Consider the following 55,970-nt stretch of genomic DNA (forward strand, 5'->3'; position numbering starts at 1 on the left):
ATATGCGGAAGTTATTTCCGTTATGCGGAATTTGGCTGCGGGTGTTGTGATCGGGTGTGAATAGCGGTGACCCGACGCAGGGTGCACTATGTTACGACCTTGGTGTGCTTGCAGCGGTTTGTGCTTCTGCCTAGGTTGGCGAGGCACGCGCACAGGAGGAGAGCTGCCATGCATATGAGTGATCAACGCGAAATTGCGGCCCCGGTGGCTGACGTCTGGGCGGCTTTGTTGAGCGCGGACAGCCTGCTCAATTGTGTGCCTGGCGCCAAAGAAGTGACCGGCAATGCCGAAGAGGGCTTTGAGGCTACGGTGGTGCAGAAGGTCGGGCCGGTGAAGGCAACCTTCAAAGGTCAGGTTGCCTTGTCCAATATGGTGGAGGGCGAGAGCCTGACCCTGACCGGCGAGGGCAAGGGCGGTGCGGCGGGCTTTGCCAAAGGCGGCGCGGATGTGACGTTGGCGGCCAGCGAGACCGGTACGTTGTTGAGTTACGAGGTGGACGCCAAGGTGGGCGGCAAGTTGGCGCAATTGGGCAGCCGATTGATTGACGGGTTTGCCAAGAAGATGGCGGATCAGTTTTTCACCAATTTGCAAACCTCGCTGGAAGGGCCTGAAGAAGAGGCGGAAGAGGCTGCGGATGCAGGGGCCGAAGAGGCGCCCAAAAAGAGCCTGTTGAAGCGTATGACTGGCGGCTGATGCGGGTTCTGCATCAGGAGTTTCTCTAACAGATTGCGCCACCGGGCTTGTAGAGCCGTGCGGTGGTGCACATATCCCTCTGAAAATTTGTGCACTTGGCGCGGTTTATCCAACTGATAGGGTGGCGCGTTCAAAAGGTGCAGACCGGAAGAGGGAGCCGGCGGTGATTGTAGACATAAAAGATTTGCGCAAAACCTACAAAGGTGGGTTTGAGGCGCTCAAAGGCGTGACCTTGGGCATCAAAGAGGGCGAGATTCTCGCGCTTCTGGGTCCTAATGGTGCGGGGAAAACCACACTTATTTCCACCATTTGCGGGATCACCAACCCGAGCTCTGGCTCGGTGACTGTTGGCGGGCATGATGTGGTGACGGACTACCGCGCGGCGCGGTCAATGATTGGGTTGGTGCCACAGGAGATCAACCTGGAGCCGTTTAACAAGGTGATTGACGTGGTCACCTACTCGCGCGGCCTGTTTGGCAAGAAGGCCAACCCGGCGAAGATTGAGGAAATCCTCAAGCAGCTGTCACTCTGGGACAAAAAAGATGCGCGGGTGATGATGCTGTCTGGCGGCATGAAGCGGCGGGTGTTGATTGCCAAGGCGCTCAGCCACGAGCCGCGGGTGTTGTTTTTGGATGAACCGACTGCGGGCGTGGATGTGGAACTGCGCAAGGACATGTGGGATGTGGTGGCCAAGCTTAAAGAGCAAGGCGTGACCATCATTCTGACCACCCACTACATTGAAGAAGCCGAGGCGATTGCCGATCGTGTGGGCGTGATTAACGGTGGCGAGCTGCTGCTGGTTGAGGAAAAGGCCGCGTTGATGCAGCGCTTAGGGCAGAAAACGCTACAAGTTGACCTGCAAGCGCCGGTGGAGCGCGTGCCGGAGAGCCTGGCGGGCTACGACCTTGAGCTTGCGGAGGATGGTCATGCGCTGCGCTATCACTACGACACCACAGGCGAGAGCACAGGCATTACGCGGCTCTTGGGCGATATCAGCGCGGCAGGGTTGCAGTTGAAAGATTTGCAGACGGAGCAGTCGAGCCTTGAAGACATCTTTGTTGGTCTGGTGAAGGAGGACGCGGCATGAACTATACGGCTGTATGGGCAATCTACTCCTCGGAAATGGTCCGGTTTTTCCGAACCATCGCGCAGAGTTTCATTTCGCCGGTGATTTCCACGTCGCTGTATTTTGTGGTGTTTGGCGCCGCGATTGGCAGCCGGATCGATCAGGTGGAAGGCGTGAGTTACGGCGCGTTTATTGTGCCGGGGCTGATCATGTTGTCGGTGATGACGCAGGCGCTCTCAAACGCGTCTTTTGGCATCTACTTTCCCAAGTTCATTGGCACGGTCTACGAGCTTTTGAGCGCGCCAATCAGTTTCTTTGAGATTGTGCTTGGCTTTGTCGGAGCTGCGGCCACCAAAGCGCTGTTTATCGGCGTGGTGATCCTGGCGACAGCGTCATTGTTTGTCGATGTGCCGATCACCCATCCTTGGGCGATGGTGCTGTTTTTGGTGCTGACCTGTGTCAGCTTCTCGCTGTTTGGCTTCATCATTGGGGTCTGGGCAGGCAACTTTGAGCAATTGCAGCTGATCCCGCTGCTGGTGGTGACGCCGCTGGTGTTCCTTGGCGGATCGTTTTACTCGATCTCGATGTTGCCGGCGATTTGGCAGAAAATCACCTTGTTTAACCCGGTGGTGTACCTGATTTCCGGTTTCCGCTGGTCGTTCTTTGGCACCGCGGATGTGCCGGTGGGGCTGAGCCTGTTGGCGATCTTTGGCTTCACGTCGCTGTGCATGGTGATCATCTGGTGGATCTTCAAGACAGGTTGGCGCATTCGGGCGTAAGGTTTCAATGTGACGCGAGGTGACTCGCGTCACATCAGGATTTTTGATCACAAACATCGCTTTCCTGAGGGGCTTGCCTTGTGAAACGACCATGCGCGTTCTAAATGCCATGGGATGAAACGCTTAAACCCCTTTGCCAAAAAAGCGCCCACAGTGGCGGTTGTGCGCCTGCAAGGCATGATTGCCGCAGGCGGACGTGGACAATTGAACGATGCCACTCTGGCGCCGTTGCTGGAAAAAGCCTTCGCCAAAGGCAAACCTGCGGCGGTGGCATTGGAGATCAACTCTCCTGGCGGAAGCCCGGTGCAAAGCGCGCTAATTGGCAGCCGTATCCGGCGCTTGGCGGAGGAAAAAGACGTTCCCGTGATTGCCTTTGTTGAGGATGTGGCCGCGTCAGGCGGCTATTGGCTCGCAGCGGCGGCGGATGAGATTTACGCAGACGAAAGCTCGGTTGTCGGCTCGATTGGGGTGATCTCCGCCGGGTTTGGCGCCAATGTGTTCCTGTCGCGTCAAGGCATCGAGCGGCGGGTGTATACCGCTGGTGAAAGCAAATCGATGCTGGATCCGTTTAAGCCGGAAAACGCCGAAGATGTGGTACGGCTCAAGCGGATGTTGGAGCAAATTCACCAAAACTTCATCGCCCATGTGCAAACACGGCGGGATGGAAAACTTGCGGACAATGACGACCTGTTCACCGGAGAAATCTGGATTGGGTCGCAGGCCAAAGAGGTTGGTCTGATTGACGAGATTGGCCATTTGGTGCCGGTTCTGAAGGCGCGCTTTGGGGACAAAGTGAAGCTGCGCCGCTATGGCGTAAAACGGTCTATGTGGCAGCGTTTTGGGGCATCACTCGCCCAGGATGCGGTTGCGGGCATCGAAGAGCGGGCGCAGTTTGCGCGGTTTGGGCTCTGACGTGCTGGTAAAGATTGTCTCTCTGTTTCTGGTTGGCATGGCGGTGCTCGCGATGTTTGGCAAGCTCCGGTTTCCCGGACAGAAGCAGTTGCAATCCAAGAAATGCACTAAGTGCGGGCGCTTTAAAATTGGCAAGGGGCCGTGCCCCTGTCGGAAGGACATGGGGTAAAGTATGGAATGGTTGCTGGTATCGCTGGGATTGGTGATCCTGCTTCTGGCGGGGGACGCGCTGGTACGTGGCGCGGTGAACCTGTCGCTGCGGATTGGGATTCCGGCGCTGATCGTCTCCTTGACGATTGTGGCCTTTGGTACCTCTGCGCCTGAACTGCTGATTTCCCTGCAAGCGGCGCTGAAAAACGCGCCAGGTATTGCGATTGGTAACGTTGTAGGCTCCAACATCGCCAACATTCTGTTGGTGTTGGGCATCCCTGCCATTTTGGCACCAATCCACACCAGTCACTGCAACTCCAAGCGCAACTTTATCATGATGATTGCAGCCTCTGTGCTGTTTATTGCTTTGGCCGCTGACGGCTTCTTCCGCATGGGTAATGGCCTTGTGCTGTTGGGGGCGTTGGCATTGGTATTGGGTAGTGCGTTTTATCAGGCGCGCTGTCACAAAAAGGCGGAAGCCGCTGCGGTGATGGACGAGGAAGAGGTTGAGGGTGCGGACCCGGACATGCCGTGGTGGCGCATCATTGTCTTCCTTCTGCTTGGCTTGATTGGTCTGCCTTTGGGCGCTGATCTGATGGTCGACAATGCCGAGATCATTGCCCGCCGCTACGGTGTGAGTGACACGGTGATTGGTCTGACGCTGATTGCGCTTGGCACGTCTTTGCCGGAGCTGGCCACCACTGTGATGGCCGCATTGCGCCGTCAGGCGGATGTGGCGCTGGGCAACGTGATTGGCTCCAACATGTTCAATCTGTTGGCCATCATCGGCATTACCTCGATTGTGCACCCTATTCGCGTCGACCCGGACTTTTTCGACTTTGACTTCTGGGTGATGTTGGGGGCGTCGTTCATGTTGTTCCCTTTTGTCTTCCTGAAAAAAGACATCACACGCATCTGGGGTGTTATTCTCACCGCACTCTATCTAGCCTATATATTGATTACCCTGACCTGACTTAAGCGGAGGCTGACATGGCGCGGGCATTGGTGACTGGCGCCGGACAGCGGCTTGGACAGGCGATGGCAATTGCGCTGGCAGGGCGTGGCTACGACGTGGCGGTGCATTATGCGACGTCTGATGATGGGGCGGCAGACACGCTGAACGCGATTGAGGCTCATGGGCAAAAAGGCGTGGCGCTGCAGGCGGATCTGTTGGACGAGACGCAGGCCAGTGCTTTGTTTGCGCAGAGTGTGGCGGCGTTGGGCGGACCCATAACCTGTTTGATCAACAATGCGTCGATCTTTGAGGACGACACCCTTCAGTCGTCAACCAGAGAGAGTTGGGATCGCCATATGGAGAGTAACCTGCGCGCGCCTTATGTTTTGACCCAGTTGATGGCGCAGCAGGGGCTCAAGGCGTCTTTGGACGCGGCCGGCGAACCGGTGGCGGCTGGGTTGGTGGTGAACATGCTGGATCAGCGAATTCGCAACCTGACGCCGGAGTATTCAACTTATACCTTGGCGAAGATGGGGCTGTGGGCGCTGACACAAACAGCGGCGCAGGGATTGGCCCCGGACATTCGGGTGAACGGCATCGCGCCGGGACCCACGCTGCGGGGCGCGCACCAGAGCGTTTCGGAGTTTGCCAACGAGCGACACGGAACGGTTCTTCGGCGGGGCGTTGGCCCGCAGGATATAGTCGCGGCTTTGGCTTATCTGTTGGAGGCACAGGCTGTCACAGGGCAGGCAATTTGTGTGGATGGCGGGCAACATTTGACGTGGTGAAACGCCAGAAGAGGCTTTGCCGCATGGTTGGCTGATTGCGGTAACGGAGTGCCAAATTCTGAGCCAAACACGCATATCAGAGATAAGTTTTGCACCGGTCACAGTTCCGTTACATAAATTTTACTTTTTCTTAATGATTTCAACGATTTGCTTCGTGGATAAAAAAGTTCTCTTTAAAATCAATGCGTTAGTTTTGTGCCTAATTTTTAAGCACTGCGTCGAAAGCAGCCAAAAACAAGGGAAATCCTCGGAAGCCATAAAGATATCTTCAGACTTATCCACAGTTTCGGTGGATTTGTTTATGCTTGCTTCTGCCCCGTCAAGATTGCAGCCCGACCAAAAGAATCATATTTGAGAACTCATGAGTGAAGACAGCCCTGCAGTCCCCGAAGGCCCGACGGGACACGAATGTATACATAGCTATCTGAAAACACTGGACGGATCGCCCGGTGTTTATCGCATGCTCGATGCGCAGGCGCGAATTCTCTACGTTGGTAAAGCGCGCAATTTGCGGGCGCGGGTTTCCAATTATGCGCGGCCTTCTGGGCATTCCGGGCGGATCGCGCGGATGATCTCTGAAACATCGTCGATGATGTTTCTGACCACCAAGACGGAAACCGAGGCGCTGCTGCTTGAACAAAACCTGATCAAGCAGCTGAAGCCGAAGTACAACGTGTTGCTGCGGGATGACAAAAGTTTTCCGAATATTCTGGTCAGTCGAGCGCATGGGTATCCGCAGATCAAGAAACATCGCGGGGCCAAAAAGGAAAAAGGCAATTACTACGGACCGTTTGCCAATGCCGGGGCGGTCACCCGGACGTTGAGTCAGCTGCAGAAAGTGTTCTTGCTGCGTAACTGCTCAGATGCGCAGTTTGAGAGCCGGACGCGGCCATGTTTGCTGTTTCAGATCAAGCGCTGCTCTGGACCTTGTGTCGGGCGGATTTCGGAAAGTGACTATGCCGAAAGCGTGCGGGATGCGGAGCGGTTTTTGTCCGGACGCTCAACGCAGATACAAGAGACCTTGGCCAAGCAGATGCAGGCTGCCTCTGATGCGATGGAGTTTGAGAAAGCGGCGACGTTACGAGATCGCATTCGGGCGTTGACCTCGGTGCAAACAACGCAAGGCATCAATCCGCGCGGCGTGGCAGAAGCGGACGTGATTGCGCTGCATCTGGAGAAGGGGCAGGCCTGTGTGCAGGTGTTCTTCATCCGGGCCAATCAAAACTGGGGCAACCGGGATTTTTATCCGCGTGTTGGGGCGGATGTGGAGGCGGCAGAGGTGCTGGAGGCCTTCATAGGTCAGTTCTACGACGGCAAGGAGCCACCGCGGCAATTGATCCTGTCACATGCGATCGAAAATGCGGCGCTGATGGCGGAGGCGCTGGGGTCCAAGGCCGGGCGCAAGGTCGAGATCACCGTGCCCCAGCGCGGCGAGAAGGCGGAACTTGTGGAAGGCGCTGCCAGAAATGCGCGGGAAAGCCTGGCGCGCAAGATGAGTGAGACCGCCACGCAGGCAAAATTGCTGCAAGGTGTGGCGGAAGCCTTTGATCTGGACGGGCCACCGCAGCGGATTGAGGTCTACGACAACAGCCACATTCAAGGCACCAATGCGGTGGGTGGCATGATTGTCGCTGGTCCCGAAGGCTTCATGAAAAACAGCTATCGCAAGTTCAACATCAAGGGGGATGACATCACGCCGGGGGATGACTTTGGCATGATGAAAGAGGTTTTGAATCGGCGGTTTAAGCGATTGCTGAAGGAAGACCCGGATCGTGACAAAGGCATGTGGCCGGACCTGTTGTTGATCGATGGCGGTGCCGGGCAGGTGAGTGCGGTGCGCGAGATCATGGAAGAGTACGGCGTCGAGGATGTGCCGATGGTCGGCGTGGCCAAAGGCGTGGATCGGGACCACGGCAAAGAGGAATTCCACCGCGTTGGCAAAAGCGTGATGGCACTGCGCCGAAATGATCCGGTTTTGTATTTTGTGCAACGGTTGCGCGATGAGGCGCACCGGTTTGCGATTGGCACACACCGGGCTAAGCGAGCCAAAGCCGTGGGGACCACGCCGCTGGATGATGTGCCGGGCGTGGGCGCGACACGAAAGCGGGCTTTGTTGGCGCATTTTGGCAGCGCCAAAGCCGTGAGCCGCGCCAATTTGGCGGATTTGAAAGCCGTGGAGGGCGTCTCTGACAAGCTGGCGGAGACAATCTACGACTTTTTCCACGAAGGAAGTTAAACCCTGCGCGCGGTGGGTGTTGCCTAAGCAGGCACTTTGCCGCGCAGCACGAGGTTTTCCACAATCTGTTCGACAAACCCAACCATGCCATCGGGGCCTGAGGCGCGGTCCTTGAGGTGGATCGACAGGTCGGGGCGGCGGGTGGCGATCAGGCCAATCAGGTCGCCGCGCGTGTCGTCATCCATGCTCGCGCCCATAATGACGCAGCAAATGCGCGGTTCGGTGTCCAACTGGCGGATGACTTCGCCGTGATCGTGTGCGCCAAGCTATTGAATGGGCAGGTGGTCAAGTTGGCGCGGGACGGCACCAATCACGTTGGGCAGCTTTCCAACAAGCAATACAACAGGTTGCATAAGAGTATCTCCTCTGACGATGTGCGCTCGAGGGTCTTGCCCGTTCTGCCTCGTGTGAGTGTAGCACAGTTTTGTGGGCTCTGGGTCATGGTTGCGACACCGCGTCACAATCGCGCTTCCCCTGACGCGGGAGACAGGCTAAGTCAGGGGCATGACCTGGACCATTCCCAACATCCTTTCTGTGATGCGCCTGTTTGCAGCCCCGATGGTTGCTGTGATGTTTCTCTATTTTGAAAGGCCTTACGCGGATTGGTTTGCGCTGATGCTGTTTTTGGTGGCCGCCGTAACCGATTGGTTTGACGGCTATCTGGCGCGGTTGTGGAAGCAGGAAACCAAGCTGGGCGCGATGATGGACCCGATTGCTGATAAGGCGATGGTGGTGATCGCGCTGATGGTCATCGTAGGCTATAGCTCCATGTCGCCTTGGCTGGTGCTGCCAGCCACCGTGATCTTGTTCCGCGAAGTGTTTGTCTCAGGCCTGCGTGAGTTCCTTGGCGATACTGCCGGAACGCTGAAGGTGACCAAGCTGGCAAAGTGGAAAACGGCGACGCAAATGGTTGCGATTGCGTTCCTTTTTGGCCAGGGCGTGTTTGAGCATTACCTTGGCATGTCGGCCTGGGGCATGGATTTGGCGCTGTTTGATCAGATCATGGCGGGCGAGGTGGAAGACCTGCAAGGGCTGCGTTGGAAACACACCGGGATGGTGTGGAGCGGCTGGGTAGGACTTTTGTTGCTGTGGATTGCGGCCGCGTTGACCGCTATCACGGGTATTGATTACTTCAATAAAGCCAAGCCGCATCTAAAGGATTGATCACAATGGATGTTCTCTATTTTGCATGGGTGCGCGAGCGCATTGGTATCCCGAAAGAAAAGGTCGAGACCAACGCCACAACGGTGATGCAGTTGGTCGAAGAACTGAAGACACGCGAAGAGCGGTATGAGGTGGCTTTCTCGGATTTGAGCGCCTTGCGTGTGGCGATCGATCAGGAATTGACTGACTTTGATGCACCCCTTGAGGGCGTGCGTGAAGTGGCGTTTTTCCCACCAATGACAGGCGGTTAAGAGGTCTCTCATGCGCGTCGTTGTCCAGGAAGAGCCGTTTGATTTTGGCCATGAGGCGCAGGCTTTTGCCAGCGGGCACAGCAATATGGGCGCGATTGTCACCTTCACCGGTGTGGTGCGCGATGCCGACAAGGGCGGCATGGATCGGATGGTGATTGAACACTATCCCGGAATGACCCAGAAGGCGCTGGAGAAGATTGCCGAAGAGGCCGTAAGTCGTTGGGATCTTGGGGATGTTTTGGTCATCCACCGCCATGGCGAGCTGCGTCAGGGCGATATGATCATGATGGTGGCGACCGCGTCGCGGCATCGGGTGAATGCCTTTGAGGCGGCGGAATATCTGATGGATTACCTGAAGTCCCGCGCGCCGTTCTGGAAGAAAGAATACACCGCAGATGGGGCCGAGTGGGTTGCGGCCAAAGACGAAGATGAGGACGCGCTGAGCCGCTGGTGATGTTGGTGCGTTAACCTGCGGGTTTGGTTCGTTTTGGACGTCGGTATTTTGTCGGTATCGCGGCTGTTTTGCGGAGGTGCGCGTTTTTACGGCCGCGCGGCAGGCGAGTGTAAACCCGCCGCGCGGTGCAACGCCGTTTTAGGCAACAGCTTTTGAGTTGAGAACCGCCTCTCGCGCTTTGACGATAGCGGCGATTAGCCGGTCGATGTCGGCCTCTGTTGTGGCCCAGTTGGAAACACTCAGGCGGAAGCCGTTTTGGCCTTGCCAGGCGGCGGCGCCAAACCATGCCTCGCCGGACGCCTGCACCTCCGCCGTGATGGCGGCGCAGAGGTCTGGGCTGCCGGGCAAGGTCACAAACACCTGATTGAAGTGCACGTCGTGTGGGACGCTGAAGCCTTCATTGCGCAGTGCCGCCGCGAGGCGGGTGGCCTTGCTGTGGAAGCCCATGATCATGTCGCTGAGGCCCTCTCGGCCAAGGGAGAGCAGGGCGGCGTAGGTTTCCGTGCCTCGGGCTGCGCGGCTGAACTCTGGCGTCAGGTCGGCGGGTGAGGGATAGGTGGGCGGCAGATAGGCGGCGCCGATCGCCATGGAGGCACGCATCTCTTCGGGATGGCGGCAGAGGGCCAGACCGGAGTCATAGGGCGCGTTGAGAGTTTTGTGGGCGTCCACCACCCAGCTGTCGGCTTTCTCCAAACCGGCTAGGTCATCGGCCAGGTCGGGCACAGCGCGGGCCCAGAGGCCGAAGGCACCATCGACATGCAACCACGCGCCCGCAGCCTGGCAGATGTCGGCGATTTCCCCAATCGGATCAAAGGCGCCGGTACAGACGTTACCCGCCTGTGCCAACACAATGCAGGAGGCATCAAGTTGGGGCAGTTTGTCGGCACGCATGCGGCCTTGGGTGTCGGTGGGGACACGTTCGATATTGTCGGAGCCAAGGCCAATCAGGCGCAGGGATTTGAGCACAGTGGCGTGGATCTCGGCGCTGGCGATCACGCGCAGGTTTGGCGCGCCGAGCAGGCCTTTGCCACGGGGATGGCCGAGGCGGGCCAGCAAGGTGTCACGGGCAGTGGCCAGCAGGGTCATGTTGGCCATGGTCGCGCCGGTGGTGAAGGCACCTTCGGTTTCTGCGGGCAGGTTCAGGAGGTCGATGATCCAGCGCACGGCGGTTTTTTCCATCTGCATCACAGAAGGGCCGGTGTCCGCATTGGCGCATTGGTCCCAGGCGGAAAGGAGCGCGCGGGCACCGGAGGCGGCGGGCAGTGCGCCGCCGATGACGTAGCCGAAGTAGCGGCCTGCGGCGGTGGCGACGGTTCCGGGGCTGCCAGCGTCTTGCATCAGGGAGAGCACGTCGTTGGGGCTGTGGCCGTGTTTGGGGAGCGAGATGTCGAGCGCGGGGAACTGGGCCGTGTCTGCGTTTACTTGGCGGTCGGAGAGGGTGTTCAGGTAGTCTTCGCCAAGTTTTGCGCCTTGGGCGAAGGCTTGGGCTTGGCGGGCGAGGGGATCTGAGGCTATGTTCATATCGAGATCAGTCTATATAGGGAATCATCTATATTGATAATTGGCGATACGGAGCAAGAGTCAACTGAGTCGGTGACGGCGCAGGCAAAAGTCTTTGCCGCGCTGTCCAGCCCGGTGCGCTTGCAGATCATGCTTTGGCTGCTGGACCCGCGTCCACATTTTGCGCCGCAGGTGGATGGAGATTTGGTTGAGGATGGCGTTTGTGTGGGACGGATTGTCGAAAAGCTGGACCTGTCGCAACCCACGGTGAGCGCGCATATGAAAAAACTGAGCGCCGCCGGATTGGTGCGCGGCAAGAAGATCAACAACTGGATTTTCTATAAGCCGCAGCGGGATGTGCTGCAGGCGGCTGGGGTGGTGTTGGAGCGTTAGACTTGCTACCGCACCGGATGCCAGAGGCGATCCCAGCGCCATTGTGACAGATCCTGATAGCTTTCGCCTGAGGTCGAAAATGCGACACGAAACAGCTTGTGCGTGACATTGGGGATCGGCACAAAGCCAACGCCGCGCGCGAAAAGGGGAACGCGGCTGTCGGAGGCATTGTCGCGGTTGTCACCCAACACAAACACATGGCCCTCCGGCACGGTGTAGATGCCGGTGTTGTCGGCCTGACTTCGGGCGATGTTTAGGATCTGGTGACGGTGGCCATTGGGCAAGGCTTCCTCGAACAGTTCTTTGGAGCAAGTGCCGCCGATTCCGACCGGGCCGTTGGCGCAGCGGGGAAGGAGTTGTAACGGGCCTTGTGGTTGGAACAGTTCGTCAAAGCTGCCCTGCGCGGTTTGCTGTGCCGGTGTGTCGTTGATGTGCAGGACGCTATCCATCATTTGGATGCGGTCCCCCGGCAAGCCAATTACGCGGGCGACAATTTCGTATCCGGTGGCCGGGTGGGCAAACAAAACGACGTCACCTGCGGCTACGGTGGCACCAACAATCTGACGGGCAAGGGCAAAGTCGCCCGCCAACAAGGTGGGTTTCATACTGCCTGAGGGGATGGTGTAGGGTGCCCAGAAAGCGCGGGACAGACCCAGGACAACCAACAGTAACAAAATGGTTTGGCCGATGCGGTGGGTCCAATGCGCTGGCCATGTATCGTCAGATTGGGCCTTGGGGCGGGGGATGCCAATGGCAAAGGTGACCAGAAAGCCAAGGAAAGGAATGGCGACCAAAAGGCTCCAATAGCCGGATGCGCCAAAGCTGTGTAGGCGGCGCACGAGGAGCGGCCAAAGTAGAAATTGGGCCGTCGTCAGGGTGGTCAAGGCCACCCAAGACGGCAGTGCGCCGATGTCTTTGAGAACAAATGCAGCGACTTGGCAGGACAGTGCCAAAAGGAGCGCAATCCAATAGGGCTTGCGGTTGAGCGTGCCGCTCCAGTCAAACGGGGAATAGCGCATCGGTGTCCAACTTGAAGTCTATAAAAACTTGTGTTGGACTGTGAGGCGACTGTGACGGTCGTGCATCCTTAAAGTGAAGTCGGTCTCTGATGCGGGCCTTACGCCCCGCCGAGATGCTCCACGTGGTTGCGCAGCTCTTCGGCCTCTTGCCGGGCGTCGCGCAGGCCGTCCATGGCGGCGCGTAACTCTGCTTCGGTCTGGGTGAGCTGATTGGTCAGCTCGGCCTCGCGCTGTTGCAGGTAGGTGATCGCCTGATCGCGGGTCTCTTCGGCTTCGTGCAGCTCCTGGGACATGCGCTCCAGCTGGTCGACGTCAGACTGCGCGACGCGGGTGAAGCGGTGCACCAGCCAATTGGCAAACCAGCCCATGCAGAAAGCCACAAACAGAATGACGGCGGTGGTCAGGATGAACTCAATTCTGGTCATTTGTCTCGTCCTCTGCGCCGTCTTCTGGTGCGGCGTTGTCTGTCGATGTGTCGTCTGTTGCGGCATCTGCGCCCGTGTCCGCTGTGGCGTCTGCCTCGGTGGCAGGGGCGTCGGCAGCTGTGTCTTCGGTGGCCGTGTCCTCAGAAGCGGTTGCCTCGTCGGCGGTCTCGCTTGCGGCTTCTGGCGCTGCCGCGCCAGTGTCCTCTGACGTGGCTTCGGGGGTGTCCGCCCCGGTGGCGTCTGCTTCGCTTTCGCTTGCCGTTGCCTCAGTTTCGGTGGCCTCGGCATCTGCGGCTTCGGCACCTTCCTCTGCGGCTGCCTCGGCCTGTTCCTCTTCTGGCACGATGCGGACAAATTCGATGCGGCGGTTGGCTTCGCGGCCTTCGGCGGTGTCGTTGTCAGCAATGGGCTGGCTTTCGCCATAGCCAAGCGCGAGGAAACCTTTGGTCAACACGCGGCGTTCTTGCAGCGCGGTCAGAACTGCCAGCGCGCGGGTTTGCGACAGGGCCTGGTTCATGCTTTCGCGGCCCTGGCTGTCGGTGTGGCCCTGGATCTCGATTTGCAGGTCGGGACAGGCGTTGAGCTCTTCGGCCAGCTTGTCGATGATCGCGGCGGCGCTTTCGTCCAGCGTGCCTTTGCCTGGTTCAAAGGCAATTTTGGTCTCGTCCTGAAGCGCTTGGATATTGGCCATGCATTCTTCATTGGTCGGCAGACCTGCCAGCGGGTCGAGGGTCTCGACATAGGTGACATTGATCGCGAAGTGGTCGGTCTGGCTCAGTTTGGCGGCCAGAAGCTGCGCAATGCGGGCGTTGGTTTCGGTGTTGCCGGTATTGCCCGTGATGGAAACGGCCTCCGGGGTCACAATCAGCGAGCCGTTGTTGAGCATGGTGAGCGCATCCAGCCCAGCCATCACGCGGAAGGGCCAGGTGGGGGGAAGGGTTTCATCCAGGCGGGTCGCCATATGCACGGTTTCGGTGCCAAAGCGGGCGCGGGCGTAGCTGTCGGTGGTGTCGCGCGCAATGTCGTTGGGCAGGCGGCCGCGCAGCTGCACCAGACCTTCAGGGCTGAGCGTGGCGGTGAATTCCTGCGCTTCGGCGCCATTGTCGTCAGCTTCGGGTGTTGGCGGCAACGTCGCCAAGAGGGCAAAGGCTTCTGGCAGGGTGCCTTCGAGTTCGCCAACCACACGGTCAAACAGCGCCTGATCGGTGCCCATTTGTGCGGTCAATGTTACGTCGGCATCAGAAAAGGTTAGCGTGCCGCCGCCCAACTCGTTGAGACCGCGAATGGCGGTGGACACGGCGTCTCCCCACTTGGTGGAAGGCACGCCAAGGCCAATCACACATTCCACATTGTCCGTCAGACCTGCGGCGCGGGCGGCGGTCAGGATTTTGGCGCGGGCCTTGTCGGTGTCCGCAGAGCAGGCGTCAAAGCGGGCGATCTCGCCGTCTTTGACAAGGCGCAGCGTGAAGGGGGTGATCACCGGACGAGGGGCGGAGATGTTCAGGTTGATCTCTACGCCGGTGGGCGCGCGGCGGGTGAGGTCAATTTCCAGCTCTGCGCGCGCTTCTGGACTGTCCGCCATGGCGGTGACATCCACGCGCCCTGCTTTCACGGAGATTTTCGAGCGCGGCAGGTCTTTGAGCGCGGCGATGGCAAAGCGGGTGGCGGAGGACCAGCCGGACGGTGCTGCGTAATCTGCGGTTTCCAATAGGTCCGCAACTTCGCCATTGGCAGAGATGCTTTTGAGCTCGCGCAACATGCGCGCACGGTCCGCGCTTTCCGGGATCAGGCCGATCAGGGAGATGCCTGCATCGTTGCGCAGGATTTCCACGGAGAAACGGGGCGGCGCGATGGCGGCGGTGGCGGGCACTTCCATGTTGTCAATCACACGGGCGGCATCGACGATGCGGCCTGCGGCGGAGATCGCTTTGAAGCGGTCGGCCTCGGAAGGTGCCACGCCCGCAAGAAAGATTTGCAGACCTTCGGCATGCACTTCGGCCCAGTCCATGCCGGACTTGGACAGCTCGTGCTCTACCGTGGTTTTAGAGGTGTCTTCGATCAGGTCAGCAGACAGGCTCGCGGCGACAAGGCTGAGCAGCCCAGCCGTGGCGAAGGTAACAAACAGGATGAGGAGGGAAGAAAGTCGCATTCAGAAAGTGTGGTCCGTCCAGTGGTGCATGGTTGATACGGGGTTCTGCCCCGGCTTGCAATCACAGGAAAAATGCGACGGCGAAAAACAGCAGAGGGATCAGGCCGGTGTCGCGGTTGGCGCGGAACAGGCGCAGCAGCACGGCGGTGTCGTCGGTGTCCAGTTGGCGCAGCTGCCATTGCATGTGCCACCCCATGGCCAGCGGGCCGAGCAGGGCGACGGCCATTGCGGCGGGGCTGTGCTCGATGGTGACCATCAAAACGGCAAAGCCAAACAGCATGATTGTGAGTGTCAAAAAGCCCTGCAGCCATTGTGGAGTGTTTTGGCCAAACAGACGTGCGGTGGATTTTACACCGATGAGGGCGTCGTCTTCGGTGTCTTGGTGGGCATAGATGGTGTCGTAGAACAGGGTCCAAGCAATGCCGGCGACATACAGGATCACGGCGGGCCAAGCGAGGCTGCCGGTGTGGGCGGTCCAGGCCAGCAGGGCACCCCAGTTGAAGGCGAGGCCCAGGAAGACCTGCGGCCACCAGGTGAAGCGTTTGGCAAAGGGGTAGATCGCCACGGGGACCAGAGAGGCGATGCCGAGCAGGATGGCATTGACGTTGAACGTCAGCAGGATGGCGGCGGAGATCAGGGTTTGCAGCGCCATCCAGACAGCGGCCTGTTTGGTGGTGACTTGGCCTGATGGGATCGGACGCGAGCGGGTACGGGCGACCTTGGCGTCAATGTCACGGTCGGTGATGTCGTTCCACGTACAGCCAGCGCCGCGCATGAGGAACGCGCCCATGGCGCAGCCGACGGCGATCCAGAGGTCATGCTGCGTGGCCTGGCCGTCACTGAGCATCGCCAGACCGAGGCTCATCCAGCACGGCAGAAGCAGCAGCCATGTGCCAATTGGGCGGTCGGCGCGTGAGAGGCGCAGGTAGGGGCGGGACCAGGCGGGTGCGAGGTGGTCGACCCAATTGCCTTTCACAGCGTCAGAAACTTGCCCCTTGGGGTCTTCCTTTGCGGGCGTGTCGGCCATATGTCGGTTCCCATGAAACAGGCAAAAGTCAGACTGTATGTAGAGCAGGGCTTGGGGGAAGGGCAAACCATTCCTCTGACCAAAGAGCAAGCGCATTACCTTTTTGGCGTGATGCGCATGGCAGTGGGTGATCCGGTGCTATTGTTTAACGGGCGGGATGGTGAGTGGCGCTGTGCCGTGACTGTGGCGAATAAACGCAATGGAGAACTGGTGTGTGAAGCGCAGACCAAGCCGTTGCAGATGCCGCCGGACTTGTGGCTGTGCTTTGCGCCGATCAAGAAGGCGCGCACCGATTTTATCGTTGAGAAAGCGGCTGAAATGGGCGCGGCGCGGATTGTGCCGGTCTCAACCGACTTCACCAATAGCGAGCGTATTCGGCAGGACCGATTGCAGGCCCATGCGGTTGAGGCTGCGGAGCAATGTGGCGGGACCTATGTGCCGGAGGTCAGCGATCTGGTGAAGCTGGATCGGTTGCTGGCGGAGTGGCCCGAGGGGCGGCAGTTGATGTTCTGTGACGAGGCCGAGGTTGGCAGTGCCAAGCGGTTGGCGGCATCAGAGGGTGGACCTTGGGCGATTTTGATTGGGCCGGAAGGTGGGTTTTCTGATGCTGAACGGGCGCGGTTGAGGGCCTTGCCGTTTGCGCATGTGGTGAGCCTGGGGCCACGGGTTTTGCGGGCGGATACGGCGGCTGTGGCGGCGATGACCTTGTGGCAACAGAGCCTTGGGGATTGGCAGTGAGCTGGCGCGCGGTCACGGAAGCGGACCTTGCGTGGATTGAGCCGTTTCTGCGGGAGCATGTGCAGAGCTCGATGTTCTTTTTGAGTAATCTCAATGAGCATGGGATATGCGGCACTGCTGATCGCGCGATGCGTATTTGGGCTTTGGACGATGAGCGCAGGGGGCTTTTTGCCCTGTCCAATGGCGGCATGATCTTGATGCAAGCTCCGGATGCCACGAAAGAAGATTGGCAAGCGACACGTGCCTTTTGGGCGCAGCGGGAGCTGATTGGCTGTTTGGGAGACGGCGCGCAGGTAGCGCCGTTTTTTGAGGCGACGGGCATGGGCGACCGGCCGATGTCACTGAATGAAGACGAGCCGGGTTATTGGCTGGAGCTGGCGCAGCTCAAGGTGCCGGAGTGTGACGGGTTCAGCATGGTGCCGCTTGGCGAAGAGCTCTGGGCTTTGGCGGTGGAGTGGCGCACGGCCTATCATGGCGAGGTTCTGGGCACGCCGACACATAAATGTGCCGAAGTGGCAGCGCAGGATATTGCCCGCTGTATAGAACGAGACACGCACCGCATTTTGTTGAGGGATGGCGTGCCGGTTGCCAAAACCGGGTTTAACGCCACCTTGCCGGACACGGTGCAGATTGGCGGGGTCTATACGCCGCCGGAGTTGCGCGGGCAGGGGCTGGCGCGGCGGGCAGTGGCACTGCATCTGCAGGAAGCACGGGACAAAGGCGCGACGCGGGCCATTTTGTTTGCAGCCAATGAAGCGGCGGCGCGGGCCTATGAGTCTATTGGGTTTGAGCGCAATGGGACGTTTTCGTTGATGATGTTTATGGCGGACGAGGATGTGGAAGCGTGAGTTTTCGGCACTTCTGCGTTGGAAAAGAAGGCAGCGACTGACCCTGGGTGGGTGCGATAGCGCCCTCCCGTGGGGAGGGTCGGGCGCTGCCAGGCCTAGCGGCCCGGCGGAACTTTGAGGAGGCAAACGAAATGACATTCATTCGACCTGAGGCCCGCGCGGCGGTGGCGCAGTGGCGGGAAGCCTTGGTGGGCGCTGCGGTGCTGCTGCTTGGCCTGTGGTGGGCCAGTGGTTTTGGTGTGATGAAATGGCTCGGCATTGGCCTGGTTGCGGTGGGCGCGGTGCTGATCGTGAGCGGTCTGCAACGTGGTCGGTTTCGGATTGGCAAAGGTGGTCCGGGCGTGGTGCAGGTGGACGAGGGTGAGGTGGCTTACTTTGGCCCGCTCAATGGCGGCAGTGTCGCCATTCGCAGCCTGAGCCGATTGGTGTTGGACGGGCGCAGCAAGCCTGCGGTCTGGGCGCTGTATCAACCGGGGCAAGCGCCGTTGCATATACCTGTAAATGCGGAAGGCTCTGATGCGTTGTTTGATGCCTTTGCCTCACTTGAGGGCATCCGAACGGAACACATGTTGGCCAAGCTCAAGGCCACGCCGGATCAACCGGTCGTGATCTGGGCCAAATCAGACCCCCGGTTGCATTGACACCGGTAAAATTTACGATCACGACTACTGTCCCAAGCGAGTTTGCAGGAGCGGAGCAAGCCTATGTCTATCCCACAGTCCGGCGGCGGGCCGATCGAACATCACGATCAGCTGGCTGAATATCTCAGCGATGGCTGCAAACCCAAAGAAGACTGGCGTATTGGCACCGAACACGAGAAGTTTGGCTATTGCAAAGACACGCTAAAGCCACTGCCATACGAGGGCGAACGCTCCATTTTGGCGGTGCTGGAAGGTCTGCGTGACGGGCACGGCTGGGCGCCGGTGGAAGAAGGCGGCAAGCTGATTGGGCTGGAAAAAGACGGCGCTAATGTGAGCCTAGAGCCCGGTGGACAGTTGGAGCTGTCGGGTGCGCCGCTGGAGACTATCCACCAGACCTGTGATGAGGTGAACCAACACCTGACAGATGTGAAAGACATCGCGGATAAGATTGGTGTGGGTTTCATCGGTCTGGGGGCGGCGCCGATCTGGAGCCACGAGGATATGCCTTTGATGCCCAAAGGCCGCTACAAGCTGATGGACAGCTATATGGGCAAGGTCGGCACCATGGGCACAACCATGATGCGCCGCACCTGCACGGTGCAGGTGAACCTGGATTTTGCCAGTGAGCCGGACATGGTGCAAAAGCTGCGGGTTGCCTTGGCGCTGCAACCGGTGGCCAATGCGCTGTTTGCCAATTCGCCGTTTTTGGATGGCAAACCCAACGGAGTAAAATCCACCCGTGGCCTGGTCTGGCGCAATTTGGATGATGCGCGCACAGGTATGTTGCCGTTTGTGTTTGAGGATGGCTTTGGTTTTGAGGCCTGGGTGCAATATGCGCTCGATGTGCCGATGTATTTTGTCTATCGCGATGGCACATACGTCAACGCGCTGGGCATGTCGTTCCGCGACTTCCTTAAAGGCGAGCTGCCTGCGTTGCCCGGTGAGAAGCCGACGCTGAGCGATTGGGCGGATCATTTGACCACCGCCTTCCCTGAGGCGCGGATCAAGAAGTTCATGGAAATGCGCGGCGCGGACGGTGGTCCGTGGCGGCGGCTGTGTGCGTTGCCGGCGTTCTGGGTTGGTCTGATGTATGATCAATCCTCGCTGGATGCAGCCTGGGATCTGGTGAAAGGCTGGGATGCGGAGACGCGTGAAGCCTTGCGTGTGGCCGCCAGTGAAGACGGGCTTCAAGCGCAGGTTGGCACCATCAAGATGCATGATCTGGCGCGGGAAGTGTTGAAGATTTCCGAAGCGGGCTTGGTGGCGCGTGGCATGGCTGGTGCTGGCGGCTTGGTGCCCAATGAGACCCATTTCTTAAACGCGCTGAAAGAGAGCGTGGAGAGTGGCAAAGTGCCGGCGGATGAATTGCTGGAGCGCTATCACGGCGACTGGAACGGCGATCTGAGCCAGATCTACGGTGAGTATAGCTACTGATTTTGGCGAAAGGGACGCCGCTGGCTTAGAGCAGGTGGCGTTCCTGGTTTCCATGATCAGGGAAATATTTGAGGCACTCTTCTGGCAAGTTGAGTGTTGCGAGCATTTCTGGATAGCCGGGCACAACATGTAAGCGGATCGGGATGTTTTTGGCCGCGATGAGGCCCTCATACATGAGGATCGCCGGCTCAGACACTTTTGTGCTGCCAACCAAACAAATGTCGATTGGGCTGTCTAAGCTGCCATGCGCTTCGTTTGAGCGCCTGGTAAAATCATTCATTTCGTCATAGCCAATCTCAAAAGAGGTGACCCGGAAAAAATCGCTGACCTCGGACATGCCGGGTTGGTAGTCTGGGCGCTGGTAGCAGGCCTGTGTTTCGTCAAACAGTTCCTGAGGTGTGACCCGGCCCGAATAGACAATGTGGACAAGGTTTAAGTCAGGGATTGGCGTAAGGCTGACGGGCATCAGGGGCTTTCAGGTGGCGGTCAAAGTAAGTGGCTTTCCTGCCGACAAAAGTCGGGCAAGTGTTGCAGGCCTTCAGGGGGGAGGTTCAAAACGGCCAAGACTTCTGGGTAGCCAGGCACAACATCCACATGGAAAGGGGCGTTGCTGGCGGCGGAGAGGTTTTCATACATCGCCATGGCGGCGGCGGTGACCTGGGTTTCGCCAACCAGAACCAACTGAATGGGCGTGGTCACGTCGCGGTAGGTTTCCATGGTTTTCTGAGCGTAAGCCATCATCTCGTCAAAGCCGATATCCACTTCGGTTACCTGGGACAGGTCGTTCACCGCGGGCATGCCCATGACAAAGGCGGGGTTTTGATGGCGCTTGGTTTGCTCGTCAAAAAGATCCTGGATGGTCACCCGTCCCGAATAGACATTATGCACAATTTTTAACTCGGGAATAACGGAAACGCTGATCGGCAATTCAAAATCCTTTTCAGCAGTTTGCGGCACATTGGATACCATTTCAAGCGTAGCGGGCAATATGGTTCGAGCGCGCCACCTAGGGGCGTTTGGGGGCGGCGAAGGCTGAGACCCGCTTTAGGAGGACATGCGGGTGAGCAAATGCGCCTCACTTTGACAGTCCTCAGGGAACAGTTCGATGGTTTCCGGTGGCAGGTCCAGAATGGCAAGCACGTCCGGGAAACCCTGCAGGATGTCGACGCTGGCCATGCCGTCTTCTAGATCGGACAGTGACCGGAACATCTCCGCCAGCCAGGTGCTTTGTTCGTTGCTACAAACAATGAAGATATGCACCGGTTCGCCGCGTTCGCGGTGGCGTTCTTGCACCCTTGCGGTGAAGGCCTTCATGTCGTCAAAGCCAACATCAAAATCCACAAGGTTGAGCATGTCCAAGACCATATGCATGCCGGGATAGAAGTCTGGGTTGGCGTGCAGGGCTTGGGACGAGTCGGTGAATTCTTTAAACGTCACGCAGCCTGTGAACCGGCTATAGACCAGCGGTGCTGGGGTTAGCAGGTGGCTTTCAATCGGCATGGACACTCCTTAGTTTGGCGCCGTGTCGGTTCTGGCCGGGGTGCACCGGCTGCTCTCAGGATGCGAGGAGCACCCGCCTGTGTCAAGTGGTCGCAGGCGCGGCGGTGATGGACGTTGGGTCGGAGCGTGTTGTGCTGTGTGGCGTGCTAAGAGCTCAGACGGTTCAGTAGGTGAGACTCGGTTTGGCAATCCTCGGGGAAGAGTTTGATGGTGTCCGGCGGCATGTCGAGCAGGGCAAGGACTTCGGGAAAGCCGTGCAGGATTTCAATGCTGGCCAGACCGGGTTCCAGGTCAGCCAGTGCACGGAACATCTCGGCCAGCCACCTGCCCTGTTCGCTGCTGCAGACAATAAAGATATGCACTTGCTTTCCGCGGTCGCGATGGCGGTTTCGGGTCAGAGTGGCAAAATCCCTCATCTGGTCAAAACCGATGTCAAAATCGGTGACATCGAGCATGTCGACAACAGTGTGGGTGCCGGGTTTGAACCCTGGGTCTGCGTGCAGCGCCAAAGAGGATGTGGTGAGTTCATCCATGGTGACGTGGCCGGAAAACCGTCGGTAGGCCAGTGGGGCGGGATTTAGGATTTTGTTCTCAATTGGCATGAGCATCCTTGGTCAGTTGGTCCGTGGTGCTGCGGAACATACGGTTGGTCCAGCATGGAAGGACCGTGTCGCACGGTCAAGTGACCCCTGCGGCACCTTGGGGAGACTGTTTACACCACCTCCATTTAGTATTCCAAAATTGGAATGCAATGTCGGTGTGGCAAGCAGACCTCAGAGCAGATGGGTTTCATCCAGACAATGGGCGGGAAGCTCTGCGATTTGCTCTTCGGATAGGTCCAATCCGGCAAAGATCTCCGGATAGCCGGGCATGACGTTGATGTTGACGTTGCTGTTCATGGATTCGGCAAAAGCGATGTACATTTCGGCGATGGAAAAACCGAGTTTGTTTTGGTCCAGCAAGCACAGGTTGAGAGGTTTGGGGTTGGCGCGGTGGAACTCTGTATAGACAGTGGTGAATTCCAGCATGTCGTCATAGCCGGCTTGCATGTCTGTCACACCGCGAAAATCGCCCACTTCGGTCATGCCGCGGATGTAGTCGGGGTGTTGGTACATGCCATTGAGTGCTGTCCAGAGTTCGCCCGGCCCAACCGTGTCATATAGCTCAACATGAATGAGGGCGGCTTTGGGCAGGAGTTTGGCGCGAACTGGCAAGCGGGATCCTCTTAGGCTGGCGTTGGATCAGCATGCGGAACAGGGGGCTGCGCCGTCAAGAGGTGGGCCGCGCAGCACGGGGCTGCGCAGCGTGGCTTTAGGCTTGGGGTTGCAAGCTGCGACCAGCGGTCAAAGCGTTGATGCGGGACACAATGGTTGCGGCGTCCAGACCGTGATGGCGGTAGAGATCGCCGATGGTGCCGGTTTGGCCAAAGTGCTCCACCCCAAGCGGCAATGTTTGGTGACCCTGTACGGCGCCGAGCCAGCTGAGCGTGGCCGGGTGGCCGTCGATCACCGTCAGCAGGCGGCAATGTGGCGGCAGATCACACAAAAGCCGCTCGATGTGGCTTTGGGCCGACATTTGCCCGCGCGCACGGGCACGTTGGGCGGCGGTCCAACCGGCGTTGAGGCGGTCGGCTGAGGTGACGGCCAACACGCCGATGTCGCGGCGGTCATTGGCGATTTGTCCGGCGGCTTTGATGGCTTCCGGCGCGACGGAACCCTGGTAGGCAATCACCACCTCGCAGTTGGGACCGGGTTTGCGCAGCCAGTAGGCGCCGTCGATGGCACCTTGCTTGAAGGCATCATCATGGCGTTTGCCGGGTTGCTCGATAGGGTTGGTGGTGAGGCGGAGATAGACGGAGCCGCCGGTTTCGTCGCGCAGCCAGGTGCGCTCGTCTGGGTCGCCTTCGCCGTCGCGTTGCAGGTAGTCAAAGGCCCATTGCATGAGTACGGCCAGCTCATCGGCAAAGGCAGGCTCAAACGAGGCCAAACCGTCCTGCGACATGCCGATCAATGGTGAGGCGATGGATTGGTGCGCGCCGCCTTCGGGGGCGAGGGTCACGCCAGAAGGGGTGCCGACCAGCAGGAAACGGGCGTCTTGGTAGCAGGCGTAGTTGAGCGCATCGAGGCCACGGGAGACAAAGGGATCATAGACGGTGCCGATGGGGATAAGGCGTTTGCCGAACAGGGAGTGGGAAAGGCCTGCGGCCCCCAGCAGGAGCATCAGGTTCATTTCGGCAATGCCTAACTCGATGTGCTGGCCCTCCGGCGTGAACTCCCATTTGGCTGTTGAGGGAATGCGGTGCTCGATGAAGGCATCGGCTTGGGCTTCGCGGGCAAAAAGCTTGCGGCGGTTGACCCATGGGCCGAGGTTGGTGGTGCCGGTCACATCGGGCGAGGTGGTCACGATGCGGGACGCCAGCGCGCTGTCGCCTTTGGAGAGGTCATCGAGGATCTTGCCAAAAGCCATTTGCGTGGAGGTCTCGCGGTCGCTGTCGAGTGAGATTGCAGGCACAGGCAGTTTGGCATCGGAGAAGCGGCGTGGGCCTTGGGCAAAGAACGGCACTTCAGACAGAAAATCGCGCAGGGCGGCGGGGTCGGTGACGGTGGCCATCGGCTCCCATTCCTGACCTTCGGCCACACCCATGTGTTTTTGCCACGTGGCCATCTGCGTTTTGTTCATCAGACCGCCGTGGTTGTCTTTGTGGCCTGCAATCGGCGTGCCCCAGCCTTTGATGGTGTAGGCCAGAAAACAGGTGGGGCGGTCGTGGTCGATGGCGGCGAAGGTCTCCGCCATGGTTTCCACACAGTTGCCGCCGAGGTTTTCCATCAGTTCGGCCAGCTCTTCGTCGCTGCGCCGGTCCAGAAGTGCTGTGACGTCGCCTTGGTCGCCCAAGTCGTCCATCAGGTGTTTGCGCCAGACTGCGCCGCCCATGAAGGTCAGCGCGGAGTAGTCTTGGTTGGGGCAGCTGTCGATCCAGTCGCGCAGTTTGTCACCGCCGGGTTCCGCAAAGGCGGCGCGTTGCAGGGCACCGTATTTTACGCGCACCACGTCCCAGCCAAAGGCGTCAAAGATCTTTTCGACGCGTTCAAACAGGCCCTCGCGGACAATACCGTCGAGGCTTTGGCGGTTGTAGTCGATGATCCACCAGGTGTTGCGCAGGTCGTTTTTCCAACCCTCTTGCAGGGCCTCATAGACGTTGCCTTCGTCCAGTTCCGCATCCCCCACCAGTGCAACCATGCGGCCCTGCGGCGCGTCTGAGCCCCAGTCTTTGGCGGTGATGTAGTCTTGGATCAGCGAGGCAAAGGAGGTGATCGCCACGCCAAGACCCACGGAGCCGGTGGAGAAATCCACATCGTCGATGTCTTTGGTGCGGCTGGGGTAGCTTTGCACGCCGCCAAAGCCGCGGAAGTTTTCCATTTTCTCGCGGGTCTGATTGCCCATCAGGTATTGCATGGCGTGAAAGATCGGCGAGGCGTGGGGTTTCACGGCAAGGCGGTCTTCGGGCTTGAGCGTGGCAAAGTAGAGCGCGGTCATGATCGAGACCATGGAAGCCGAGCTGGCCTGGTGGCCGCCGATCTTGATGCCGTCTTCTTTAGGGCGGATATGGTTGGCGTTGTGGATCATCCAATGGGACAGCCACAGCAGGCGTTGTTCGATGGTCTTCAGATGCTGGGTGTCGGTCATTGTCTGGCTCCGGTGGGCAATTGGGGAGAGTGGCCTTGGCGCAAGTGTAGCACGCCAAGGCCGAAGGGCTTATTCCGCGGCGATGCGGGTGGGCAGAGCGTCGAGCGCCTGGGCGAGATCGGCGAGGATGTCCTCGACTTCTTCGAGACCCACAGACAGGCGCACGAGGCCTTCGGTGATGTTGTGCGCGGCACGTTCTTCTGGCGTGTAGGTGGAGTGGGTCATGGAGGCCGGGTGCTGGATCAGGCTTTCCGCGTCACCCAGAGAAACCGCCCGCTGGATGAGGTTGAGGTTGTTCATCAGGGCGATGCCTGCGTCGTGGCCTTCGACCAGCTCAAAGGCAATCATCGCGCCGGGCTTGTCCATTTGGCGCTCTGCCAGCTCATGCTGTGGGAAGCTTTTGAGACCCGGGAAAGAGACGGAGGCGATGGCCGGATGGCTTTCGAGCCATTCCGCAACGGTGATGGCGGAAGCGACGTGCCGGTCCAGACGCAAGGCCAGGGTTTTTAATCCGCGCAGGATCAGCATGGCGTTAAACGGTGCCATCACTGCGCCGGTCATGTCTTTCATTCCCACAAGACGGATGTCGGCAATTTGGTCGGCGGTGCCGACGACCAGACCGGCCACCACATCACCGTGACCACCGAGGTATTTGGTGGCGGAGTGCAGAACAATGTCTGCGCCGAGCTCGATAGGACGGGTCAGGTACGGCGTGGCGTAGGTGTTGTCGACCACCACAGTGGCGCTCACGCTGTGCGCAATCTCAGAGGCGGCGGCGATGTCGACCAGACGCATGTTCGGGTTGGCCGGGGTTTCAAAGTAGACCACGCGGGTTTTTTCAGAGACAGCTTCGCGTAGATTTTCGATGTCGGTCATGTCGACGTGGGTGATGGTCACGCCCCATTTGGCCAAGCCGTGCTGCATGAAGGCAAAGGTGCAGCCGTATAGCGTTTTGTCGACAATGAGTTCGTCACCGGGGGAGAGCAGGGTCCAGAGCGTGGCGGTGATGCCGCCCATGCCGGAGGCCAGAGCAAGACCGGCTTCGGCGCCTTCGAGTGTCGCGATGCGCTGTTCCAGCAGATCGCAGGTTGGGTTGGAGATGCGGGAATAGATGTGGCCCACGCGGTCACCAGCAAACATCTCCCCACCCGCTTGAGCGGTTTCAAAAGTGAAGGTCGAGGTGAGGTGCAGCGGCGGGGTCAGCGCACCTTCGTTGTCCTGCGGATCATAGGCGTGGTGGATGGCGCGGGTGGCGAAGCCTTGCGGCGTGTTGCGTTTGGTCATGGGAGAGTCCTCGCGTAAAACTGTTGGGGTCAGTTTGAGTGAGGATGTGGGGCAGGTGATTGCGAAAAATAGCGCAAAAGGATAGATTGTTGGCATAATCTGCCAAGGAGTCACCAGATGGATGCCAAGGATCGCCAGATCATCCGGGCTTTGCAAGCCAATGGCCGCATGACCAACCAAGATTTGGCAGAGGCGGTGAACCTGTCACCCAGCCCCTGCTTGCGGCGGTTGCGCAATCTGGAAGGCTCTGGCGCGATCACCGGCTATGGCGCGGAGGTGGATGCCAAGGCCTATGGCCTGCCGGTAACAGTCTTTGTGCGGGTGAAGCTGGAGCGGCACAATGAGGAGGATGTGCAGCGGTTCGAGCGCGCAGTGATGTTGATTGACGAAGTGCTGGAGTGCCATATCCTGACCGGCGCAACCGATTATCAGCTGCGCGTGGTGGTCAGTGATCTGGAGGCTTATGAGGAATTCATCCGCCTGCGCATTCATCCGATTGGCGGGATAGCCAGCATCGACACCACTTTTGCCTATGGCACGGTGAAAAAGACGGCGGTGTTTCCGGCTTTATAGATCGGCGCTGAGCGCGGTCATCACACCGCGCAGCTCCGCCAGCCCTTTGGTGCGGCCGATCAGCGGGTAGCCGGGCAGCGTGTCACTGTGCAGGTCATATAAGATGTGCTGGCCATGGTCAGGGCGCATGGGAATTTCCCAATCTGAGCGGCCTTCTGCCTTGCGGCGGGCCTCTTCTTTGAGCAGGGCGCGGATGGCGATCACCATGTCGGTTTGACCTTCCAGATGCATAGACTCATGGAAGCTGAGTTTATTCCCATCCGAGGGGCCCTGGCGCAGGGTGTTGCGCAGATGAGTGAAATGGATGCGGGGGCCAAGGCGGGTGATGAAGTCAGTAACGTCGAAGGTCGGGTTTACGCCAAGAGAGCCGGTACAAAGCGTGGCGCCATTGGCGGGGCTGTCGATGGCAGAAAGGATGGTTTCGTAGTCTTCGGTTGTGGACATGACGCGCGGCAGGCCCAAAAGCGGGAACGGCGGGTCATCCGGGTGGCAGCACAGGCGCATACCGTGTTCTTCAGCTACGGGCACCACTTCGGACAGAAAGTCGATCAGATTGGCGCGCAGCTGGGCGGTGTCGATGCTTTTGTACAGGTCCAGTAGGGCAAGGACGTCGTTGAGGGTCCAGCTGTCGTTTGCGCCGGGAAGTCCGGAGACAATGGTGTTGACCAAGCGCGCTTGTGCGGTGTCATCCATGGCGTTGAACCGGGCGGAGGCCGCTTGGCGGATGGCGGGGCTGTGATCATCTTCAGCTGAGGGGCGGGCCAGCAGGAAGAGGTCAAACACCGCAAAATCCACCACATCAAAGGCCATAGCGGTGCCGCCGTGGGCCATGCGCGCAGCAAGATTGGTGCGGGTCCAGTCGAGCACTGGCATGAAGTTGTAACAGACGGTCTGAATGCCGCAGCCCGCAAGATTGTGCAGGCTCTCTTTATAAGCGGCGATATGGGCGGCGTAACCAGCGCCTTTGGTTTTGATTACTTCGGAGACCGGCAGGCTTTCGACCACATCCCAGTTCAAGCCCGTGGGCTGGGGTGTGGGTTTCGCAATTTCGGCCTGTCGTTGGCGGATCTCACTTTTGGTCCAGGGGGTGCCCGGTGGAATGTGATGCAGTGAGGTGACCACGCCTTGAACACCCACCTGTGGCAGGTCGTAGATGTCGATGGGGTCAGCTGGACCAAACCAGCGCCAAGTTTGCTTCACAAGCGGCTCCTTTGTCAGCTCGCGCAGAGCGCGGCCATCGATGTGGGGTGAGGGTGCAACCTAGAGGCGGTTCCGGCAAGGAGAAATTTCACGCAATTGCAAATGCTTGTCCTCAAGTGATGCATTATTGTTGCCGCCAGGTCAGCTTCACGAAAGCATAGGCCCGGCCCGCCGACAATCGGGTGCGCGGCAGGTCCAGTTTAGGGTGGCTGCATGGCGGCTTGAAGGCTTTCGCTGCTGTTGGCGCTGGGAATTTAGGCGGCATTTTATCTTTGTTTTCAGGAGTATGGTGGACGTAGCAGTTTTGGGTTTCTGCGCTGGATTTTTGCGGATTAGCAACCTGTGGTTGCGGGGTGGCGACCTGTGCTTTTGAAGAGTGCGTGTTTTCATGGGTTTGCCAAAGATGTGAGGGGGGTGCGGCTTTTCGACGGATGTCATGCGCACGGAATGGGTGTGTTGTGGTTTGGGGATTTTGACCCGTTGGCCGCAGCAAGGCGGAAAAGTGATGAAGCGCCAGGCGCGTGCGTTAGCGGAACATCAATCTCTCTGTGTGCCATTGGCGAGGAATGACTTGTGGATCTGCCTGAGGCGCGTGACGTGCCTTGTGTGGTCCGCGTGGAGCGCCTGTTGAGGGGGTTCTGCCAGCACAGAGAGACGTTTGACCTATGAGCCAGCCACTGACTTCCCTGACCGGGCACACCACTCCGATCCTGACTCTGCCGGATGCGGCGCAGGATATTTATGACGGTGTGCGGGATATGCCGATTATCTCGCCACATGGCCATTGCGATCCAAGTTGGTTTGCCGAGAACAAGCCGTTTAACGATCCGGCGGAGCTGTTGATCATTCCGGATCATTATATTTTCCGACTGCTTTATAGCCAGGGCGTGCCTTTGGAGGATCTTGGCATGGGGGTGCCGCCGGAAAAACGCGATGCGCGGGCGATCTTCCGCATCTTTGCCAGTCATTGGCACAAGTTCCGTGGCACGCCGAGTGATGCCTGGTTCGCCACCACCATGGCGCGGACCTTTGGTATTACCGCCACGTTGAACAGTGAAAACGCGGATGTATTTTATGACAAGATTGACGCCGAACTAAAAGCGGCGCGGTTGCGGCCTCAGGCGTTGTTGAATGAGTTCAATATCGAGGTGCTCGCGACAACCGCCAATGCTTTGTCCGACCTTGCTCACCACAAGGCGGCGCGAAAACAGAAGTTGAGTGGCAAGATCATCCCGACCTTCCGTCCGGATAGTATTTTGGATCCGAAGCATCCGAACTTCAAAAAGGACATTGTGAAGCTGGCTGAGGTGACCGGAGAAGATACAGAGAGCTTTACCGGCTATCTGGAAGCGCTGCGCGATCGGCGCGCCTATTTTATGGCTTATGGGGCCACGGCGACCGATCATGCGGTGGCGGAGTTGATGACCTGTCACCTCACCGAAAAGCGGGCGGCGGCGTTGTATGCCAAGGCGCGCAGCGGCAAGCTGACGCCCAAAGAGGCCCAGGTGTTCTACGGGCATATGTTGACCGAGATGGCACAGATGTCGGCCGAGGATGGGTTGGTAATGCAAATCCATGCGGGCAGCAAACGCAACACCAACAAGGCACTATACGACAAGTTTGGCGCGCATATGGGAGCGGATATGCCGGTGCGCGTGGATTGGGTTGAAGGCATGGATGCGCTGCTCAATCGCGTAGGGAATGAGCGGGACATGAACATCTTGCTGTTTACCTTGGATGAGAGCGCCTATGCGCGTGAGCTGGCGCCAATGGCTGGCCATTGGCCAGCCCTGCGGCTGGGGCCTCCGTGGTGGTTCCATGACAGTGCCAATGGCATTGCGCGCTACCTGGATCAGGTGGTGGAGACTGCGGGCTATTGGAATCTGGCGGGGTTCAATGATGACACGCAGGCGTTGATGTCGATCCCGGCGCGGCACGACATGTGGCGACGTGGGGTCAGTCTGCATCTGGCCGCCCAGCGGGGGCGTGGCATTCTGGGGCGCAGTGACGTGGACGAGCTTGCCTGCCTGTTGTGTCGTGATCTCGCGATTGATGCCTATAAGTTGGGAAAAGTTGTTTAGCGCGGCGATTTGATCGAAAAACAATACCAATTTTCGCGATGCACAAGCCCCGTAACCGGTTCGGTTGCGGGGCTTTTTGCCGGGCTGGCGATGAAAAATTATGGCAAGATTGCCTCTATCTCAGCTTCGAACTCGGGAATTGTCGCTTTTTTTACGACTTTGAAACATGTGCGTGAGGATGGCGGCGGAAAGTTGCCGGTTTGCCATACCACATGTGTCGGCGTCGAAAATGACAAATAATTAGAAGGAAATACGAGAGCTTAGCCAGGTTTTGTCCTGGCACGATTTGCTGAAGCGTTTTGTTGTCCGGAAGGCATTTTGGGGTGACTGTATCCGCCTGGGGAGCGAGATTCATCGACAAAAATGCGAGCAAATACGCGGCCAAAAGGGAGGCGTATTTGGGGGGTAAAGCCAATGGCTTTGCTTTTATTTTATTGACTTTCCCTTTGTTTTTAGGCTTTTACTTGCGCAACGCCTGGGGGCGTGAAAATTAATTTTTGGGCTAATCGTCATCATGTTTACTCTCGTTTGCGCTCAGCAGGAGCTCGGCAGCAAAGTTCAGTTTTTTAACTGGCCCAAGGTTTCATAGGGCGTCCGCAATTGAAATTGGCGTGACGGCGTTAGAAGATCGGTAACCACTTTCGTAAATATAGTTCCCTCAAGAGCGCCCAGAACGGGTGCTGTCCTTGGCATTGTTGCAGAGCGTGTCTCGGGAAACGGTGGAATGCCCCTGTATTCGGGGAAACTCCATCTGTATTAAGAGCGGAAGCTTTGGTGCGAATAACAGGAAGTTGAAGACCAGAATGGTTTTGAAGGCGAAGCTAGAAAAAATGCGGTGGGGTCGGGCGATTGTCGCGGCCGTTGCTGTTTTGGCTATTGCAGGCTGTTCTACCTTGCCGGGCCAAGGCACCAGCAAGGCGATGATCACCATGACAGACGAGGTGGCGAACAACGAAAACGTCACCCGTAACTTTGCGCTTGTGCCAGTCACGCCGGCCGTGATCGGCAAGATCGGCGCGCCGATGAAGGCGGGATTTGCAGGAAGCCTCAGCTCACGCAGCACGTCCAGCGCTGGGACAAAAATTCGCGTGGGTGACCGGCTGACGGTGCGGATATGGGAAAGCTCTCCAGAAGGGTTGTTCTCCACTGTCGAGCAGAAGTCGTCTGCGATCCCGGTGATCGTGAGCAATGATGGCAACATCAATATCCCCTATGTTGGCAACTTACCGGTGGCGGGGCTGACGGTGGATCAGGTGCGTACGCATGTTGCGGATGGTTTGCGTGGCAAGGCGGTCGATCCAGAGGTTTCGGTCATTCTGGAAAAAGGCGGCGCGCAAAGCGTGACGGTGGTGGGCGATGCGCGCTCCCCGGGACGCTTTGACATTCCTGCCAGCGGCCTGCGTCTTTTGGATGCTGTGGCCATGGCCAGCGGCGCGACAAAGCCGACCCATGATATGGAAGTGAGCCTTGTGCGCGGCAGTTCCGTAGCCCGTGCGCGTTTGGACGAGGTGATCTCTACAGCCAGCGCCAATGTGTGGTTGCAACCGCGTGACACAGTGCAGTTGTTGCACAAACCTCGGACGTTCTCGGCATTTGGTGCGGTGTCAAAACCGTCGCAATACCCGTTCGGGACCGAAGCGGTCACGTTGGCGGAAGCGATCAGCAAGGTGGGTGGTCTGGATGACAAAACCGCCGATGACAGCGGCGTGTTTCTGTTCCGGTTTGAAAACCAGGCACGGGTTCAGAGCACGGGTGTGACGCTGCCAGACCGTGCGTTCACTGATGGCATTCCGACAATCTATTGGGTCGATCTGAACTCCCCGGAGGCGATCTTCATGACCCAAGCGTTTAACATGCGAGATAAGGACGTGCTGTTTGTCGCAAACGCACCGTCCACCGATCTTGCCAAATTTGTTGCCATTGTCGCGGCAACACTAGCGATAGCGAGCTGATCGAATGAGTTTACATAGACTAACCCGCCCCCATCCCGAACCGCAGGTGTCTTTCCTGTTGTTGTCCGGTGGTATCGGGTCGCGTTCAAACCACCACGAGCCAAAGCAGTTTTATAAGCTGGCGGGCCACCCGATGATTGCGCACTCGATCATCGCTGCGGTGCGCACGCCCAATGTTGCCGAGATTGTGGTGAATGCGCCGGAAGGGTTTGAGGAACGGACCCGTGAAATCATGGAAGCCTATTGCGCGGGCTTGCCTTACAAGATTGTTCCCGCTGGCGCGACGCGTCAGGAAAGCTGTGAGGCTTTGGTGGCTGCGGCAGAGAAAGACGTGGTTGTCCTGCATGAGGCGGCCCGCCCCTTCATCAGCGTAGATATGCTGGCCGATCTCATTGAGAACGACGCGGAAAACGCCGGCTACTGTTTTGCGATTTCTTTCTCGATGTGCCGCATCGACACCGAGACCCGGATGATCAAGCGTGGCGTGTCGCGGGAAAAAGTTTTCGACATTCAGCTGCCACAGAAATTTGCGCGGGCGACACTGCTTGCCGCGCATGAGAAGGCCCGAAAGAAGGGCAAGAACTACAATGAAGATTCGGTGATGGTGGTCAAAATGACCAAGCAGCCGGTTCTCTCTCTGGAGGGTTCCAGCCGCAACCGGAAAGTAACAACCCCTGAAGATTTCATTATCGCAGAAGGCATGATGAAGGATTTCCATAGCAAAGGAAAAGTGACTCCCCATGACTAAAACTGTTTTAATTAGCGGTGCCTCCAAAGGCATCGGCCTTGCGACGGCCCGCCGTTTCGCGCGCGGTATGGATGATGTGAACTGCATCGTCATGGTGGCGCGGAAATCTGATGCGTTTGACAGCGCGGTGGCCGAAGTGCGTGCCATTTCCGGCAACCGCCAGATTTTTCAGGTCGAAGCGGATCTGTCTGACCCTGAAGCGGTCAAAGACGTGTTTGACCGTCTGGACGCGGAAAACGTGGCGGTGAACTATATCGTCAACAACGCTGGCTTCACCAAGCCTGCATCGATCAACGAAACCAACATGGCTGACTTTGAGCTGACCATGCGGGTGAATGTCTATGCACCGTTCCGCTTTGTGCAGGAAGCGCTGCTGCGCAACCACCCTCTGGAGAAGATCATCAACATCGCGTCCACCGCAGGCATCAACGGTCGTTCCGGTTGGCTGTCGTATTCGACATCCAAAGCGGCTGTGATCAACATGTCTGAAGTGATGCGCGACGAGCTGGCGCCCTATGGTGTGGACGTTGTCTGCCTGTCGCCCGGCCGCTGTGCTACCGATTTGCGTAAAACCCTTGCGCCTGATGAAGATCCGACAACAATCATGCAACCGGAGCAGGTTGCGGATGTGATCGCCATGATGTCTTCGCCAACCGGCAAAATGCTGTTGAGCGAAAACCTGGTGGTGCGCACCTAAACCGATGTTGGAAGTGCGGGACACGAGTAGTTTGGTGACGAGAAAAGAGCCTACCGGCGATCAACTTGATGATCGCACCGAGGCTGCGCCTCAGGATCACAGTGCGCGCGTCGCGCTGCGGGATGTGGCGGCTGTGCCGGATCAGGCTGTCTATCTGGACAGCCCGGTGCTTTCTGCTGTCAACCAGATCCGTCCCTTTTTTGAAAGCGGTGCTTACGGTAAGTCCGACACGCCGCTTTTGCTGCGCCATCGCGCTCTGATCCGGATGCAACGGCTGTTCAGCCGTCTGCCATCCGATCTGGATGTGCGGCCAGTCAAAGGGGCAAATGGAGCACGATTCCCACTGCGTCCGGGTGGGGTCCTGTTTTACCCGTTCAACTCGCAATCCAACTTGCAAACAGTGGCCAACCGGTCGTTCCGACACGTTCTTACGCTTCATGGGGAGAGCAATAAGGGCGCGTCGGTACGACCGGCGTCACGCATGTATGACTATGTATCCATCGCCGGTCCGCTGGCGCGGGATCGTTATCTCGATGCGGGAATTTTTACCGCGGCTGATGTGGATCAGGGCCGTCTGGTGATGATGGGCGACACGTTTGTGCAATCCATGCCCTGGATCAAACCGGCGCGGATCACAGACACCGCGCCCGTGATTTTTTACTCGCCGACCTGGGAAGGCTACGGCAGCGAAATGGACAATTACAGTTCGGTCTCCGGCCTGCGTGGGTTTATGGCCGTCCTGAAAGCGGCGCGGGCGTTGGACCTGCACCGCGTTGTGGTCAAGCCACATCCTTATTTGGGCATGTTGCGCCCGGCGATGGTTCGGGAATTCATTTCTGGCATCCGCCTGCTGCGCCGCTCTGGATTACAAGTTTCGGTGGCTTTGCGCCACGCTAGTTTGCAACTGCGTTTTGGCTGTCACACACAGTTGAGCCGTCTCACCACCATTGAGGAGGACGACAGTTCGCCGGTGGCGGTGGCGCTGGCGCTGTGTGATATTTCCGGCATGGAGGCCATCTTCCTTAAACAGCGTATCCGCCATATGGTGTTGGCGCGGGAAAGTGATGTGCCAAGAGGGCTTGAAACAATCTATGACCACAAGTCGATCATGTCACACCAGGATCCGGAAACAGCGGTGATGGATTACCTCAATGGCGCCGACGACACAGATGCAGCCCACCGAAAAATGGTGTTTGGTTGGCAAAATCCAGAGTTGGAGGGGATGTCGGCCAGTTCCGCACGTCGCTGGATTATTGAGTATGTGCGCCGGGATCCGTTCTGGTCTCAGACAAAATCAGTGTGAGCGACACCCGGCCCTTCAAGCGGTAGATTGTCTCGAATGTTTGGTTAACTTGATAGGGCCGTTTCTCACATTATCTCAAACAAGGCGTGACATAACCGTTGCGCGTGCACCTTGCCACTCAACAGTGGTATGATGTGAAAGATAAAAAGCCGGTGCCAAAAGGCGCTTGAAAGGTAAGTCATGGCAGAAGTCAAAGCGTTAAAGGCGGTCGAAGAGGCAGACGGTCCAAGCGGTGTGATGCAGGCACCGCCGAAGTCTTCGCCGTTGAAGAACAAACGGTGGGGATTGATCCTGTCATTCCTGTTTTTGTTTGTGACCCCTGTTGCGCTCGGCGGGGCCTACTTTGGCGCAATCGCTTCTGACCGTTATGCGGCTGGGGCCAATTTTGTAATCCGCGGCCTGGAGGGCGGTGGCGCGCCGGACTTTGTGACGTCGTTTACCGGACTTTCCCCAAGTGGCAGCACCACCTCTGACAGCTATGTTGTGCGCAATTTCCTGGAGAGCGCAGATCTGCTGCGCCAGTTGGATGCAGACCTCGATCTGCGTGGACACTATTCACAAGAATTCATTGATCCCATTGCGCGTTTCAATCCCGAGGGCACGTTTGAAGAGTTGGTGGACTATTGGCAGTGGCGGATCAATACGACCTACGACAGCACCACTGGCATTGTGACCTTTGAGGTTCAGGCCTTTGATGCCGTGATGGCAGAACGACTGGCGCAGCGGGCCTTGGCGGCTGCGGACCGGTTGGTCAATGAACTGTCAGAAACGGCACGTCGCGACTCGGTGCAATTTGCGGCGAGAGAAGTTGAGCGTGCGGAAGAACGTGTACGCAATGTGCGGCTGCAATTGGTGGATTTCCGCGCCGAACGTGGTGCCGTGGACCCGATGGTCAACGCGCAGCTGGATGCGGAGCTGATGGCGTCGCTGGAAACCAAACTTGTCGACATTCAGGCGCGGATCAATGCTTTGTCGGGCTCTGTAGACGCCGACTCGCCCATGTTGATGCAACTCAATCGTCAGGCCTCTGCGCTGGAAGAACAAATTCGCCAACGTCGGGCTTTGATCGGGCATGCTGGCGGGCCGGACAGTCTTGAAAACACAGCGGAAGCATTGGCCGCTTATGAGGGCCTTTTGATCGAGCAGAACTTTGCGCAACAGAGTTATGCATCCGCCATGGTATCGCTGGAGACCGCACGCATAGATGCGGACCGGCAACAACGCTATCTTGGCGTTTTTGCCCGCCCCTTTGTGCCCAACGAGCCGGCATACCCTGTGCGTGTGCGCGATTTTTTCCTGGTGGTGATTGCAGCCTTTGCCCTTTGGGCGATTTCCACGCTGATCGCCTATACGATCCGGGATCACATGCGCTGAGGTCTGGCTGATGTTTTATGCCATTTGGCTGCAAATTCGGGTCATCGCAGCGTTGACACTGCGGGAAACACGCATGACCTTTGGTACCTCTCATTCGGGGTATTTTTGGGCTGTGTTCCAACCGATTTTCTCAGTGTCCTTTCTGATGACGCTGTTTTACCTGATCGGCCGGCAATCCCCGTTTGGGCCGTCTCTGGCGTTGTTTTTTGCCACTGCGGTTTTGACGCTGGAGCTTTATAACAAGCTTTCAGTGTCGTTGATGCGGGCGTTTACATCCAACAAATCGCTGTTGTCCTATCCCATGATTAAGGAGCCTGACACGCTGTTTGCGCGGCTATCTCTGATCGCCTGTACCTTCATTGTCATCAATGTGGTTTTTTACGGCGGGCTGATTGTTGTGGGGCTGGGGCAATTTCCGGCCAACCCTGAAAAGCTGGTGTTTGCGTTCTTGACCACGTGTCTGTTCGGTTTTGGCATCGGGTCGATCAACGCGATCCTGTACCAGAAAAACCAGGCATGGCAGCATATCGAGAAGATTTTCGCCCGCCCGTTGTTCTTCCTGTCTGGCGTGTTTTACATCCCGTCCACCATGCCGCCAGAAGCGGTTGCGGTGCTAAAGTGGAACCCGATTCTGCACATTGTGGAATGGACGCGGGAGGGATTTTACTCAAACTATCGCAGTGATGTGCTCGATATTACCTATCCTTTGGGGCTGGGCGCGACGCTGGTGATTGTTGCGTTGTTTGCCGAACGTATCACCCGCAAGCAGAGGGTCTGAGCATGATCGCTTTTGAAAATCTGACAAAGATCTACACCGTGAAAAACGTCCGGAAAGTCATTCTGGATGATGCATCCTACCGCTTTGCAGACCGCAAGAACGTGGCGCTCATGGGGCACAATGGAGCTGGCAAGTCGACCATGATGCGCATGATTGCCGGGATCGAATTGCCGACCTCCGGCCGGGTGCGGCGGACCGAAAAGGTGAGCTGGCCGATGGGTTTTGCGCGCGGCTTTAACGGGATGATGACCGGTGTGGAAAACGTGCGGTTCGTGTCTCGGGTTTATGGGTGTCACACGGAGACAATTCTGGAGCAGGTGCAGGAGTTTGCCGAGCTCGGAAAATCGTTGAACTTGCCGATTCAGACCTATTCGAGCGGGATGAAGGCCAGATTGGCTTTTGGTCTCTCTTTGGCGATCAGTTTTGAGTGCTACCTGATTGATGAAATCACGGCCGTTGGCGACCGGCGCTTTAAGAAAAAGAGCGAAAAAGCCCTTAAAGACAAAATCAAAGATGCGCGGGTGGTGATGATTTCTCACTCTGAAAAGACCATCAAAGATTACTGTGATTGCGGCGTGTTCGCCTATGGCAGCAAGCTGTATCATTACGACGACGTGAATGAGTTGCTGAAAGACTATAGAAAGTTTTGTTGATGATCCGCTGGGGTGCTGTTGTGGGGCTGCTGATTGCGGCCTTTGGGTTTTGGGGTGCTTTTGGTGGCGCTGCGGTAAAAGCGGAGCACAGCTGTGGCGACGCACAGGGCAATCTGCGGGTGATGACGTTTAACATCCGTACGGCGCTTGGCACCAAGAACCCGGGCGCCAACCCGCTGCATGAATTGTTGGGAGACCATGACGTTGGCCCGATTGTGGCGGCGATTGCGGAGGCTGATCCGGATGTGGTGGCGTTGCAGGAGGTCCTGGGCTGGGGACAGACCAGTCGGATTGCGCGCGCTTTGGGCATGGAGAGCGCGTTTGCCTTTCATCCCAGCCCGATGCCATGGTGGGGCAATGCCGTGCTGAGCAAATGCCCCATGTCAGAGACAAAACGTGTGGTGACCAGCCGGGGCAAAGGCAATGGCAAGGCCATGCCAGTGGCTCAGATTGAGGTTGGCGGCCGCGCGCTGTTTGCAACTTCAATCCACCGAGATCGCGAAGACAACACTGGCATTCAGCTGCAGCGTATGATGGCGCCGTTTGCAGGCACCGATACGCCGGTGCTGCTGATGGGGGATTTTAACTTCAAGCCCAATGACAAGCGGCACGGGGTTGTTTCCGCTGCCTATGAGGACAGCGCATTGGTGGCGCAAGCGGGCGCGGAGTATGTGCTGGAGCGCGGGACGTATCCGGTGATTGCCGGGACAAAGAAGCACCGTCGGATTGACTATGTCTTTTTGTCTAAGGGCGACTTTGTTGTCTCCAATGTACAGGTGATTGAAGGCGTACATGCGGAAGCCTCTGATCATCTGGGCTATGTCGCGGATGTGGGTTTAACCTCAAAGACAGACTAAGCTCCCGGTTTCTGCTGTGAGGACGGCGGTTGGTCCGGTTATGTAAAAAATTTGATCATATTTCAGGGGAAACCCTTGCAGGACGCCACGCCACGTGATTGCATCTGGCGTCAGCATTGATGGTTTTTGGCACTACGCCATTGCTACCGATGGTGTGAGAGATGCAGCATTCTGATGGGGCAGGGCGCTTTGGTGACAGAGATCTGGGGACATATGCCGGATGGCCGTGCGGTGCATCGCGTGACGCTTACGGGCGGCGGGTTGAATGCACATGTGCTGACCTTTGGCGCGGTGTTGCAGGACTTGCACCTGGACGGACATGACGCGCCTTTGGTGTTGGGGTTTCCAGAGTTTGCGCCCTACCTGACGCAATCGCCGTACTTCGGGGCCACGGTTGGTCGGTTTGCCAACCGTATACGTGACGGGCATCTGGAGTTGGACGGGCGGAGCTATCAGCTCGATACCAATGACGGTGGACGGCACACGTTGCATGGCGGGGCTGAAGGGCTGGGTGGTCATCTGTGGGAGATTGACACAGCCGCCGAAGATCATGTGACGCTTAAGGCCGTGCTGCCGGCCGGGCATATGGGGTTTCCCGGTAGACTGACGTGCGCGGTGACATTTGCGCTTCTGGATGGCGGTGCTCTGGACATTCAGATGCGGGCTGAAACGGATAAGACCACCATTTGTAGCCTGGCGCATCATAGCTATTTTGCGCTGGATGATGCTGAGACTGTTTCTGAGCATATGCTGCAGATCGCGGCCGAGAACTACACGCCGGTGGATGATACTCTGATCCCGACTGGGGAAGTGGCATCGGTGGCGGGAACACGGTTTGATTTTTGTGAGGCTGCACCGGTGGGGCAGGCGGCGCCTTTGGATCACAACTTCTGCTTATCTGACGCGCGGCAATCCCTGCGGCCCGTGGCAACCCTGCAAAGCAGGATCTCTGGCGTGCAGATGACGTGTTTGACCACGGAACCGGGTTTGCAAGTCTATGATGGGGCCGGGATCAATACAGCGGTTGTAGGGCTCGCCGGGCAGCCTATGGGCACAAGCGCTGGCATTGCGCTGGAGCCGCAGGCCTGGCCGGACGCGCATCATCACAAAAATTTCCCGCAGGCCGTTTTGCGGCCGGGCGAGAGTTATCATCAACACACACAATTTGTCTTTTCGAGAGGTCAGACATGAGCAACTTTAATGGATTGCTGCTGGAATCCAACTTGATTGGCGGCCAGTGGGTCGGGGCCGATGATGGCGCGACAACAGAAATCACCAACCCGGCCACAGGCGCGGTGCTGGGCACAGTGCCAGAGGCGGGTGGCGCCGAGACGCAGCGCGCGATTGCGGCGGCAAGTGCGGCGTTTAAGACCTGGTCCAAGACCAACCTGATGGAGCGCGTGAGCCTGCTGCACAAGCTGCATGATGCGTTGATGGACAATCAGGAAGAACTGGCGCAACTGCTGACGGCGGAGCAGGGCAAGCCACTGTTTGAGGCGCGTGGCGAGATTGGTATTGGCGCGGCGTATGTGCGCTGGTTTGCAGAGGAAATTCGCCGCTCCAAAGGCGAGATCATCCCGTCCCCGACCAATGACAAGCGTCTGATGGTGACGCATCATCCGGTGGGGGTTGTGGGCATGGTTACACCGTGGAACTTCCCTAGCTCGATGCTGGCGCGCAAAATTGCACCTGCACTGGCGGCGGGCTGTACCATTGTGGCAAAACCTGCGCCACAGACGCCGTATAGCGGGCTGGTCTGGGGCAAACTGTGTCAGGATGTGGGCTTCCCGGATGGGGTGGTGAATATCGTGACCGGGGACGCGCCTGCGATTGGCGGGGCGATCATGGAAAACCACGATGTGCGCAAGGTGACCTTCACCGGCTCCACCAACGTGGGCAAGCTGTTGATCCGTCAGTCGGCGGATCAGGTGAAAAAGGTTTCCATGGAGCTGGGCGGCAACGCGCCGTTTATTGTGTTTGACGACGCCGATCTGGATGCGGCTGTGGAAGGCGCGATGATCGCGAAATTCCGCAACATGGGGCAGACCTGTGTTTGTACCAACCGCTTTTATGTGCAGGCCGGTATTCACGATGCCTTTGTTGCCAAGTTGAAAGAGGCCGTGGCGGCGATGAAAGTGGGCGACGGCTCTGAAGAGGGCGTGGTGCAAGGTCCGCTGATTGATGAGAACGCGGTCAAAAAAGTTGAGGGCATGGTGGCGGATGCCAAAGCCAAGGGCGGCACCGTGGAGCTGGGCGGCAATCGTCACGCGCTGGGCCAGACCTTCTTTGAGCCAACCGTGATTACTGGCGCGACGTCCGAGATGTCGTTCTCTACCGATGAAATCTTTGGCCCGCTGGCGGCCGTCTATAGGTTTGAGGATGAAGAGGATGCCGTGGCAGCAGCCAATGCCACGGACTATGGCCTCGCGGCCTATGCCTACACCAAAGACCTCGCGCGGGCGTTCCGTATGAACGAAAACCTCGAGTATGGCATGGTTGGTATCAATTCCGGTCTGATCACCACCGTGGAAGCACCGTTTGGCGGTGTGAAAGAAAGTGGCATGGGCAAAGAGGGCGGCAGCCAGGGATTGGAAGATTACATGATCACCAAATACACCTGTCTGGCGGGCCTATAGGCCAGAGCTACAAACACAACTGAGACTGTTGGGCCTGAGCGGTGTGGATCGCTTGGGCCTTTTCTATTTAAACTGGCCCCATCCGTTAGCGCATTCTGGCTGTACTGACGCACAAGTGTATGGCCAAAGTGGCGAAAGGTGCTGCGCTCAAGAGAGTGCGTCGAGCGAGGGATGGGAGGACAGATGGCGACAACAATGGATCATCAGATCGTTGAGGATCTGAAGGCGGCGGGGATTGATTACATCACCTCGGTGCCGTGCAAGCAGTTGGCTGGCGTGATTGAGGTGTTGGAGGGCACGTCGGAGATCATGCACATGCCGTCCAACAAAGAAGACGAAGGCATGGGGCTTTGTGCCGGGGCCTTTATGGGTGGGATGAAGCCGGCCATTGTGATGCAGAACACCGCGCTGGGTGTGGTGGTGAATACGCTGGCGACGCTCATTCAGTTCTACCAGATTCCGCTGCCGATGTTGATTTCCTATCGCGGAGAAGTGGGCGAGCCGGTGGCCTGTCAGGTCGAAATGGCGTTACACACCAAAGCGATTTTGAACCAGCTGCACATCCCGACCTATCACTTTCACAAGCCGGAGGACGCCGCGGAGCTGCCGGGCATTCTGGAATATGCGCAGATGGCGTCCAAACCGGTGGCCATCCTGTGTGATGCCTCTTTCTGGAGGGCTTCAGCATGATCCGTAACGATGTGTTCAAAACGCTTATTCCGGTGATCAGTGAGCATCTGGTGGTCTGCAACATTGGGGCGCCAAGCCAAGAACTGCATGCGTTGGACGACCGTGCGTCCAATTTCTACATGCTGGGCACCATGGGGCTGTCCTCGTCCATTGGGCTTGGCTTAGCTGCGGCGCAGGACAAGCCGGTCATCGCAATTGACGGGGATGGTTCTGTGCTGACCAATCTTGGCACGCTGGCGACCATTGGCAACAACCCGCAAGGCAACTTCACGCTGCTAATCATCGACAACGGATCTTATGGCTCCACCGGCGATCAGCCGACCTATGCGGGTATGAAAACCGATCTGGCCGCGGTCGCCAAGGCATGCGGCGCGGAGACTGTGCAGACTGTGTCGGCTGAAGACACGGCTGAGGCGGTGAAGGCGGCGATTGCGTCTGATCAAACGACCATCATTGTCAGCAAGTGTGAAAGCGGTAACGTCAAGGTGCCGGTGATCAAGACCAACCCCATTGTGATCCGCGAACGATTTATGGAAGAGGTGCGGCGTTAATTTTTACCAACTGAACAAATATTCAGTCGGGGCGCCGTATTTGGCGCCCATTTGCGTTTTTCCACCTACGTCAAGCGGTTTATGCCTAATAAACAGGCAGGTTTTACCTTGATATTCGTGGGCAGCGCGTCAATCATCCCTCCACCAACTTTATCAGGGGAGTGAAATTGATGAAGTTCAAAACAATGATGCTGGCCACCGCCGCGATTGCAGCGATGCCAATGCTGGCACAAGCCGAAACCGTCCGTTGGGCCCGCGCAGGTGATGCGCTAACGCTGGATCCGCACGCACAGAACGAGGGACCAACCTCCGCGCTTGCGCACCAGATCATGGAGCCGCTGGTGATGCGGGACATGACCGGTGCCATGGTGCCGGCGCTGGCCACCGAATGGGGCCCGTCCGCAGACAACCCAAATGTTTGGGTGTTCAAGCTGCGTGAAGGTGTGACCTTCCACGATGGTGCTGCGTTCAACTCAGAGGATGTGAAGTTCTCGCTTGACCGTGCGATGACCGAAGACTCCGACTACAAAGAGCTTCTGGCATCCGTGAAAGAAGTGCGCGCCACCGGTGAGTTTGAGATCGAGATTGAGACCAACGGTCCAAACCCGATCATGGCCAACAACCTGACCAACATGTTCATCATGGACAAGGATTGGGCAGAGGCCAACAACGCGGTCAAAGTGCAGGATTATGAAGGTGGCGAGAACACCTTTGCCGCCAAAAACGCCAACGGCACCGGCCCTTACAAGCTGGTCAGCCGTGAGCCGGACGTGAAAACTGTGCTGTCTGCGTATGATGGCTATTGGGGCAAAGATGAGTTCCCAATGCAAGTCACTGAAGTGATCTACACACCGATCCAGAACGCGGCGACCCGTGTTGCGGCGCTGCTGTCGGGTGAAGTGGACTTCATTCAGGACGTGCCTGTGCAAGACCTTGGCCGTGTGAGCGGCACCGATGGTCTGGACGTGCGCACCGCGCCTCAGAACCGCGTGATCTTCTTTGGTATGAACCAGGCAGCGGAAGACATTGCCAACGACGACGTGGACGGCATCAACCCGATGTCTGACGTACGTGTGCGTAAAGCGATGTCCATGGCGATTGACCGTGACGCGATCCAGAAAGTGGTGATGCGTGGCCAGTCCGCACCTGCGGGCATGATCTCTCCTCCGTTTGTGAACGGCTGGAACGAGGCGATGGACAGCTCTTCCATGACCGACATCGAAAAGGCCAAAGGCCTGATGGCGGAAGCGGGTTTTGCGGATGGCTTTGGCATCACGCTGAACTGCCCGAACGATCGTTACATCAACGACGAGAAGATCTGTCAGGCGGCCGTGGGCATGCTGGCAAAAATTGGCGTGAAGGTGAACCTGGATGCCAAGCCTAAGGCGCAGCACTTCCCACTGCTGAGCAATCTGGAAACAGATTTCTACATGCTGGGTTGGGGTGTTCCGACCTATGACTCCGAGTACATCTTCAACTTCCTCGCCCACACCAAAGGTGAGAAGTATGGTTCCTGGAACGCAACCCGCTTTGGCGATGCCGACCTGGATGCGAAGATCGAAGCGCTGGCCGGTGAAACCGATCTGGAGAAGCGTAACGGCATGATCAACGAGATCTGGACCGTTGTTCAGGATGAGCAGCTGTACATCCCGATCCACCACCAGGTGCTGAACTGGGGCATGGCCTCCAAGGTTGACACCATCGTGGCACCGGATGACACCGCCAAGTTCAAGTACTTCAAGCTGAACTAAGCTTGTTAGTCTGACACAAAGAAGCCCCCGCAGTTTTTGACTGCGGGGGCTTTTTCGTTTGTGGGGTTAGCTCTGTGACCAAAGCGCTTTTGCCGACTCGGCAATGCTGTCGCGTGACGGCATGGTGGCGGCGTAGGCCGGACCGGTGGCGATGAAGCTGTCATGCGCTGCAATACGCGCGTGGGGCAGGTCCGTCTGTTCGTGCAGCAGCGCCATGAGGGCCTCGGACTGGCTGCCGGTGGTGCGGCATTCATCCACGATCAGGACTTTTTCGGCGCCTTTCAGGGCGGCAAGAATACCATCGGTTGGCAGAGGGGCCAGCCAGCGCATGTCGATCACGCGGGTGTCGATGCCCTGCGCCTTCAGATCCGCGGCGGCCTGTGTGCTGAGGTAGCGGCCGTTGCCGTAGGTCAGGATCGCCAGCGGGCCATCGCCGTCTCGGCCAACTTCGCCAAGCGCGATGGATCGATCCGGCGACGGGTAGGTGGCCATCCAGCCGCTGTCTTTGTCATCCAGCAGGTCACGCATCGGGTAGAGCGCAATCGGTTCCACCATAGCCACCACCCGTTGTTCTTCGCGGGCGAGACGCACACATTCGCGCATCATTTTGGCAGCATCGTCACCGCGGGACGGACAGGCGATGATCACGCCGGGGATGTCGCGCAGCACAGCCAGTGAGTTGTCATTGTGGAAGTGTCCGCCAAAGCCCTTTTGGTAGCCCAAGCCGGCAATGCGCAGCACCATCGGGTTGGTGAACTGGCCGTTGGAGAAGAAGGGCAGGGTGGCGGCTTCGCCGCGCAGTTGGTCTTCGGCGTTGTGCAGATAGGCCAGGAACTGGATTTCTGGCATGGGGACAAAACCGTTGTGCGCCATGCCAATCGCCAGCCCCAGAATGGATTGCTCATCCAGCAGCGTGTCGATCATCCGGTCAGCGCCAAAGCGGTCCTTGAGTTTTTGCGTGACACCGTAGACGCCGCCCTTGGTGCCAATGTCTTCGCCCATCATCACGATCTCGCCGTGTTCCAGCATCAGATCGGTGAGCGCCCAGTTGAGCAGGCGCGACATGGGTTGCGGGTTGTCCATCTGTTTGAGGTCAGACCCAAAGGCTTTGGCGCGGGCCTCTTCGCTGGGCCCGTTGGTTGCTGCGCAAGGACGGGAAGGGGGGATCAGCGAGGCCATGACCTCTTTGGCAGTTTTCAAGCGCGGTTTCTTAACGGCTTTCGCTGCCAGTTTGGCGCAGTGATCCTCGCGGTCTTGATAGAGGGTCAGTGCCTGATCCGGCGTCATCACGCCAGCCTGATCGAGCAGGCGCACCGAATGCAGCAGTGGGTCATCGGCTTCCCAGGCTTCGAATGTGGCTTTGGGCAGGTAGGCTTGCTGCATGTCTGAGCCGGCGTGCCCATAGAGGCGCACGACAGAGATATGCAGGAAGGCCGGTTTGCGCTGCGTGCGGACATAATGCGCCGCCTCTTGGGCGACTTTGTAGGCGTCGTAGATGTTGAGCCCGTCCGCACAGAAATACTTCAAGCCCGGGCGGTTCTCATAGCTGGCCTTGATCCAGCCGCCGGGGGTGCGGGTGGAGATGCCAATGCCGTTGTCTTCGCAGACAAATAGGAGCGGCATGGGCGCGGATTGATAAGCGGTCCAGCAGGCGGTGTTGATGGCGCCTTGGGCGGTGGAGTGGTTGGCGGAGGCGTCGCCAAAGGAGCACATGATAATGCCGTCATCGGGCAGACATTTGTGCTCTGGTGCGCGGCGCTTGCCGAGACCAAGAGAGTAAGCGGCCCCCACGGCTTTGGGTAGGTGGGAGGCAATAGTGGAGGTTTGTGGTGGGATGTTGAGGGCTTTGGAGCCCAGCACTTTGTGGCGCCCACCGGACATTGGGTCGTCTTTGGCGGTGCAGAAGCTGAGCAAAATGTCCCACGCCGCATTCACGCCTTCGACTTGAGAGGAGCGCATGGTTTGGAACGCCCCATCACGGTAGTGCAAAAACGCCATGTCATCCGGGCGCAGGGCGGCGGCGACGGCGGCCATGCCTTCGTGTCCGGAAGAGCCGATGGTGTAATAGCCATTGCCTTCGGACTGCATCTTGCGCGAGCGGCGGTCGAGGTTGCGGCTCAGGCATTGGGCGTCAAAAATCTGTTTGGCCAGTTCTGGCGCGAGGGCGCTATTGGGCGTGCCGCCTGCCGGAAATTCGCCGGATGCGATGCGCGCGCGAAAGGCGCCATCTACCACGTCTGCTCTGTCCATCTTTGCCTCCCATGATGGTGCTGCCCTTGCGTAGCACTTGTTTTGAGAGAACAACAATCCACCCGACCCTGCGTCAATGTCGTTTGTGATCAAAAGAATCCATAGGGGCGAAAAGACCGGCTTATTGTTGTCCTGAAAGGACCCAGTTTCGCCCCAATCTCAGCCGTGCTCTGGCCGTATTTACCAATCATTAACCAAGCCAACGACTTGCGGAAAATGTGTGCTGCAAGCACCGCGACAGCGGAAGACGAGTGAGGATTGGGCTATGAGGCATGAGTTACGCCTTGGAGATTTTGAACCGGTTCGGCCACAGGCGGATCAGGACGGCCAACAGGATGTTGCGCCGGATGTACGCGTTGAGAACCGGCGTTTGATGCGCGAAGCCAAACTCCGAATGGCCAAACTCTCTGCCAATTCCAAAGCGGGCGATGAGGCGTCGCTGGCGGCTCAGGTGACACGTGACCCTATGCAAAATCAGCGGTCCGAAGACGCTGTGCGCCAGGCCATTTTGGAGAGCGATGTGAAAAACCGTTGGCCACGTCCGCGTGTGCTGGCTTTGATTGTGGTGATCACACTCGCTGCTGTGGTGCCCACGGTTACGATGCGCCTGTTGATCTGGATGGTGGTTTTGCTGTTGTTGACAGCGGTGTTGCTCGGCCCAGAGCGGGCGCGGGATGCGGTTTACGCCGCACTGCACCATCTGTCGCGCATGTGGGGGCGGGAAATTGGCATCATGCGTCGTCTGCTGGATCGGATTGCACACTAATAGGGTTTAGCTGCGCTGCGGCGCCATTGTTTTTCCATAATTTGACCTTTGGAATGCCTTGCTGCCCTGCAAGGCTGCTGAGTTACATCGCGCGTTGCGATGGGGGTGTTTGGGTAAAAAATCGGGTTGAGATATGCAAGAGACTGCCACTGCGCCGGAGCGGCTTAAGCCGCCGCAATACGGCCAAGACATCATAGAACCGGGTGAACCTTTCACCGATGCGACACTGGACACCATCCGGGCCTTGCTGGCCGAATCTGATCCGGTGCCGCAGCCTAAGCCGCTCGAAGAGACGGTGCTGTTTGCTGGGCGGCGTGGCAAGCGTGATAAGAATCGCGACACAACGCAGCCTGAAATCCACTGCCATGATCCTGTTGTAGAGCCACAGGCGCCCTCGCCCTTTCCGGATTTGGCCGCACCTGAGGAAGAACCGTTTGAGATCGAGCGGTCCTGGCGCACGATTGAGGTCACCGAGGGCAGCGCAGGCCGCAGCCTGCGGCGTTTCCTGATGTCACCGCGATTGGTGGCTGTGGTCTTTTTGGCTGGCGTTGTGGCCTGGCAACCCTGGTTTATTCCGATGCTGGCCTTGATGATTGTCTCGTCTTTGTTGCTGGTTGGAGCGTTGATCGGTCAGGATCGCATGGCACGCATTGTGCTTTTCATGCTGAAACGCTTTGTCTGGGCTGATCCTTCTCTAGGTCGCGTGATGCAACGGATCCTCCCGCAGCGCTGGCATCCAGTTTTGTATCGTCCAACCACCGCAGATCCTGCGTTTGATGGTCCCATTGATCCGGGGTTTGCAGCCCGATTGGATCGCATCAAATCCTGAGTGCTTTCAAGTCAGTTGTGATTGCTTTGGTCTTGGCCCTTGAATTTGGCGCAAGGCCCAAGTATGTCGACCTCTGATCAAGGCAGAGAAGAAGCGTCATGGCGAAAACCAATCCGATCACATTCATTCAGCAGGTCCGCGCGGAAGTATCCAAAGTGGTCTGGCCGACCCGTCGCGAGGTTGTGCTGACAACCGTGATGGTGTTCATCCTGGCGGCGCTGACAGCTGCGTTCTTCTCGCTGGTGGATATTCTGATCCGCTCCGGCTTGCAGGGCATTCTGGCGCTGTTTGGCTAAGCTGCAGGCAGCGGTTGTCTCTTGAAATCAAGGGGCAACGGCGCTAGCACAGCTTTTGAAGATACGTGGCGTGTGGCGATTCGAGTTGCACGCCGATTTTTTGTTTCTGACAGTCTGATTGTAGACTGCGAAGATAAACGACACTCCGGCGCGACGCCGACAATGACGGGAAAACGAACACATGGCGAAACGGTGGTATTCGGTTAGCGTCCTTTCGAACTTCGAAAAGAAGGTCGCCGAGACAATTCGCACATCGGTCGAAGAGCAGGGGCTTGAGGATCAGATTGATGAAGTGCTGGTGCCAACCGAAGAAGTGATCGAAGTACGTCGCGGCAAAAAAGTGACCTCCGAGCGCCGCTTTATGCCGGGCTACGTGCTGGTGCACATGGAAATGAGCGACCACGGCTATCACCTGATCAACTCGATCAACCGCGTCACCGGCTTCTTGGGCCCGCAGGGCCGTCCGATGCCGATGCGTGACGCGGAAGTTCAGGGCATCCTGGGCCGCGTTGAAGAAGGCGAGGCGGCAACGCCAAAGCTGCTGATCAGCTTCGAGATTGGCGAGAAAGTCAAAGTCAACGAAGGTCCGTTCGAAGATTTCGACGGTATGGTCGAGGAAGTCGACGACGAGAACCAGCGTTTGAAGGTGACCGTGTCGATCTTTGGTCGCGAAACCCCAGTCGAGCTGGAGTTCACGCAGGTGACCAAGCAGATGTAAATCTGCTGCATCGCATTGAGTTTAAGGAACGCCGTCCTTTTGGGGCGGCGTTTTCTTTTGGGGATCTGCTAGTGGGGGTGCCGGATGCGGTTTGCCAGATCCGTGACCATCTCTTTGATGACGTTAGAATCCTCTTCGCGCAGTGCGTAGAAGCACAAGCCCGCGAGATCGGCGCTCAGTTGGCGGGCCATTTTTTTGGCGTCGCTATTGGCGGGTAAGTCACCGGCGTCGACGGCCTGTTGAAAGACAGCAGTAAAGGTCGCGTCGTTCTGGGTAAGCAGATCTGAGAGTTTGCCTTCGATGGCTTGATTGCCTTGGCTGGTCTCCAAGGTGGCTTTCACCAGGTAACACACAGGCAACGGGGCATCGGCATCAGATAGTGGGTGGGCTTTGGCAATGAAGTCTGCAAGCCCGTCCAGCGGGGAGGCCGCTTTTGCCTGTAGTTCTGCGCGCAGGATGCTCAAGCGCTTGGCGTAGCGCTCAAGGCTCAGGCAGTAGAGTTTCGCCTTGCTGCCAAAGGCGGCGTAAAGCGAGCCGGGATGCATGCCGGTGGCACGCTCCAGGTCCTTAAGCGACGTGGAGGCGTAGCCCTTGGTCCAGAACAGGTCCAGCGCCTGATCAAGCGCCGCTTCTTTGTCGTGGCTCACATTCATAGGTCTCTATGTAACTGCGCACATCGATAAAGCCAAGGTCACAGTTGAGTGATCGATCAAAATGATACTTGAGTGATCACTCAAGTTGCCCATATGACAATCACGTTGATGATTTTACAAAGGACACGACGATGACCAATTTCCCCCGCCACACCGCAGAGACCGCACCAGAAGCTGCTAAGGAGCGTTTGATTGCCTCAGAAAAAGCCTATGGTTTCCTGCCGGGGCTCTATCAGGTGATGGCCGACGCGCCGCAATTGCTGGAGACATACTTGCGCACCCATGAGGCGTTTGTCAGCACCAGCTTTGACAACACCGAGCTGACGGTTGTGTGGCAGTCGATCAATGTGGAGCATGAATGCCACTACTGTGTGCCAGCCCACACCGGCATCGCGCACTCGATGGGCATTGCTCAGGATGTGATCGACGCGCTGCGTGACGAGACACCTTTGGCCGACCCAAAGCTGGAAGCGCTGCGGACCTTTACACTGGCGCTAACGCGTGGGCGTGGCAACGCGACGCCAGCGGCGTTTGAGGCGTTCTATGCGGCAGGCTATGGCTCGCAGCAGGTGTTGGAGATTATTCTGGGTCTGTCCCAGAAAGTGCTGAGCAACTACACCAACCATGTAGCGCAGACAGCCGTGGATCCGGCGTTCCAGCAGTTTGCTTGGAGCCGGACGGACAAGGCGGCCTAAGCGGACGAGATCTTTAGAAGTCCTCGCAGGTGACTGCGGGGGCTTTTATGTTTGTATCGGCTCTTGCATCTTCTGGTTGAGAATGGATGGTGCTAACCGAAGTAGCCGTGAGGGGGAAGGTGCAAATGATTATCCGGCAGGCAAAGCGTGAGGACGCGGCAGAGGTGAGCGCCTTTCTGAACGCCTTGGTGGCGTTGGGAAAACGGCGGCTGCCAGCGGATGAGGAATTTGTGCGCGATGTCTATATTGGTCACGCAGACAATATTGCCTGTTCTGTGGCTGAAGATACAGATGGCGCGCTCTTGGGCATTCAGATTTTGCTGCGCGCCACGGAGGGCAATCCTTATGGTGTGGAGCCAGCGTGGGGGATCATTGGCACCCATGTAAATCCAAAAGCCGCACGGCGCGGGGTGGGGCGCAAGCTGTTTGCCACCACACAGGCCGCCGCAAGAAACGCTGGCTTACAGAAGATTGAGGCGACAATTGGCGCCAAGAGCCCGGACGCGCTGGCCTATTATGACACAATGGGGTTTGAGACCTTTGCGAGTGATGATGAAAAGGTGCGGAAGTGTTTTCAGGTAGGTTGATGCAGCCCCTTGCCAACCCTTCTAAACAAGCATAAACGCCCTCTATCGTCTTCGGGCGAGATTCTCTCGTGGGAGGTTTTGGCATCGCGATGCCCGATCGGACCACGCAACACAAACCGGGCGGAACGCGTTTCGCTCACGTTGAAAGGAACACCAAATGGCTAAGAAGCTTGCTGGTACAATGAAGCTGCAGGTTCCTGCAGGTCAAGCCAACCCATCCCCACCCGTGGGTCCTGCGCTGGGTCAGCGCGGCATCAACATCATGGAATTCTGTAAGGCGTTCAACGCCAAGACACAGGAACTGGAAGCCGGTGCGCCGTGCCCAACCGTGATCACCTACTATCAGGATAAGTCCTTCACCATGGACATCAAGACGCCACCTGCGTCTTACTACCTGAAGAAGGCTGCCAAACTGAAGTCCGGTGCAAACTTGCCTGGTCGTGAAGTTGTGGGCTCCGTCACCGCTGCTCAGGTGAAAGAAATCGCCGAAGCAAAAATGAAAGACCTGAACGCAAACGATATCGAGGCTGCAATGCAGATTATCCTTGGTTCCGCGCGCTCCATGGGCATCGAGGTGAAGTAATGGCTAAGCTTGGTAAACGTACTGCCGCAGCGCGCGAAGCGTTCGCTGGCAAATCCAACCTGACCGTTGAAGAAGCTGTTGCACTGGTAAAGGGCAACGCTGGCGCGAAGTTTGACGAAACCGTCGAGATCGCTGTTGTTCTGGGTGTTGACCCACGTCACGCTGACCAAATGGTTCGCGGCGTTGTTGGTCTGCCAAACGGCACCGGCAAAAACGTACGCGTGGCAGTCTTTGCCCGTGGTCCAAAAGCCGAAGAAGCTCAGGCAGCTGGCGCGGACATCGTTGGCGCAGAAGATCTGATGGAAACCGTTCAGGGCGGCACCATCGACTTTGATCGCTGCATCGCGACTCCTGACATGATGCCGGTTGTTGGTCGTCTGGGTAAAGTTCTTGGCCCACGCAACCTGATGCCAAACCCGAAAGTTGGCACTGTAACTATGGATGTGAAAGCAGCCGTAGAAGCAGCCAAAGGTGGCGAAGTTCAGTTTAAAGTCGAAAAAGCCGGTGTGGTTCACGCTGGTGTTGGCAAAGCCTCTTTCGACGAAGGCAAACTGGTTGAGAACGTGCGCGCCTTCATGGACGCGGTTCTGAAAGCCAAACCTGCTGGCGCCAAAGGTGCCTACGTGAAGAAGATCGCTCTGAGCTCCACAATGGGCCCAGGTGTGACCATCAACGTAGACAGCGCGTCTGCACAGTAAGATCTCACGATCTTCAGAGATTTGAGGGCGTCCCTGCGGGGCGCCCTTTTTTGGTTCACAGGTTTACGATTCGCGTTCTAAAACTGCCTACTTGGTAATCAAAGCGCCTCATGAAGCATCAATGCGATATGCGAATTAATTCGCCATATTAAAAAATTCTAGGGAGAGTTGCGGGATTTTGGCACTCACCTTCAGGATGTGTTTTGTAGCAAAATCCGTGGCTTATTGGACTTCTTCGGGGTTTGTTAAATCCTTTGGCGCAGGCGTTGACCATACGTTAGGACAGCCAATAGGACCACTAATGCCACGCCTCAACTCTATTCCGCTTTCCAGGAAGCTGCCGATTTTCATTGTCGGTTTTAGCATACTGCTCGCGGCTGGACTGATCTCAGCCAGCCTTTTTGCTCTGCAAAAATATGCCTTTTCGGCCGTTGAGAACCAGATGTTCTCAACCATCGCAGACCGACGGTTTGCGGTGCGGCAAATGTTGAAAGGTGTCGAGGCGGATCTGGAGTCTTTGTCTGTGTCGCCGGCGACGGCAAATGCCTTGGTGGACTTCGAAGAATCTTGGGGAGCGTTGGGGGGAGCCGCGCAATCCGATTTGACGAAGGCTTATATCGACAGCAACCCAAATGCGGTTGGCTCAAAACATCTGTTGGATCGGGCGCGTGGGGATGCGGCCTATCACGCGGATCATGCGTTGTATCACCCGGGTCTGCGCACGTTGATCGAGACTAAGGGCTATTATGACGCTTTCCTAATCAACCCGGCAGGTGACATCGTCTATTCGGTGTTCAAGGAAATGGACTACGCCACCAACCTGGTGTCCGGTGCCTACAAAGGCAGCGGTCTGGCCGATGTGTTCAAATCGGCGTTGAAAGGCGCTGAGCGGAGCATTCACTTTGATGACATGACGCCATATGCGCCAAGCAACGGCGCCGCAGCTGCGTTTATTGCCTCCCCGGTCCACGGTGCTGACAATGCGCTCTTGGGAGTTGTTGCTTTGCAGATCCCTGTCGAAATGATGGGTGAGATTGCCAACAGCAGCCTTGGTCTTGGTGAAACAACCCAGATTTTCATTGTGGGTGAAGATGGGCTTGCGCGCACGACCTCGCGCTTTGAAGATGACTTTGCAGTGCTCGATCAATTGCCGATGACGCACCACATCGAAGAGGCGCTTGCCGGGCACAGCGTTTATGAGATTGATACGGGTTTGCACGGCCAGCAGGTGGTCTCTTACGCGAAACCGCTTGAGCTGGAATATGCCAACTGGGCGATTATTGCCGAGCAGGACGTCAGCGAGACAATGGGGCCGGTTTGGGCGCAGGCGCGTATTCTGATCGCCGTAAGTGTGCTTATGACCGCGGCGCTCTCGGTTCTGGGCTGGATGTTCGCCCGCACAATCACCCGTCCGTTGAACGACATCTGCGGCGACATGGAGCAAATCTCTGGTGGAGACTTTAACACCGACGTGACCACCGCAGAGCGAGATGACGAGATTGGTGAGCTTGGCAAGACGCTTGTCGCGATGCGCGGTGATCTGAAGAAAGCCAAAGATGCCGAAGTACAGCGCGCGATTGCCGCGCAAGAGCAGGAAATTGTTGTGAAGAAGCTGAGCGCCGGTCTTGGTCAGCTGTCGCAGGGTGACTTTGCGCAGACCATTGATGAGCCGTTTGCTGAAGAACATGACTCGTTGCGATTGGACTTCAACAAAACCGTGCATCAGCTTAACACCACGGTGTCGCAAGTGGTGGAATCTGCGGACAGCATCAAGAGCGGTGCGGCGGAGATCAGCCAGTCGTCTTTGGATCTGTCGCAACGGACAGAAAACCAGGCAGCGACGCTGGAAGAGACCGCTGCGGCCTTGAAAGAGATGACCAACAACGTGCAAACAGCGGCTGAGGGCACGCGCAACGTGGAAGAGGTTGTTGCAGAGGCGCGCAGCGAGGCCGAAATCAGCGGCGAAGTTGTGCGCGATGCGGTGACGGCGATGACGGAAATTGAGGAAGGCTCGCGCCATATTTCTCAGATCATCGGTGTGATTGACGACATTGCCTTCCAGACCAATCTCTTGGCGTTGAACGCTGGGGTGGAAGCGGCCCGGGCCGGGGATGCAGGCCGCGGCTTTGCGGTGGTGGCCTCTGAGGTGCGGGCACTTGCGCTCAAGTCGTCGGATGCAGCCAGTGAGATCAAAGCTTTGATCAGCGACAGCGCGCAGCAAGTTGAAAGTGGTGTGGACCTGGTGGGCAAAGCTGGTGAAGCGTTGACCAGCATAGCAGATCGCGTCAACAACATCTCGCATTTGGTCTCCGAGATTGCGCGCAGCGCGACGGATCAATCCGCAGGTCTGGCAGAGATCAACGCAAGCGTTGTGCAGCTGGATCAGGTGACGCAGGCCAATGCCGCCATGGTGGAAGAGTCCACCGCGGCCGGACAGATGCTGGCCAAAGACGCGTCCGAGTTGATGGGGATGGTGTCGAGCTTCAAAACCGACGCGTCGGTGATTTCCGAGGCTCCGGTTGCGCCCCCGGCGCCAAGCGCGCCCAAAACCGCGCCAGCGCCGAAGGTCGAAGCGGCGGCGCCAAAGCCAGCCCCAAAGCCTGCGCGTCAGGCGGTCCCAATGGCCGTAGACGGAAATGCGGCGGTTGATATGGAGCTGTGGCAGGACTTCTAATGCCTCAGTTTCGGGCGCGCGCTTGTTGGCATGCGGGTGTCGCGCCCCAACCTCTGCACCAGGTGCCGCCGGACGAGTTTTCCTCCGGCGGCATCCAATTTCACCGGAAATGGCAAAAATCACGCGAAAAACTGACGCAGCGGCATGAATGTGATCAAAAACCAATTGCCAGCCGCGTGCTTTCGTCTATCCACTGCGCAACGAACAAAACATTGGCAGGCAAATGGTAATCCACTCCGTTCCGCAATCCGATCAGCCTGTTGAGCGCTCCGCGCGTGAATGGGTCAAAGTCCTCGCGCAATACCGGGAGCCTAACGAGGCACGCAGTGTCCTGGAATTGTTGGTGACCGTGGTGCCGTTTGTGGCACTTTGGGCGCTGGCGTGGTGGAGCATGTCCATCAGCCTGTGGCTGACACTTGGCATTTCGATTGTGAACGCGCTGTTTCTGGTCCGCCTGTTCACCATCCAGCATGACTGTGGCCATGGTGCGTTTTTTAAAAGCCGTGAAGTCAGCGATTGGCTGGGCCGGGTCCTCGGAGTGATCACCCTGACGCCGTATGACGTCTGGCGCCGCACCCATTCGATCCACCACAGCGCCGCTGGCAATCTGGAAAAGCGTGGCATTGGCGACGTCTACACCATGACTGTGGCGGAGTATCAGGCGGCGCATCCCCTGCGGCGTTTGCAATACCGCATGGTGCGCCATCCGCTGACCATGTTTGGCCTTGGCCCCTTCTATTTGTTCTTCCTACAAAACCGACTGCCTCTGGGCCTGATGGACAGCCGCAAATATTGGGTCAGCGCCATGACAACCAATCTGGCTTTGGTTGTGGTATTGGCGGGCATCTACTATTTCGGCGGCTTGGCGCCGCTTTTGTTGATCTTCCTGCCGACCACGTTGATTGCGGGCACGGCCGGTGTGTGGCTGTTTTACGTCCAGCACCAATTTGAGCACACCCAGTACGACGAAGCGCAGAATTGGGACCTGCATGAGGCCGCGTTGAAAGGCAGTTCCTACTACCGGCTGCCCGCGGTATTGCAGTGGTTCAGCGCGAACATCGGCATCCACCATGTGCACCATCTTTACAGCCGTATTCCGTTTTACCGCTTGCCCGATGTGTTGCGGGACTATGCCGAGCTTGCGGACAACAACCAACTGACCATTCGGGAAAGTCTGGCCAGTGCGCGGCTGCACCTATGGGATGAAAAGACCCGACGCTTGCTGTCGTTCCGTGAAGCCAAGGCAATCTATGGATAAAAAAACGCCACCGTCAGGTGGCGTTTTTT

57 protein-coding genes are annotated in these 55,970 nt (G+C 57.8%); 41 read left to right on the top strand and 16 right to left on the bottom strand.

Annotated elements, in window-relative coordinates:
• The first annotated feature begins 168 nt into the window (after nucleotides 1-168).
• From Q0955_RS11075 to uvrC, 7 genes are all read left to right on the top strand, one after another.
• Complete coding sequence (locus Q0955_RS11075; protein ID WP_299424248.1) at nucleotides 169-693, top strand: carbon monoxide dehydrogenase subunit G; 525 nt, start codon at nucleotides 169-171, stop codon at nucleotides 691-693.
• A 163-nt stretch (nucleotides 694-856) separates the two neighbouring features.
• Nucleotides 857-1,780, top strand: a complete 924-nt coding sequence (locus tag Q0955_RS11080) for an ABC transporter ATP-binding protein (protein ID WP_299424249.1) — start codon at nucleotides 857-859, stop codon at nucleotides 1,778-1,780.
• On the top strand, nucleotides 1,777-2,538 hold the full coding sequence (locus Q0955_RS11085; protein WP_299424251.1) for an ABC transporter permease: 762 nt from the start codon (nucleotides 1,777-1,779) through the stop codon (nucleotides 2,536-2,538). The genes Q0955_RS11080 and Q0955_RS11085 overlap by 4 nt, the downstream gene beginning before the upstream one ends.
• 114 nt (nucleotides 2,539-2,652) lie before the next feature.
• Nucleotides 2,653-3,450, top strand: coding sequence for a S49 family peptidase (locus Q0955_RS11090; protein WP_299424253.1), 798 nt, complete (start codon nucleotides 2,653-2,655; stop codon nucleotides 3,448-3,450).
• A gap of 172 nt (nucleotides 3,451-3,622) precedes the next feature.
• Nucleotides 3,623-4,573: a calcium/sodium antiporter gene (locus Q0955_RS11095; protein WP_299424254.1), complete on the top strand. Its 951-nt coding sequence runs from the start codon at nucleotides 3,623-3,625 to the stop codon at nucleotides 4,571-4,573.
• A gap of 17 nt (nucleotides 4,574-4,590) precedes the next feature.
• On the top strand, nucleotides 4,591-5,343 hold the full coding sequence (locus tag Q0955_RS11100) for an SDR family oxidoreductase (protein ID WP_299424256.1): 753 nt from the start codon (nucleotides 4,591-4,593) through the stop codon (nucleotides 5,341-5,343).
• Between the two features lie 361 nt (nucleotides 5,344-5,704).
• Nucleotides 5,705-7,579, top strand: a complete 1,875-nt coding sequence (gene uvrC, locus Q0955_RS11105) for an excinuclease ABC subunit UvrC (protein WP_299424258.1) — start codon at nucleotides 5,705-5,707, stop codon at nucleotides 7,577-7,579.
• 23 nt (nucleotides 7,580-7,602) lie between these two features.
• Here the strand turns inward: uvrC and Q0955_RS11110 are convergent, their stop codons facing one another.
• Nucleotides 7,603-7,764, bottom strand: coding sequence for a hypothetical protein (locus Q0955_RS11110; RefSeq protein WP_299424260.1), 162 nt, complete (start codon nucleotides 7,762-7,764; stop codon nucleotides 7,603-7,605).
• A gap of 319 nt (nucleotides 7,765-8,083) precedes the next feature.
• Between Q0955_RS11110 and pgsA the strand changes: the two genes are divergently transcribed.
• The 3 genes from pgsA to Q0955_RS11125 are packed head-to-tail and all read left to right on the top strand — an operon-like array spanning nucleotide 8,084 to nucleotide 9,448.
• The gene (gene pgsA / locus Q0955_RS11115) at nucleotides 8,084-8,743 is read left to right on the top strand and encodes a CDP-diacylglycerol--glycerol-3-phosphate 3-phosphatidyltransferase (protein ID WP_299424261.1); all 660 of its coding nucleotides are present in this window, start codon (nucleotides 8,084-8,086) and stop codon (nucleotides 8,741-8,743) included.
• 5 nt (nucleotides 8,744-8,748) lie between these two features.
• On the top strand, nucleotides 8,749-8,994 hold the full coding sequence (moaD, locus tag Q0955_RS11120) for a molybdopterin converting factor subunit 1 (RefSeq protein ID WP_299424263.1): 246 nt from the start codon (nucleotides 8,749-8,751) through the stop codon (nucleotides 8,992-8,994).
• Nucleotides 8,995-9,004: 10 nt separating this feature from the next.
• The gene (locus tag Q0955_RS11125) at nucleotides 9,005-9,448 is read left to right on the top strand and encodes a molybdenum cofactor biosynthesis protein MoaE (protein WP_299424264.1); all 444 of its coding nucleotides are present in this window, start codon (nucleotides 9,005-9,007) and stop codon (nucleotides 9,446-9,448) included.
• Nucleotides 9,449-9,586: 138 nt separating this feature from the next.
• Here Q0955_RS11125 and Q0955_RS11130 read toward each other — a convergent pair whose 3' ends face one another.
• Nucleotides 9,587-10,969, bottom strand: coding sequence for an aminotransferase class V-fold PLP-dependent enzyme (locus Q0955_RS11130; RefSeq protein ID WP_299424266.1), 1,383 nt, complete (start codon nucleotides 10,967-10,969; stop codon nucleotides 9,587-9,589).
• Nucleotides 10,970-11,041: 72 nt separating this feature from the next.
• Here Q0955_RS11130 and Q0955_RS11135 point away from each other — a divergent pair, with 72 nt between their 5' ends.
• A complete protein-coding gene (locus Q0955_RS11135) occupies nucleotides 11,042-11,341 on the top strand; it encodes a metalloregulator ArsR/SmtB family transcription factor (protein ID WP_299424268.1) in 300 nt (99 codons plus the stop codon).
• 5 nt (nucleotides 11,342-11,346) lie between these two features.
• On the opposite strand, the gene lepB is transcribed toward Q0955_RS11135, so the two are convergent.
• The 4 genes from lepB to ubiA form a co-directional block, all read right to left on the bottom strand.
• The gene (gene lepB, locus Q0955_RS11140) at nucleotides 11,347-12,360 is read right to left on the bottom strand and encodes a signal peptidase I (protein ID WP_366140680.1); all 1,014 of its coding nucleotides are present in this window, start codon (nucleotides 12,358-12,360) and stop codon (nucleotides 11,347-11,349) included.
• 98 nt (nucleotides 12,361-12,458) lie between these two features.
• Nucleotides 12,459-12,785, bottom strand: a complete 327-nt coding sequence (locus tag Q0955_RS11150) for a hypothetical protein (protein ID WP_164644634.1) — start codon at nucleotides 12,783-12,785, stop codon at nucleotides 12,459-12,461.
• Nucleotides 12,772-14,934, bottom strand: coding sequence for an OmpA family protein (locus tag Q0955_RS11155; protein ID WP_299424273.1), 2,163 nt, complete (start codon nucleotides 14,932-14,934; stop codon nucleotides 12,772-12,774). Before Q0955_RS11155 ends, Q0955_RS11150 begins: the two co-directional genes overlap by 14 nt.
• Before the next feature lie 61 nt (nucleotides 14,935-14,995).
• Nucleotides 14,996-15,961, bottom strand: coding sequence for a 4-hydroxybenzoate octaprenyltransferase (gene ubiA, locus Q0955_RS11160; protein ID WP_299424274.1), 966 nt, complete (start codon nucleotides 15,959-15,961; stop codon nucleotides 14,996-14,998).
• A 12-nt stretch (nucleotides 15,962-15,973) separates the two neighbouring features.
• Between ubiA and Q0955_RS11165 the strand changes: the two genes are divergently transcribed.
• From Q0955_RS11165 to Q0955_RS11180, 4 genes are all read left to right on the top strand, one after another.
• Nucleotides 15,974-16,699 carry a 16S rRNA (uracil(1498)-N(3))-methyltransferase gene (locus tag Q0955_RS11165; RefSeq protein ID WP_299424275.1) on the top strand — a complete coding sequence of 242 codons (726 nt, stop codon included), beginning with the start codon at nucleotides 15,974-15,976 and terminating at the stop codon, nucleotides 16,697-16,699.
• A complete protein-coding gene (locus Q0955_RS11170) occupies nucleotides 16,696-17,547 on the top strand; it encodes a GNAT family N-acetyltransferase (RefSeq protein ID WP_299424276.1) in 852 nt (283 codons plus the stop codon). The genes Q0955_RS11165 and Q0955_RS11170 overlap by 4 nt, the downstream gene beginning before the upstream one ends.
• A gap of 131 nt (nucleotides 17,548-17,678) precedes the next feature.
• Nucleotides 17,679-18,188, top strand: coding sequence for a hypothetical protein (locus Q0955_RS11175; RefSeq protein ID WP_299424278.1), 510 nt, complete (start codon nucleotides 17,679-17,681; stop codon nucleotides 18,186-18,188).
• Nucleotides 18,189-18,251: 63 nt separating this feature from the next.
• On the top strand, nucleotides 18,252-19,622 hold the full coding sequence (locus Q0955_RS11180; protein ID WP_299424279.1) for a glutamate--cysteine ligase: 1,371 nt from the start codon (nucleotides 18,252-18,254) through the stop codon (nucleotides 19,620-19,622).
• 25 nt (nucleotides 19,623-19,647) lie between these two features.
• Here the strand turns inward: Q0955_RS11180 and Q0955_RS11185 are convergent, their stop codons facing one another.
• The 7 genes from Q0955_RS11185 to Q0955_RS11215 form a co-directional block, all read right to left on the bottom strand.
• A complete protein-coding gene (locus tag Q0955_RS11185) occupies nucleotides 19,648-20,088 on the bottom strand; it encodes a hypothetical protein (protein ID WP_299424280.1) in 441 nt (146 codons plus the stop codon).
• Nucleotides 20,089-20,108: 20 nt separating this feature from the next.
• A complete protein-coding gene (locus tag Q0955_RS11190) occupies nucleotides 20,109-20,591 on the bottom strand; it encodes a hypothetical protein (RefSeq protein WP_299424282.1) in 483 nt (160 codons plus the stop codon).
• Nucleotides 20,592-20,666: 75 nt separating this feature from the next.
• Nucleotides 20,667-21,122, bottom strand: a complete 456-nt coding sequence (locus tag Q0955_RS11195; protein ID WP_299424283.1) for a hypothetical protein — start codon at nucleotides 21,120-21,122, stop codon at nucleotides 20,667-20,669.
• A gap of 146 nt (nucleotides 21,123-21,268) precedes the next feature.
• The gene (locus Q0955_RS11200; protein ID WP_299424285.1) at nucleotides 21,269-21,730 is read right to left on the bottom strand and encodes a hypothetical protein; all 462 of its coding nucleotides are present in this window, start codon (nucleotides 21,728-21,730) and stop codon (nucleotides 21,269-21,271) included.
• 165 nt (nucleotides 21,731-21,895) lie between these two features.
• Nucleotides 21,896-22,336, bottom strand: coding sequence for a hypothetical protein (locus Q0955_RS11205; RefSeq protein ID WP_299424286.1), 441 nt, complete (start codon nucleotides 22,334-22,336; stop codon nucleotides 21,896-21,898).
• Nucleotides 22,337-22,433: 97 nt separating this feature from the next.
• On the bottom strand, nucleotides 22,434-24,806 hold the full coding sequence (locus tag Q0955_RS11210) for a 1-deoxy-D-xylulose-5-phosphate synthase N-terminal domain-containing protein (protein ID WP_299424288.1): 2,373 nt from the start codon (nucleotides 24,804-24,806) through the stop codon (nucleotides 22,434-22,436).
• Between the two features lie 69 nt (nucleotides 24,807-24,875).
• The gene (locus Q0955_RS11215; protein WP_299424290.1) at nucleotides 24,876-26,090 is read right to left on the bottom strand and encodes a methionine gamma-lyase; all 1,215 of its coding nucleotides are present in this window, start codon (nucleotides 26,088-26,090) and stop codon (nucleotides 24,876-24,878) included.
• 117 nt (nucleotides 26,091-26,207) lie between these two features.
• Here Q0955_RS11215 and Q0955_RS11220 point away from each other — a divergent pair, with 117 nt between their 5' ends.
• On the top strand, nucleotides 26,208-26,663 hold the full coding sequence (locus Q0955_RS11220; RefSeq protein ID WP_299424291.1) for an Lrp/AsnC family transcriptional regulator: 456 nt from the start codon (nucleotides 26,208-26,210) through the stop codon (nucleotides 26,661-26,663).
• Here Q0955_RS11220 and uxuA read toward each other — a convergent pair.
• The gene (gene uxuA, locus Q0955_RS11225; RefSeq protein ID WP_299424293.1) at nucleotides 26,658-27,863 is read right to left on the bottom strand and encodes a mannonate dehydratase; all 1,206 of its coding nucleotides are present in this window, start codon (nucleotides 27,861-27,863) and stop codon (nucleotides 26,658-26,660) included. The genes Q0955_RS11220 and uxuA overlap by 6 nt on opposite strands.
• Nucleotides 27,864-28,528: 665 nt before the next feature.
• Between uxuA and uxaC the strand changes: the two genes are divergently transcribed.
• From uxaC to Q0955_RS11300, 15 genes are all read left to right on the top strand, one after another.
• Nucleotides 28,529-29,944 (top strand): glucuronate isomerase, encoded by a 1,416-nt coding sequence (uxaC, locus tag Q0955_RS11230; protein ID WP_299424294.1) that lies wholly within the window; start codon nucleotides 28,529-28,531, stop codon nucleotides 29,942-29,944.
• A 9-nt stretch (nucleotides 29,945-29,953) separates the two neighbouring features.
• Complete coding sequence (locus Q0955_RS11235) at nucleotides 29,954-30,184, top strand: hypothetical protein (RefSeq protein ID WP_299424296.1); 231 nt, start codon at nucleotides 29,954-29,956, stop codon at nucleotides 30,182-30,184.
• A 590-nt stretch (nucleotides 30,185-30,774) separates the two neighbouring features.
• Entirely contained in the window at nucleotides 30,775-31,896 is a 1,122-nt protein-coding gene (locus Q0955_RS11240; protein WP_299424297.1) for a polysaccharide biosynthesis/export family protein, read from the top strand.
• A gap of 4 nt (nucleotides 31,897-31,900) precedes the next feature.
• Entirely contained in the window at nucleotides 31,901-32,644 is a 744-nt protein-coding gene (locus tag Q0955_RS11245; protein ID WP_299424299.1) for a 2-C-methyl-D-erythritol 4-phosphate cytidylyltransferase, read from the top strand.
• Nucleotides 32,637-33,341 carry an SDR family oxidoreductase gene (locus Q0955_RS11250; RefSeq protein WP_299424301.1) on the top strand — a complete coding sequence of 235 codons (705 nt, stop codon included), beginning with the start codon at nucleotides 32,637-32,639 and terminating at the stop codon, nucleotides 33,339-33,341. The genes Q0955_RS11245 and Q0955_RS11250 overlap by 8 nt, the downstream gene beginning before the upstream one ends.
• A 34-nt stretch (nucleotides 33,342-33,375) precedes the next feature.
• A complete protein-coding gene (locus Q0955_RS11255) occupies nucleotides 33,376-34,644 on the top strand; it encodes a hypothetical protein (protein WP_299424302.1) in 1,269 nt (422 codons plus the stop codon).
• A gap of 180 nt (nucleotides 34,645-34,824) precedes the next feature.
• Entirely contained in the window at nucleotides 34,825-36,018 is a 1,194-nt protein-coding gene (locus tag Q0955_RS11260) for a hypothetical protein (protein WP_299424304.1), read from the top strand.
• Between the two features lie 10 nt (nucleotides 36,019-36,028).
• A complete protein-coding gene (locus tag Q0955_RS11265) occupies nucleotides 36,029-36,796 on the top strand; it encodes an ABC transporter permease (protein ID WP_299424305.1) in 768 nt (255 codons plus the stop codon).
• A gap of 2 nt (nucleotides 36,797-36,798) precedes the next feature.
• The gene (locus Q0955_RS11270) at nucleotides 36,799-37,449 is read left to right on the top strand and encodes an ABC transporter ATP-binding protein (protein ID WP_299424307.1); all 651 of its coding nucleotides are present in this window, start codon (nucleotides 36,799-36,801) and stop codon (nucleotides 37,447-37,449) included.
• Nucleotides 37,449-38,306 (top strand): endonuclease/exonuclease/phosphatase family protein, encoded by an 858-nt coding sequence (locus Q0955_RS11275; protein ID WP_299424309.1) that lies wholly within the window; start codon nucleotides 37,449-37,451, stop codon nucleotides 38,304-38,306. Before Q0955_RS11270 ends, Q0955_RS11275 begins: the two co-directional genes overlap by 1 nt.
• Before the next feature lie 192 nt (nucleotides 38,307-38,498).
• A complete protein-coding gene (locus Q0955_RS11280) occupies nucleotides 38,499-39,497 on the top strand; it encodes an aldose epimerase family protein (RefSeq protein WP_299424310.1) in 999 nt (332 codons plus the stop codon).
• Nucleotides 39,494-40,942, top strand: coding sequence for an NAD-dependent succinate-semialdehyde dehydrogenase (locus tag Q0955_RS11285; RefSeq protein ID WP_299424312.1), 1,449 nt, complete (start codon nucleotides 39,494-39,496; stop codon nucleotides 40,940-40,942). The genes Q0955_RS11280 and Q0955_RS11285 overlap by 4 nt, the downstream gene beginning before the upstream one ends.
• 183 nt (nucleotides 40,943-41,125) lie before the next feature.
• Complete coding sequence (gene comD / locus Q0955_RS11290) at nucleotides 41,126-41,632, top strand: sulfopyruvate decarboxylase subunit alpha (protein ID WP_299424313.1); 507 nt, start codon at nucleotides 41,126-41,128, stop codon at nucleotides 41,630-41,632.
• Nucleotides 41,629-42,183: a sulfopyruvate decarboxylase subunit beta gene (gene comE / locus Q0955_RS11295; RefSeq protein WP_299424315.1), complete on the top strand. Its 555-nt coding sequence runs from the start codon at nucleotides 41,629-41,631 to the stop codon at nucleotides 42,181-42,183. Before comD ends, comE begins: the two co-directional genes overlap by 4 nt.
• Before the next feature lie 170 nt (nucleotides 42,184-42,353).
• Nucleotides 42,354-43,934: an ABC transporter substrate-binding protein gene (locus tag Q0955_RS11300; protein ID WP_299424316.1), complete on the top strand. Its 1,581-nt coding sequence runs from the start codon at nucleotides 42,354-42,356 to the stop codon at nucleotides 43,932-43,934.
• Between the two features lie 66 nt (nucleotides 43,935-44,000).
• On the opposite strand, the gene Q0955_RS11305 is transcribed toward Q0955_RS11300, so the two are convergent.
• Entirely contained in the window at nucleotides 44,001-46,184 is a 2,184-nt protein-coding gene (locus Q0955_RS11305; RefSeq protein WP_299424318.1) for a thiamine pyrophosphate-dependent enzyme, read from the bottom strand.
• A 265-nt stretch (nucleotides 46,185-46,449) separates the two neighbouring features.
• On the opposite strand from Q0955_RS11305, the gene Q0955_RS11310 reads away from it, so the two are divergent.
• The 4 genes from Q0955_RS11310 (at nucleotide 46,450) to nusG (ending at nucleotide 48,793) form a co-directional block, all read left to right on the top strand.
• Entirely contained in the window at nucleotides 46,450-46,950 is a 501-nt protein-coding gene (locus tag Q0955_RS11310; RefSeq protein ID WP_299424319.1) for a hypothetical protein, read from the top strand.
• Between the two features lie 133 nt (nucleotides 46,951-47,083).
• Complete coding sequence (locus Q0955_RS11315) at nucleotides 47,084-47,779, top strand: hypothetical protein (protein WP_299424321.1); 696 nt, start codon at nucleotides 47,084-47,086, stop codon at nucleotides 47,777-47,779.
• Between the two features lie 98 nt (nucleotides 47,780-47,877).
• On the top strand, nucleotides 47,878-48,075 hold the full coding sequence (gene secE / locus Q0955_RS11320) for a preprotein translocase subunit SecE (RefSeq protein WP_299424323.1): 198 nt from the start codon (nucleotides 47,878-47,880) through the stop codon (nucleotides 48,073-48,075).
• Between the two features lie 181 nt (nucleotides 48,076-48,256).
• A complete protein-coding gene (nusG, locus tag Q0955_RS11325; RefSeq protein ID WP_164644669.1) occupies nucleotides 48,257-48,793 on the top strand; it encodes a transcription termination/antitermination protein NusG in 537 nt (178 codons plus the stop codon).
• 68 nt (nucleotides 48,794-48,861) lie between these two features.
• Here nusG and Q0955_RS11330 read toward each other — a convergent pair whose 3' ends face one another.
• Complete coding sequence (locus Q0955_RS11330; protein WP_299424326.1) at nucleotides 48,862-49,440, bottom strand: TetR/AcrR family transcriptional regulator; 579 nt, start codon at nucleotides 49,438-49,440, stop codon at nucleotides 48,862-48,864.
• Nucleotides 49,441-49,577: 137 nt separating this feature from the next.
• Here Q0955_RS11330 and Q0955_RS11335 point away from each other — a divergent pair, with 137 nt between their 5' ends.
• The 6 genes from Q0955_RS11335 to Q0955_RS11360 all read left to right on the top strand — a co-directional run bounded on the left by Q0955_RS11335 (nucleotide 49,578) and on the right by Q0955_RS11360 (nucleotide 55,941).
• The gene (locus tag Q0955_RS11335) at nucleotides 49,578-50,141 is read left to right on the top strand and encodes a carboxymuconolactone decarboxylase family protein (RefSeq protein WP_299424328.1); all 564 of its coding nucleotides are present in this window, start codon (nucleotides 49,578-49,580) and stop codon (nucleotides 50,139-50,141) included.
• A 125-nt stretch (nucleotides 50,142-50,266) separates the two neighbouring features.
• Entirely contained in the window at nucleotides 50,267-50,728 is a 462-nt protein-coding gene (locus Q0955_RS11340; RefSeq protein WP_299424330.1) for a GNAT family N-acetyltransferase, read from the top strand.
• Between the two features lie 157 nt (nucleotides 50,729-50,885).
• Complete coding sequence (rplK, locus tag Q0955_RS11345) at nucleotides 50,886-51,311, top strand: 50S ribosomal protein L11 (RefSeq protein ID WP_164644674.1); 426 nt, start codon at nucleotides 50,886-50,888, stop codon at nucleotides 51,309-51,311.
• Nucleotides 51,311-52,009 (top strand): 50S ribosomal protein L1, encoded by a 699-nt coding sequence (gene rplA / locus Q0955_RS11350; protein ID WP_299424332.1) that lies wholly within the window; start codon nucleotides 51,311-51,313, stop codon nucleotides 52,007-52,009. The genes rplK and rplA overlap by 1 nt, the downstream gene beginning before the upstream one ends.
• 301 nt (nucleotides 52,010-52,310) lie before the next feature.
• Complete coding sequence (locus Q0955_RS11355) at nucleotides 52,311-54,683, top strand: methyl-accepting chemotaxis protein (RefSeq protein WP_299424334.1); 2,373 nt, start codon at nucleotides 52,311-52,313, stop codon at nucleotides 54,681-54,683.
• A gap of 223 nt (nucleotides 54,684-54,906) precedes the next feature.
• Nucleotides 54,907-55,941 (top strand): fatty acid desaturase, encoded by a 1,035-nt coding sequence (locus tag Q0955_RS11360; protein WP_299424335.1) that lies wholly within the window; start codon nucleotides 54,907-54,909, stop codon nucleotides 55,939-55,941.
• The last annotated feature ends 29 nt before the right edge of the window (nucleotides 55,942-55,970 follow it).

This window comes from uncultured Shimia sp., assembly GCF_947493595.1.
GTDB lineage: Bacteria > Pseudomonadota > Alphaproteobacteria > Rhodobacterales > Rhodobacteraceae > Shimia.

Excerpts from the sequence above, each read along its gene's own strand:
- Q0955_RS11250 (WP_299424301.1), top strand. The coding sequence starts at position 32,637 with ATGACTAAAACTGTTTTAATTAGCGGTGCCTCCAAAGGCATCGGCCTT.
- Q0955_RS11300 (WP_299424316.1), top strand. The coding sequence starts at position 42,354 with ATGAAGTTCAAAACAATGATGCTGGCCACCGCCGCGATTGCAGCGATG.
- Q0955_RS11340 (WP_299424330.1), top strand. The coding sequence starts at position 50,267 with ATGATTATCCGGCAGGCAAAGCGTGAGGACGCGGCAGAGGTGAGCGCC.
- Q0955_RS11200 (WP_299424285.1), bottom strand. The coding sequence starts at position 21,730 with ATGCTCATGCCAATTGAGAACAAAATCCTAAATCCCGCCCCACTGGCC.
- Q0955_RS11360 (WP_299424335.1), top strand. The coding sequence starts at position 54,907 with ATGGTAATCCACTCCGTTCCGCAATCCGATCAGCCTGTTGAGCGCTCC.
- Q0955_RS11090 (WP_299424253.1), top strand. The coding sequence starts at position 2,653 with ATGAAACGCTTAAACCCCTTTGCCAAAAAAGCGCCCACAGTGGCGGTT.
- Q0955_RS11085 (WP_299424251.1), top strand. The coding sequence starts at position 1,777 with ATGAACTATACGGCTGTATGGGCAATCTACTCCTCGGAAATGGTCCGG.
- Q0955_RS11155 (WP_299424273.1), bottom strand. The coding sequence starts at position 14,934 with ATGCGACTTTCTTCCCTCCTCATCCTGTTTGTTACCTTCGCCACGGCT.
- Q0955_RS11270 (WP_299424307.1), top strand. The coding sequence starts at position 36,799 with ATGATCGCTTTTGAAAATCTGACAAAGATCTACACCGTGAAAAACGTC.
- Q0955_RS11125 (WP_299424264.1), top strand. The coding sequence starts at position 9,005 with ATGCGCGTCGTTGTCCAGGAAGAGCCGTTTGATTTTGGCCATGAGGCG.
- comD (WP_299424313.1), top strand. The coding sequence starts at position 41,126 with ATGGCGACAACAATGGATCATCAGATCGTTGAGGATCTGAAGGCGGCG.
- Q0955_RS11265 (WP_299424305.1), top strand. The coding sequence starts at position 36,029 with ATGTTTTATGCCATTTGGCTGCAAATTCGGGTCATCGCAGCGTTGACA.
- Q0955_RS11130 (WP_299424266.1), bottom strand. The coding sequence starts at position 10,969 with ATGAACATAGCCTCAGATCCCCTCGCCCGCCAAGCCCAAGCCTTCGCC.
- pgsA (WP_299424261.1), top strand. The coding sequence starts at position 8,084 with ATGACCTGGACCATTCCCAACATCCTTTCTGTGATGCGCCTGTTTGCA.
- Q0955_RS11315 (WP_299424321.1), top strand. The coding sequence starts at position 47,084 with ATGCAAGAGACTGCCACTGCGCCGGAGCGGCTTAAGCCGCCGCAATAC.
- Q0955_RS11215 (WP_299424290.1), bottom strand. The coding sequence starts at position 26,090 with ATGACCAAACGCAACACGCCGCAAGGCTTCGCCACCCGCGCCATCCAC.
- Q0955_RS11260 (WP_299424304.1), top strand. The coding sequence starts at position 34,825 with ATGGCAGAAGTCAAAGCGTTAAAGGCGGTCGAAGAGGCAGACGGTCCA.
- Q0955_RS11305 (WP_299424318.1), bottom strand. The coding sequence starts at position 46,184 with ATGGACAGAGCAGACGTGGTAGATGGCGCCTTTCGCGCGCGCATCGCA.
- Q0955_RS11210 (WP_299424288.1), bottom strand. The coding sequence starts at position 24,806 with ATGACCGACACCCAGCATCTGAAGACCATCGAACAACGCCTGCTGTGG.
- Q0955_RS11185 (WP_299424280.1), bottom strand. The coding sequence starts at position 20,088 with ATGCCCGTCAGCCTTACGCCAATCCCTGACTTAAACCTTGTCCACATT.
- Q0955_RS11245 (WP_299424299.1), top strand. The coding sequence starts at position 31,901 with ATGAGTTTACATAGACTAACCCGCCCCCATCCCGAACCGCAGGTGTCT.
- ubiA (WP_299424274.1), bottom strand. The coding sequence starts at position 15,961 with ATGGCCGACACGCCCGCAAAGGAAGACCCCAAGGGGCAAGTTTCTGAC.
- Q0955_RS11355 (WP_299424334.1), top strand. The coding sequence starts at position 52,311 with ATGCCACGCCTCAACTCTATTCCGCTTTCCAGGAAGCTGCCGATTTTC.
- uxaC (WP_299424294.1), top strand. The coding sequence starts at position 28,529 with ATGAGCCAGCCACTGACTTCCCTGACCGGGCACACCACTCCGATCCTG.
- uvrC (WP_299424258.1), top strand. The coding sequence starts at position 5,705 with ATGAGTGAAGACAGCCCTGCAGTCCCCGAAGGCCCGACGGGACACGAA.
- Q0955_RS11240 (WP_299424297.1), top strand. The coding sequence starts at position 30,775 with ATGCGGTGGGGTCGGGCGATTGTCGCGGCCGTTGCTGTTTTGGCTATT.
- Q0955_RS11220 (WP_299424291.1), top strand. The coding sequence starts at position 26,208 with ATGGATGCCAAGGATCGCCAGATCATCCGGGCTTTGCAAGCCAATGGC.
- Q0955_RS11095 (WP_299424254.1), top strand. The coding sequence starts at position 3,623 with ATGGAATGGTTGCTGGTATCGCTGGGATTGGTGATCCTGCTTCTGGCG.
- Q0955_RS11100 (WP_299424256.1), top strand. The coding sequence starts at position 4,591 with ATGGCGCGGGCATTGGTGACTGGCGCCGGACAGCGGCTTGGACAGGCG.
- moaD (WP_299424263.1), top strand. The coding sequence starts at position 8,749 with ATGGATGTTCTCTATTTTGCATGGGTGCGCGAGCGCATTGGTATCCCG.
- lepB (WP_366140680.1), bottom strand. The coding sequence starts at position 12,360 with ATGCGCTATTCCCCGTTTGACTGGAGCGGCACGCTCAACCGCAAGCCC.
- Q0955_RS11165 (WP_299424275.1), top strand. The coding sequence starts at position 15,974 with ATGAAACAGGCAAAAGTCAGACTGTATGTAGAGCAGGGCTTGGGGGAA.
- Q0955_RS11180 (WP_299424279.1), top strand. The coding sequence starts at position 18,252 with ATGTCTATCCCACAGTCCGGCGGCGGGCCGATCGAACATCACGATCAG.
- Q0955_RS11075 (WP_299424248.1), top strand. The coding sequence starts at position 169 with ATGCATATGAGTGATCAACGCGAAATTGCGGCCCCGGTGGCTGACGTC.
- Q0955_RS11110 (WP_299424260.1), bottom strand. The coding sequence starts at position 7,764 with ATGGATGACGACACGCGCGGCGACCTGATTGGCCTGATCGCCACCCGC.
- nusG (WP_164644669.1), top strand. The coding sequence starts at position 48,257 with ATGGCGAAACGGTGGTATTCGGTTAGCGTCCTTTCGAACTTCGAAAAG.
- secE (WP_299424323.1), top strand. The coding sequence starts at position 47,878 with ATGGCGAAAACCAATCCGATCACATTCATTCAGCAGGTCCGCGCGGAA.
- comE (WP_299424315.1), top strand. The coding sequence starts at position 41,629 with ATGATCCGTAACGATGTGTTCAAAACGCTTATTCCGGTGATCAGTGAG.
- Q0955_RS11275 (WP_299424309.1), top strand. The coding sequence starts at position 37,449 with ATGATCCGCTGGGGTGCTGTTGTGGGGCTGCTGATTGCGGCCTTTGGG.
- Q0955_RS11310 (WP_299424319.1), top strand. The coding sequence starts at position 46,450 with ATGAGGCATGAGTTACGCCTTGGAGATTTTGAACCGGTTCGGCCACAG.
- Q0955_RS11195 (WP_299424283.1), bottom strand. The coding sequence starts at position 21,122 with ATGCCGATTGAAAGCCACCTGCTAACCCCAGCACCGCTGGTCTATAGC.
- rplK (WP_164644674.1), top strand. The coding sequence starts at position 50,886 with ATGGCTAAGAAGCTTGCTGGTACAATGAAGCTGCAGGTTCCTGCAGGT.
- Q0955_RS11190 (WP_299424282.1), bottom strand. The coding sequence starts at position 20,591 with ATGGTATCCAATGTGCCGCAAACTGCTGAAAAGGATTTTGAATTGCCG.
- Q0955_RS11150 (WP_164644634.1), bottom strand. The coding sequence starts at position 12,785 with ATGACCAGAATTGAGTTCATCCTGACCACCGCCGTCATTCTGTTTGTG.
- Q0955_RS11175 (WP_299424278.1), top strand. The coding sequence starts at position 17,679 with ATGACATTCATTCGACCTGAGGCCCGCGCGGCGGTGGCGCAGTGGCGG.
- Q0955_RS11285 (WP_299424312.1), top strand. The coding sequence starts at position 39,494 with ATGAGCAACTTTAATGGATTGCTGCTGGAATCCAACTTGATTGGCGGC.
- rplA (WP_299424332.1), top strand. The coding sequence starts at position 51,311 with ATGGCTAAGCTTGGTAAACGTACTGCCGCAGCGCGCGAAGCGTTCGCT.
- Q0955_RS11335 (WP_299424328.1), top strand. The coding sequence starts at position 49,578 with ATGACCAATTTCCCCCGCCACACCGCAGAGACCGCACCAGAAGCTGCT.